Origin of the sequence: Streptomyces sp. NPDC020807, assembly GCF_040641575.1 — a bacterium.
Taxonomy (GTDB): Bacteria; Actinomycetota; Actinomycetes; order Streptomycetales; family Streptomycetaceae; genus Streptomyces.
On sequence record NZ_JBFADU010000016.1, the window covers coordinates 1 to 56,033 of the forward strand.

Below are 56,033 nucleotides of genomic sequence, written 5' to 3' on the forward strand. Positions count from 1 at the left end.
CACGTCCCCGTCGAACGTCTCCGCGTACAGGCGGGCGAGCCGCTGGCGGACGCCGGACCGGCCGCGCAGGGGCAGGGCGATGTTCGGGCCGTCGATCGCGACCGCGTAGGGGCGGCCGTCGGTCGACACGACGAACCGGTACCGCTCCCGGGCGAGGGCGACCAGCCGCACGGCGGCCGATGGCTTCTTGCCCCCGTCGTCGGCCGGCGGGCGCTTGTTCACGGACGCCCGTCCGGTGTTCACGGCCGACTGTCCGGTGTTCACGGGCGCCGGGTCGGTCGACCGGTCGGGGCCGGTCGGTCGGGCGGTTCCGTTCACCGGCTTGGTGGTGCTGTTCACGCGCTCACCCCTCGATCGGTCGACTGCTCACAGGTGTTCATCCGGGCCGTACGCCGCCCGTGGTCGAGTCGACCGACCCGCACGCGACGCTCGGCCGGTTCGCGATGCTTTGCCTGGTCAGGGGTAGACCGCGCGGCCGATGAACAGGCGTGAACGATCCGTGCGAGCATCAGCCAGTCGACCTGGTCCGGGCCGAACCGGCTCGACTCCGAGTCGGGCGCGGGGGACGTCGGGTCGGTCGGGTCGCCAGTCGGCTGAACACCCGTGAACGCCGGGTCGGTCGACCACACCAGCAACAGGGCGAGCGAGAGGAACAGCCGGTCGGCCTTGGCGTGGTTGCAGGGATGGCAGGCGAGCACGAGGGCATTCGCGGACCACGTCCGGTAGATCGAGTAGGGGACGACGTGGTCCATGGTCGCGTCGCGCAGGTCGCGGAAGCGGTGCCGACAGTAGGCGCACCGCCAGCCGTCGCGGGCCGCGAGCTGAGCCTTGCGGCTGCGACGACGGGCGGCGTTGAGCCGTGGAGAGGCGTGCAGGCTCACCCAGTCACCCCGGAGACGTCGACCAGGTCGAGCACGGTCCGCAGCGCGGCGGACAGGGAGCCCAGGTGCATGGCCATGGCGGTCGGGCTCGCCGTGCCGAGGTCGAGGTTCTCGACCCGGCTCAGCGCGTCCCGGGCGGCCGTCAGCAGGACTGGCGGCACCGGCACCACGGACGGCGCCTGCAGGGACAGCTCCTTCGGCCGCATGGCGGGCCACAGGTCCCACACCGTCGTCCCCAGGACGCGGGCGACGGCGTGGGCGTGACGGGCGTAGGGGCGGCGTCCGGGCTCGTTCACCCACCGCTCCACGGTCTTCGGGTCCACCTGGAGCTGCTCGGCGAGTTCGGCGTAGGTCAGATCGGCCTCGACGATGGCCGCCGCCAGCCGCAGGTTCCCCTCGGCCGGCATCGGGGCGGGGAGGTTCATGGGGGACTCGGGCGCGATCGTCACAGCGCCACCCCCGCACGGTTCTGGTGTGCGGTGGCACGGCCGTGGACCGGGCAGATCAGGGAGAACGCGCGGCCGAGCTTGATGGACCGGGTACCCCGGCACGGGCACCCGCCCTCGACCTCGGCGGCCGAGTTCCGGGCCATGGCCTGCGGCGTCATCGGCATCCAGGTCGGCATCTTCGTGGCGGCGGCCAGCGACTCCGCCTTCTCCAGGCGGCGAGCCTTCGGGAATCGCTGCTCGTGCCGGGCCTGCACGTCCACCGGCACGACGCGGCTCATTTCCAGCAGCCGGTGCCCGTAGAAGAACGCCGCCTCACGGCGCAGCTCCTCCAGGCCGATGCGCTCGGCGCCCTGCACGATCCAGGCGGCCACCTGCGACTTGTCCACGGAGCTGGCGCGGAACCGGTCGGGCATGTCCGAGACGTACAGCGCCACCACGCGCTCATCCCCGGTCAGCTCCACAACGGCCACAGAAGGCCGAACCAGTAACGCGGTCTCGTTCGATCCAGGCATCATGGGAGTACCCCTTCGTGGGTCGGGGAGCGGCTATCTGCTTGGCGGTAGGGAGCCGCTCCCTGTTTCGTCCTAGGCCACTGACCAGGACGTTTCCATGCCTCAGCCCCCATGCAGGGAGCCGTACCCGTTCCGATCGATCCGACCGGCAGGCACATCCCTAAGGTTCCCTAGGGCACCCTAGGGTGTCAAGCGGTACGCTAGGGAACGCATCCAATGAGCAAGGGAGTTGACGTGGTGTCGGATCAGGCCGGCCATCGGGCGCCGTACGCACGGATCGCCGCGCACTACGAGGAAATGATCACGTCCGGCCAGCTGCAGCCGGGCGAGCTTCTGCCCAGCATCAAGGCGCTCTCCCAGGAGTGGAGCGTCAGCACCGCGACGGCCGAGAAGGCGCTCCGGAAGCTCCGCACAGACGGGCTCATCCGGGGAATCCACGGCATCGGCACCGAGGTAATCGACCGCCCGGCCCCCATGTCCTCCGGCGCGCAGCGCCAGGACCGAGGCCGCCGAAGCGGGTCGAGTTGGGGAGCGGGCGAACGATCCGACTCCCACGTAGCGGCCGTGGTCCCGGCGCCGGCCGACGTGGCGCAGGTGCTCGACATCGAGTCCGGCGCGGACGTGATCCGCCGTAGCCGCGTCTACCGCGACCGGCACGGCATCGTCGCGCACTCCACGTCGTGGATCCCGGTGCAGTACGGGAAGCTCGTCCCCCAGCTGGCGGAGAGCGCGCGTCTGTCCGGTGGAACGTCCCTCCAGCTCATCGCCCAGGCCACGGGGCGGCCGATCACCCGCCGGATCGACACGGCATCGGCCCGACTGCTGACGCCAGCGGACGCGGAGCTCCTGGAGCTGGACCCCACAAACCCGCCTACGGAACCGGTGGTCGTGATGACCGCGAAGTTCGTCGACAGCGGGGATCACGTCGTGGAGTACGGCGTGGATCTTGGCGGCCCTGGCCGGACATGGCTCACGGAATCGGAGCTCACGCAGTGACGGCGGACCAGGCCGTGCGGCCCTTCTGCGTGCTCATGGCGGGGCTTCCGGGCTCGGGCAAGACGACGCTCTCCCGCACGCTTACGGCTCGCGGGTTCGTCCGGCTGTGCCCGGACGAGGAGATGTTCCGCCGCCACGGCGTGTATGGCGTCGACTTCCCGCGGGGCACGTTCCCGACCCTGGAGCGCCCGGTACTCGAAGAGATTGCCGTGGAGCTCTGTGACCACCTCCGGGCCGGCCGCAACGTGGTGGTTGACCACGGATTCTGGACCCCCGACGACCGAGCCCGGTGGATGGCGATCGCCACGGACGCCGGTGCCCTGCCGCTGCTGGTCTACCTGGAAGCAAGTCATGAGGAACTCTGGTCGCGGGTGAGCCAGAGGAACGCTCAGCACGAAGCTGATCCGAACTCGATCTACTTCTCGGAGAACGACCTGGCCCGCTACCGGACTCGGTTCGTCCCCCCTCAGGCCGGGGAGCCGCACATCCTCTACAGCGGTGAGCCTGATTCAGTGCTGAAAGCGCTCGAAGGGGCTGGGCTGAAATCTGAGTGCTAGACGCTAGATCCCAGGTCAGGAGCCCATTCGACTGCTAGCGCCCCTGCTAGACCTAGCGGCAACGACTGCTAGGCCTAGCAGGGGCGCTGTGGTGTCAGGAGGCGTCATGCGCGGGTGTCAAGGCAGTGTCACGCGGGGTGTCAGAGTGCGTGACACCCGCGTTCGCCTAAGGGTTTGGGTGTCAGGGACCCGTGACGGTGTCAGACGTCAGGCGGCTGTCAGGCCCGGTGTTCCGATCGGAGAGAGATCGAAGACGGGGTGCCCTGCGGGCATGCGACCTATGGCAGCTCTCTCCGCTCGCGCTGCGGCAATCGCCATCAGGAGCGGGCTGACATGCGCTCCTCGCCTTGTCGCTTGTCTTGTCACCCTGCCCGGGCACCCGCTCGCCGGCCTTGGCGCCGCCCAGGGCACTCTGGCCTGCGGGGCGACAAGCGACAAGACAAGGGGCACGACAAGTTCGGGTCGGCACGACATCCCACGGAAGAGCCCACCCGGCCGCGCCCGGGTGGATTCTTCGTCCGGGTCGGCCGGCCTTCGGAGCGTCCAGCGACTGCACAAGCAAGAGGAGCACCCGGCGCGGCGTGCTCCTCTTGCTTGTGCGGGCCCTCGGAGGGTTCAGCGTCCGCACCCTCTCCCCCCCCCTAAGAGCACCCTGACCTGCAACAACGCTCTTAGAGGGGAGCGGGTCGTGCGGACGCTGCGGACGCTAGCGGACGCTAAACAGTTTGTTTAGCGTCCACAGTGAAAGCGCAGGTCAGAGGGTGCGCCGGGCGGCTTGCGGACGCTGCGGACGCTGTTTTCTCTCAACTCTCTAGCAAGAGAGGCACGGGAGGCTTTTCAAGGGCGGGGGACCGAGGGTGCGCACCGCCGTCCCCGCCCCTTGAAAAGCCACGTGCCCGCTCGATGTGCTGCAAAGGGCCGCTGCCCTGTGCAGCGACATGCGACAAGGCAAGGCGAGTTGACCCTCCGCGCGCACGCATGGCATCGCTACGCCTCAAGCGCCTTTTTCACTTCCGGCTTGTGAGCAAGGTGAAGCGGCAGCTTTGTGTGCTTGTCGAATACTGCTTGCAGTAGCTGATCCACTTCCAGCTTTGCGGCGATGTTGAGCCTACCTGCGAGGTTTGCCCCCCTAAGATCGGCATGCGCAAGTTCCGCGTCCTCGAGCTCTACAGCTCCAAGTTCCGCCCCCTTCAGATCCGTGTACCTGAGATCTGCATGGTGGAGCTCAGCCCCAAAGAGGTCGGCGCCTTCAAGTCGAGCACCAGACAGGTCGACGCGCCAGAGAGCGGTGAATGACAGGTCCAGCCGCTGTGATTCCACCCTGTTCGGGCGCCGGCCGAGGACCCTGAGCGCTGCCTGGACATCCTCCTTCGGCCCCGGGCGGGGGATTTGGTCGCCCGGGTCTGGGAGATCGGGGTCTGGCAATGCCGCTTGCTGGCGCACGAAGGCTGCGAGCACCTGCACCACCGTGTCGTGATCCTTCTCAGAGTCGCGCATGATCCGTTCAAGTGCGTAGATCCCGCCCAAGCGCTCCATGACCCTTGGACCCTCCTCCGCAGAGTCCCGTGCCGCCAACAGCTTGATCGCTTCGACGTAGCGACCCGTGACTTGACCCTCGCGGGTCATCTCCGCTTGCTCGCGGTCCTTTTCGCGGGTGTGCTCGAAGTTCCGATGCGTGTAGACCAAGCCGATCCCAGCCGTGACAGCCACACCCAGAGCAACGAGCGTAGTCCGGAAGCCAGTAACGACTACGCCGGCGGCGGGTTGGAGATTCTTGTCTAGGAGGTGGTCCCCATCAAACCACCAGGGCCCCCGCAAAAGCAGCAGACCAAGACCGATGAGCGCCCCAACTGACAGGAGGACCAGGAGCGTACGCCACGCCAGCTTCTTCATTTTCGCTCTCACGCCGAGAAGTATGACTGCGCTCCACCCCACTCAACCGCTGACTGAGCGGACCACCCACCGCCAACACGCCCGCGCCAACCAGCTCCATGGGCGGCCGGAAAGACGTCCGCTCGTCAGGGCGGCCCTTCTGACTCTTCGCCCTGACGCGCGGCCGGTGGCCGGTGCCGCCCTGTCTATCCTCCAACGAAGCAGATTCCGAAGGTGGGCGCTAACGGCTAACACGCTGCTCACAGCCGCTTCAGGCGCTAGCGGGGCCGCTAACGTTAGCGGGCGGCGCCGCTAGCGCTAGCGGCTTCCCCCGGGCCCGGAGCCGGGCCGTCTCTGGGCCGTCAAACGGGTCCCGAGGGTCACCAACAACCACCAATGACAACCGCTCCGACGCAGGTCAGAGGCTTGTCAGGCTCCGGAGACCGAGGCCAGGTACGCGGACGTCTTCTCCGGGTCGAAGAAGAAGTGCTCGAAGTCCGACGGGTCGTCGAAGCCGTTCGCGAAGCGGTCGGCGACGGGCTGGAGCTCGCCCGCGGCGCCGATGAGCTGGAGGACGTGCTCCGGCGGGGCGGCCAGCATCGCGTTCGTCCACGTCGTGACGTGGCGCGCGGTCTCCCAGTAGCGGTCGAAGGCGGCCTGCATCCATGCCTCGTCGAAGGGCTTGTCGCCGTGCTCGACGATGGCCGCGAGATAGGTGGCGGCGCACTTGGCGGCCGAGTTGGAGCCCTGGCCGGTGATCGGGTCGTTCGCGACGACGACGTCGGCGACGCCGAGGACGAGACCGCCGCCGGGGAGGCGGCCGATCGGGTTCCGCACGGTCGGGGCGTACCGGCCCGCGAGCGTGCCGCCCGCGTCCGTCAGCTCGACCTTGGTGGCCCGCGCGTGCTCCCAGGGCGTGAACGTCTCCATCAGCTCCAGCGTCAGCGCCAGGTGCTCGGAGGGGTCCTTGACGCCCTGGAAGACGTCGAGCGGGCCGCCGGGTATGCCCTCCCAGAAGAGGATGTCCGCGCGGCCGCCGAGCGTCAGGGTCGGCATGACGAAGAGCTCGCCGACGCCCGGCACCAGGTTGCAGCGGACCGCGTCGAAGTCCGGGTGCTCGGGGCGCGGGCCGAGGCCGTGGACGTACGCGACGGCCAGCGCGCGCTGCGGCTCCGCGTACGGCGAACGGGCCGCGTCCCGGCCGAACATGGAGACCAGCTCGCCCTTGCCGGCGGCGACGAGCACCAGGTCGTAGCTGCGGGAGAAGTAGTCCAGGTCACCGACGGCCGCGCCGTGGATGACCAGCTGGCCGCCGCGCTGCGCGAACGTGTCCATCCAGCCGGCCATCTTCACGCGCTGGTCCACGGACTGCGCGTACCCGCGGAGCCTGCCGACCCAGTCGATCGCGCGGCCGGCGTCCGGCGCGGCCACCGAGACCCCGACGCCCTCCGTGCGGGGCGCCTGGGACTCCCAGAAGTTGAGGCCGAGGTCGCGCTCGTGCTGGAGCGCCGTGTCGAACATGCACTGGGTCGACATGACCCGGCCGGAGCGGATCTCGTCCGCCGTCCGGTTCGACATGAGGGTGACCTCGTACCCCCGCGACTGGAGTCCGAGGGCGAGCTGCAGGCCGGACTGGCCCGCGCCGACGATGAGTATCTTCCGCATGGTGGTGCTCCTGGCCTGTGTGCTTGGTACCTGGTGCCTGGTGCCCGGCGCCTATTCGGGGGTGGCTTCGAGCGCGTGCGCGACCATCGAGAGGAGGGTCTCGACGACGCTGTAGCGCTTGCGCGCGTCCATGATCACCACAGGGACGTCGGTGTCGATGGTCAGGGCGTCCCTGACGTCCTCCGGCTCGAACCGCCGTGTGCCCTCGAAGTGGTTGACGGCCACGATGTACGGCAGGCCGCAGCTCTCGAAGTAGTCGAGCGCCGGGAAGCAGTCCGTCAGCCGCCGCGTGTCGGCGAGCACGATCGCCCCGATCGCCCCGCGCACGAGGTCGTCCCACATGAACCAGAAGCGCTGCTGTCCCGGCGTGCCGAAGACGTACAGCACGAGGTCGTTGTCGAGCGTGATCCGGCCGAAGTCCATCGCCACCGTGGTGGTGAGCTTGTCCGGCGTGGAGGTGAGGTCGTCCGTGTCCTCGCTCGCCCGGGTCATCAGCGCCTCGGTCTGGAGCGGGGTGATCTCCGAGACCGCGCGGACGAAGGTGGTCTTGCCGACGCCGAAGCCGCCCGCGACCACGATCTTCGTCGCGATCGGGGCGCGGGAGTGGTCGAGCTGCCAGTCCTGGGCGCCGTCCTCGGGATCCGGCTCCGCCCGTTCGGAGGGGTGGGGCTGGGCGGGTATCCCGGAGAGCGCCGGGTTTTCGGAGACGGCGGTGGCGTCAGAGACGACGGAGTCCACTCAGCACCCTTTCGAGGAGCGCGCGGTCGGGCTGGCCGGTGCCGTGACCGGTGCCGTACACACGGATCTTTCCCTGGTCGGCCAGGTCGCTGAGCAGCACCCGGACGACTCCCAGCGGCATCTTCAGGAGGGCGGAGATCTCCGCGACCGTCCGCATGCGGCGGCAGAGCCCGACGATCGCCCGCATCTCCGGCATCAGGCCGCGGGCGGCCGGGCCGCCGTCCGTCAGGACCTTGCGCGCGGGCGCCGCTTCGAGCGCGGCCACGAAGGTCTCGACGAGGAGGACGTGGCCGAAGCGGGTACGGCCGCCGGTGAGCGAGTACGGGCGTACGCGGGAGGGGCGGCGCCCCTCTCCCCGTACCGGCAGCTTGAAGGCGGGCGTGACGGCGGGTATCACCGGGTGCCCTCCGTCGGCGTGGCCATCGACTTGCGCAGTTCGCTGCGGACTTCGGGGGTGAGGACGTGTCCGGCGCGGCCCACGAAGAGCGCCATGTGGTACGCCACCACGCTCATGTCGCAGTCGGGCGTGGCGTGCACGCCGAGCAGCGAGCCGTCGCTGATCGACATGACGAAGACGCTGCCCTCCTCCATCGCGACCATGGTCTGCTTGACCCCGCCGCCGTCCATCAGCCGGGCCGCGCCCACCGTGAGGCTGCCGATGCCGGAGACGATCGTGGCCAGGTCGGCGCTGGAGCCGCGCGGGCCCTCGGGGCGGGGCGGCTCGGTGGCCGCCGTCGCGGCCGCCTGCTGCTCCTCCGGGTCGGAGGAGAGCAGCATCAGTCCGTCGGAGGAGACGACGGCGACCGAGCGGACGCCGGGCACCTCCTCCACGAGGTTGCCCAGCAGCCATTGCAGGTTGCGGGCCTCCGTGCTCAGTCCGAACGTTCCCGTCGCGGTCAACTGCGTGCCTCCTCGACTGTGTCCCCCGTCAACTCCTCTGTACGTGCACGTGCGGTGCTGTCGCTGCTCGCTATCTCCGCCTCGACGTCCCTGCGGCCGGCCTTGGCACCCTGGTGGAAGCCGCCGAGGCGGCGGCGCAGGGCCTCGGCGTCGACGCCGCCCTGGCGCGGGGTGACGGCGGCGCCGGGCTGGCGGACCACCCGCGGGGTGCGCTTGGGCAGGCCCTTGTCGGTGACCCGCTCCCACTGGGCGGGGCGGGGGCCGGGGGCGGGCTCCGGCGCGGGCTCCGGCGCGGGAGCGGGGATGGAAGCCTGCGCGTGGACCGGGGCCGGCTCGTCGTCGGCGGCGCGGTCGTGGGCGTCCGGCTCGGGGGGCGGGGCGGGGAGCCGGACCTGGAGGGTGGTCTCGGAGACGGACTCGTACGCGTCGTGCTCGTCGTTCTCGTCGTACGCGTCGTACTCGTCGTACTCGTGAGGGGCCAGGGGCTCGGCGTGCGTCTCGGGCTCGTCGTACGCCTCGGGCTCGGAGGCGTACGGCTGCGCCTCGGGCTCGGCCTCGGGCTCCACGGCCACTGCCTCGGGCTCGACCGGCTGCGCCTGCGCCTGCGCCAGGGCCTGGGCCTGGGCCAGGGCCTGCGCCTGGGCTTCGGCCTCCGCCTCCTCCGCCGCGCGGATCGCGCGCTCCGCCGCCTCGACCAGCGGGTCGCGGTCCCTGGTCGGCAGGGCGTTGGAGTTGGCCTCGGCCGCCGAGCCCGGCAGGTGGAGCACCGGTGCCGCGCCCGCGACGCGTACCGGCTCCGAGACACCCGTCGGGGGCGTCGCCGGCAGGAGCGGCAGGGGCAGGACCACGACCGCCGCGATGCCGCCGGGCTTCTGCTCGCGAAGCTGGACGCGGACGCCGTGGCGGGCGGCCAGCAGCGCGGTCACGCGCATGCCGAGGCCCTCGCCGTCGAAGGCGTCCGGGTCGGCTTCGGCGAGGCGCGCGTTGAGCTCGGCGAGGCGGGACTCGGTCATGCCGATGCCGGCGTCCTGGACGGAGAGGACGACCTCGCCGGTCTCCAGGATCCAGCCGGAGAGCTGGACCTCGGCGTCCGGCGGGGAGAACGAGGTGGCGTTCTCCAGGAGTTCGGCGATCAGGTGGCTCAGGTCGTCCGCGGCGAAGCCGGCGATCTGGGCGTGCGGCGGCAGGGACTGGATGGTGACCCGCTCGTACCGCTCGATCTCGCTGACGGCGGCGCGCAGCACGTCGACGAGCGGGACGGGCCCGGCGTGGCCGTGGACGTGCTCGTGGCCGGCGAGGACGAGGAGGTTCTCGCTGTGGCGGCGCATGACCGTCGCCATGTGGTCGAGCTTGAAGAGGGTCGCGAGGCGGTCCGGGTCCTGCTCGCGCTCCTCCAGCTTCTCGATGACGCCGAGCTGGCGCTCGACGAGGCCGAGGCTGCGGAGCGAGAGGTTGACGAAGGTGTGGTGGACGGTGCCGCGGAGCCGTTCGAGGTCGGCGGTGAGGAGCGCGACCCGGCCCTGGAGGTCGGCGCGCTGGGCGGCGAGCTCGGCCGCGACGGAGTCCTTGGCGGCGGCGAGGTCGGCGCGCTCGTCGTCGAGCCGCTCGGTGTGCGCGGCGAGGGCGGCGAGCTTGCCGTGGAGGGTGTTGAGGGAGCGGACGACCTGCGCGAACTCGTCGTTGCGGCCGGTGAAGCGGACCGCCTCGGCCGTCTGCGGCTCGGGGGCTCCGGCGAGGCGGGCGGCGCCGAGGCGGAGGACGGCGAGGGGGCGGGTGAGGGTGCGGGCGACGTACGTGGAGACGCCGATCGCGACGAGGAGGCAGCCGCCGAGGAAGGCGATGCGCAGTTCGAGGGCGGTGACGTCGTCGTCGCGGAGGGCGGCGAGGCGTTCGACGCGCTCGGTGGCGAGGGCGGACTCGACGCCGCGCATCTGCTCGACGCGGGCGGAGAGCGCGGCCTCCAGGGCGGCGGCGTCGGTCCCGCGCTCCTTCTCCGTCAGCCGGGGCTGGTCGGTGAGCGTGGCGAGGGAGCGTTCGGCGTTCTTGACCTCGGGACCGGCGACGGTGGCGGAGAGCGAGTCGCGGGCGGCGGTGCCGGCGGCCTGGTCGAAGTCGCCGAGGGCGGCGAGTTCGCGGACGCGGGCCTGCTGGGCGGCGGCGGTGAGGGCGTCGCGGGCCTGCTGGGCCTCGGCGGCGCCCTCGGGCACGTCGGGGACGTAGGTGCCGGTGGCGGGGTCGTAGTGGACCTTGCCGGTGGGCGCGGGCTGCGGGACGGCGAGGGCGGCGAGGAGCAGGCCGCGGGTGGCGGAGGCCTGCTCGACGGCGCGGCCGAGGGCGGCGGGGGCGCGGGTGGCCTCGGTGAGGGCGGCGTCGGCGGCGCGGGCCGGGGTCTTCTCGGCGAGCTCCTCGGAGAGGGCCTGGAGCTTGGCGATGACGTCCGAGTAGGCCTTGTGGGCCTCCAGGGCCGTGCCCTCGCCGGTGAGGGCCGCGCGGCGGACGGAGGGGACGCCGGCGAGGTCGCGGCGGAGCTCGGGGGCGGCGGCGGGCCGGATCTCGTCGATCTGGCGGTCGACGCGGGTGGCGCGTGCGTCGGTGATCTGGCGCTTCTTCCCGGCGTCGCCGGACTGCCCGTCGCGGCCTGCGGCGATGTACGCGACGACCTCGTCGCGCTCGTCGGCGAGGGAGTGCGCGAGGGTGACGGCCTGCCGGTCGAGCTCGGCGAGGGTGACCAGGCGCTGGGCCTCGGTGAGGTCGGTGGAGGCGGCGAGGACGGCGGGGGCGCCGGCGGCCAGGACGGTGACGCCGACGAGGGCGACGCCGAGGACGAGGCGGTTGCGGACGCGCTTGGGACGGCCGGTCTTCTGCGCGGGCCCCGCGGTCTGGGCGGCGGCTCCCGTGGCCTGACCAGGGATTCCGGTGCCGATCGGGGTCGCCGTCGCGTCGGGGGTCTGGCTCCGCGCGCCGTTCTTGCTCCGAGGCCGCTTCTTCTCCACCGGTGTCCGCATCCTTGACTCGTCCGCCCACAAAGCAGAGGTGACGACCGGTCACGTGGAGCGCCCCCACCCCTGGTACGGCTTCCGACCATTCCAGCGGTTCTGGGAAGGGGACGCGCAACGGCCGCTCCGCCACCCGAACGAGTGAACAACACTCATGAGTTGGCGAACAACTCCGGCCCGGCTCCCCGAACCGGGCCGCGCGGGCCTTCGCGGGCCCCCGGTTGGATCTTCCGCGCGGGCTTTGGCAGGATGCCCGCCCGCAGCTCGGCGGAGCTCCCGCTTCCGCCCTCCGCGCCGGCCCGGCAGGGTTGGTACAGGCCATTTCCGGCCGTTTGGAGGTGCCGTGAAGGAACGCGCCGCGGCGGGCACACTGGGCGTCATGCGCAGCGATGTCGCCACCCTCCCCGGCAGTCCCGAACGCCCCAACGAGGACTGGGCGGCCGCAGCTCTGCCCGGTGCGGGCGGCGGGGGGACGGTCGTCCTCCTCGACGGCGTCACACCTCCCGCGGGTGATGACGGTTGTGTGCACACGGTGCCGTGGTTCACCGCGCGACTGGGTGGGGCTTTGACCGAACTGTCCGCTTCTCGGCCGGACATGCCCCTCACCGAGGTCCTGGCGCGGGCAATCCGGCGCACCGCGGACGCCCACCGGGACACCTGTGACCTTTCTCACGTGCGCACGCCGCAGGCGACGGTGGTCCTGGCCCGTTGGAGCGAGGCCGTGGTGGAGCACCTGGTCCTCTCCGACTCGGTGCTCCTCCTGGAGGCACCGGACGGGACCGTGCGGGCGGTGCTCGACGACCGGCTCGACCGGGTGCCGGCCGAGGTGCTGCGCTCGGTGGAGGCGACGGACCGGCTGCGGAACAGCGAGGACGGCTTCTTCACGGCGGCGGCCGACCCGGAGGTCGCCGCGCGGGCGGTGACGGGGACGACTCCGCGTACGGAGGTACGGACCCTGGCGGCGCTCACGGACGGGGCGACCCGCTGGGTCGACGTGTTCGGCGCGGGCGACTGGGCGGACTGCCTCGGCGTCCTGCGCGAGGAGGGCGCGGCGGGCCTGCTGCGCGGGGTGCGGGCGCTGGAGGAGGCCGACGCGGCCGGGGGCGTACGGAGAAGGGGCAAGCGGCACGACGACGCGACGGCGGTGTACGCGTCCCTGGTCTGAGGCGCCCCCTCCGCCCCCTCCCCCCTATCCCTCCGACCGCACGTTGAAGTGGTGGAGCAGTCGGGCGAGTTCGGCGACTTCCGACCGGTCCCAGTCGACGAGCTTGCGGACGTAACGCTCGCGCCGCGCGTCCCGCACGTGCCGGAACCGGTCGCGGCCCTCGTCGGTGAGCCGGACCAGGGAGGCGCGTCCGTCCGCCGGGTCGGGGTCGCGGACGACGAGCCCGAGCATCTCCAGGGCGCGCAGCTGGCGGCTCATGGTGGCCTTGCCGACGCCGAAGTACCCGGCGAGCTCGGTGGCCCGCTGCGGTCCGGCGTCGTCGAGCCGGACGAAGAGCCCGTAGGCGGCGGGCTCCAGTTCGGGGTGCACCTCCCGGGCCATCTCCCCCGACTGCGCCCTCGCCCGCCGCAGGAACACGGCCAGCTCCCGTTCGAGCGCGAGGAACTCGGGATCGACCCCGGCCGACGGGCCGGCGCCCGCCGACCGGCCGGCCGGCGTGGAGCCGGCGTCCGGCGCCGAGCCGCCGCGGCCCTCACTTCCCGTACCGCTTCCGTGCACGTCAGCACCTCCCAGGCGCCCTCGGGGCGGCTTCCCGCCGCTGAAAGTTTCCCCCGGCCGCGGACCATCGCCGCAGCTCTTCCAGTATTTCGCAGGAGTAGACCAACGGCGGTAACCAGGCCCTCTTTCGCGGGACGGGTCTACGTGCGTAGCGTCCTTTCTGACATGTCCACACCCAGGGCTGTCGCTCCCCTCCCCCACCGAGCCTTTCGGAGGCACGCGATGCGTGTGCACAGATCCGGAACGACCCTCGCCGGCACCGCCCTCGCGGCGCTGGCGCTCCTCCTGCCCCTCGCCGGTTCCGCCGGCGCCGCCCAGGACCCCGGCGCACGGGCCGTCCCCGCCCGCGGCTCCGCCTACATGGGCATGGGCGTCATCGCGCACGACGGGAAGGAGGGGAAGCCCGCCACGGGCGCCCCGACCCTCGCCGCCGCGCAGACCGAGGGGGTGGACGTGTCCAGCCACAACGGCAACGTGGCCTGGTCCACCCTCTGGAACAGCGGGGTCAGGTGGGCCTACGTGAAGGCGACGGAAGGCACGTACTACAAGAACACCTACTTCACCCAGCAGTACACCGGCTCGTACAACGTCGGCATGATCCGGGGCACGTACCACTTCGCCACCCCGGACACGACGACCGGCGCGGCCCAGGCGGACTACTTCGTGAACAACGGCGGCGGCTGGTCGAAGGACGGCAAGACGCTGCCGGGCGTCCTCGACATCGAGTGGAACCCCTACGGCGCGACCTGCTACGGCAAGACGCAGGCCGGGATGGTCGCGTGGATCCGGGACTTCGTGAACCGGTACAAGTACCGGACGGGCCGCGACCCGGTCATCTACACGGCCACCAGCTGGTGGAAGCAGTGCACGGGCAACTCCGCCGCCTTCTCGTCCACGAACCCGCTGTGGATCGCGCGGTACGCCTCCGAGGTCGGCGAACTCCCGGCCGGCTGGCCCTACTACACGATCTGGCAGTACACCTCCTCCGGCCCGACGGTCGGCGACCACAACCACTTCAACGGCGACTACTCGCGCGTACAGGCGCTGGCCAACGGCTGAGCTGCGGTTGGTTCACGGCGTCACGGCGGCTCCCGGGTGCGGCGGCACCCTGGGAGCCGCTTTTTCGCGCCCACCCCCTTGCCGATTGGTATGGACCAATGCGAGGCTCTACGCCGGTCGGCCGGAATTCAACTTCCGTGCCACCGAAGCGCGTTGCTCGCCCCCGTACTCCCGTCCTCCCCCACGCACGAGAGAGAGCCCCCGCATGCCGTCCTCCCGCCGCACCGCCACCGGCGTCGCCGCCCTGTCCGCCGCCGCCGCGCTCGTCAGCCTCACCCCCGCCACCGCGAGCGCCCACGGTGCCGTCTTCAACCCCGTCAGCCGCGTCGCCGCCTGCTACGCCGAAGGGCCCGAGACCCCCAAGTCGCAGGTCTGCAAGGACCTCGTCGCCGACTCCGGCACCCAGCCGCTCTACGACTGGAACGAGGTCAACATCGCCAACGCCGACGGGAACCACCAGGCGCTCATCCCCGACGGCAAGCTCTGCTCGGCCAACCGCGCCAAGTACCGCGCGCTCGACTGGGCCCGCACCGACTGGCCCTCGACCGCCGTCGCCGCCGGGGCCTTCGACTTCAAGGTCCGCGTCACCGCGCCCCACTCCGGCACGATGACGATCTACATCACCAAGCCCGGCTTCGACCCCACGCAGCCCCTCAAGTGGTCGGACCTGGACGCCACCCCCGTGGCCGTCCACCCCACCACCCGCACCTCGCAGGACGGCTACTACAACTTCACCGGCAACCTCCCGGCCCGCACCGGCCGCCACATCGTCTACAAGGTGTGGCAGCGCAGCGACAGCCCCGAGGCCTTCTACAGCTGCTCGGACGTCACCTTCGGCGGCACCACCGCGGTCGCGGCGAAGGCCCCGACCGAGGCGAAGATCGCGGCCGGTGCCGACCTCTCCACCGTCAGCCACGCGGGCCACGGCGGCGACGAGCAGGCCCTGGCGCTCTCCGCCGACACCGCCGGCACCCCCGCCTCCCCGCTCCCGCTGGCCCTCGCGGGCGCGGGCGGCCTCGCCGCCTTCGCGGCGGGCACCCTGCTCCTCGGCCGCCGCCGGAACTCGTCGGTGAACTGACCCCCGTCGGACCCCCGCCGGACCCCCGTCCGCCCCAACCGCCCCCGTCCCCTCAGGAGGGGGAGGAGGTCGCCAGCTCCTCGACCGCGTCGAGGAACTCCTCCCCCTCGTCGTCCTCCTGGCCGGTCAGCTCGTCGTAGGCGTCCTGGGCCACGTAGTCCAGCTCCTCCCACTCGGGCCACTCGTCGTCGTCCCAGTCGCCCATCGGCCGCCCCACCAGGGCCCGCACCGCCGGCAGGCCGTCCAGCGTGCCCGGATCGGCGACGACCGACTCGTACGCCTCCCGCCCCTGCCCCACCAGCCAGAGCGTGAAGTAGTGGAAGGCGTCTTCGGTGAGGTGGCCGTGCTCGACGCGGTCGGCGGCGAGCCAGATCCCGCGTCTGTGAGCCGTGTCGCAGGCCCGCTCCAAGCGCACCTGGAACGCCACGCTCTCGGCCGCCGGCCGTCGCAGCAGCTCCGTCCGCAGCCACTCCAGCCGCTCGGCCCGGCTGCCGGGACGGCGGGTCGACTCGTCGATGAGGGCCCAGAAGGCGTCGTCGTTCATGCGTACGAGCATGACAGCCGCCACTGACAACGGCGGGGTGCTCCCGAAGGAGCACCCCGCCGTTGCCGTACGGGAGTTAAGCGGCCGCGCCGATCACGCCGCCACGCCCACCGGCACCGCCGCCGGCGCGAGCGCGATCTCCAGGACCTGCCGGACGTCCGTCACCGGGTGGACCTCCAGCTTCTCCAGGATCTCCGCCGGGACGTCGTCCAGGTCGGCCTCGTTCCGCTTGGGGATCACGACCGTCGTGATGCCCGCGCGGTGCGCCGCGAGCAGCTTCTGCTTCACGCCGCCGATCGGGAGGACCCGGCCGGTGAGGGAGACCTCGCCGGTCATGGCCACGTCCGTGCGGACCAGTCGGCCGCTGAGGAGCGACGCGAGGGCGGTCGTCATCGTGACGCCCGCGCTCGGGCCGTCCTTCGGGACGGCGCCCGCCGGGAAGTGGATGTGCACGCCGCGGTCCTTGAGGCCGGTGACCGGCAGTTCCAGCTCCGCGCCGTGCGAGCGGAGGAAGGAGAGCGCGATCTGCGCGGACTCCTTCATCACGTCGCCCAGCTGGCCGGTGAGCGTGAGTCCGGCGGCGCCGGTCTCGGGGTCGGCGAGGGACGCCTCGACGAAGAGGACGTCGCCGCCCGCGCCGGTCACGGCGAGACCGGTGGCGACACCGGGCACGGCCGTGCGCCGCTCGGCCGGGTCCTGCGCGGACTCCGGCACGTGGTGCGGCCGGCCGATGAGGTCCCGCAGGTCGTCCGGGGTGACCGTGAACGGCAGCTCGCGGTCGCCCAGTTCGTGCTGCGCGGTGACCTTGCGGAGCAGCCGGGCGACGGCCCGCTCCAGGGTGCGGACGCCCGCCTCACGGGTGTACTCGCCGGCGAGCTTCCGCAGCGACGCGTCCTCCAGGACGACCTCGCCGGGCTCGAGACCGGCCCGCTCCAGCTGGCGCGGGAGGAGGTGGTCGCGGGCGATGACGACCTTCTCGTCCTCGGTGTAGCCGTCGAGGCGCACGAGCTCCATGCGGTCGAGCAGTGCCTCGGGAATCGCCTCCAGCACGTTGGCGGTCGCGAGGAAGACGACGTCGCTCAGATCGAGTTCGACCTCCAGGTAGTGGTCGCGGAAGGTGTGGTTCTGCGCCGGGTCGAGGACTTCGAGGAGGGCGGCCGCCGGGTCGCCCCGGAAGTCGGAGCCGACCTTGTCGATCTCGTCGAGCAGGACCACCGGGTTCATGGACCCGGCCTCCTTGATCGCCCGCACGATCCGGCCGGGCAGCGCGCCCACGTACGTACGCCGGTGTCCGCGGATCTCGGCCTCGTCCCGTACGCCGCCGAGGGCGACCCGCACGAACTTCCGTCCCATGGCGTGGGCGACGGACTCGCCGAGCGAGGTCTTTCCGACGCCGGGCGGGCCGACGAGGGCGAGGACGGCGCCGCCGCGGCGGCCGCCGATGACGCCGAGGCCGCGGTCGGCGCGGCGCTTGCGGACGGCGAGGTACTCGGTGATGCGCTCCTTCACGTCCGCGAGACCCGCGTGCTCGGCGTCGAGGATCGCCTGGGCGCCGGGGATGTCGTACTGGTCCTCCGTGCGCTCGTTCCACGGCAGTTCGAGGACGGTGTCCAGCCAGGTGCGGATCCAGGAGCCCTCGGGGGACTGGTCGCTGGAGCGCTCCAGCTTCTCGACCTCCTTGAGGGCCGCCTCGCGGACCTTCTCGGGCAGGTCGGCGGCCTCCACGCGGGCGCGGTAGTCGTCGGACTCGTCCCCCGCGCCCCCCGAGGAGTCCCCGTTGAGTTCGCGGAGCTCCTTGCGCACGGCGTCGAGCTGGCGGCGGAGCAGGAACTCGCGCTGCTGCTTGTCGACGCCCTCCTGGACGTCCTTGGCGATGGTCTCCGCCACGTCCTGCTCGGCGAGGTGCTCGCGGAGCTGTGCGGTGGCGAGCCTGAGGCGGGCGACGGGGTCGGCGGCCTCCAGCAGGGCCACCTTCTGATCGACCGTGAGGAAGGGCGAGTATCCGGCGTTGTCGGCGAGGGCGCCGACGCCGTCGATCTGCTGGACGCGGTCGACGACCTGCCAGGCGCCGCGCTTCTTGAGCCAGCTGGTGGCGAGCGCCTTGTACTCCGTGACCAGCTCGGTCACGGCGCCGGGCAGCGGATCGGGCAGGGTCTCCTCGACGGTCGCGCCCTCGACCCACAGGGCGGCACCGGGCCCGGTCGTCCCGGCCCCGATCCGGACGCGCCCGAGGCCGCGGATGAGCGCGCCGGGGTCGCCGTCGGAGAGCCGTCCGACCTGCTCGACGGTGCCGAGGACGCCGATCCCCGCGTAGGTCCCGTCGACCCGCGGCACGAGCAGCACCCGCGGCTTCCCGGCCCCGCCGTGCGCGGCGGCCTGCGCGGCCTCGACGGCGGCACGGACCTCGGTGTCGGACAGGTCGAGCGGCACCACCATGCCGGGCAGCACGACCTCGTCGTCGAGCGGCAGCACGGGCAGCGTGAGCGGCACGGACGTGGACTCAGAAGCCATGATCTCCCCTTCGGTGGTCTCCGGCGGACCTTCGGTGGTCGTCGGCATCAATCAAGTTGAGCTGTACCGACTCAATGCATGTGAGTCCGGGAATGTTCCCCGGGCGCTGTTCGCCCAGAGCGATCACCCCTCTGCGACCCCGCCCCTCTCCGATGTAATACCCCCATGGATATCTCATCTATTACTTCTGCCTGGGTGGCCGGCTGGACCGTCTCGCGCGGAACACCGGCCGCGGTCGTCGAACCCTGGGGCTTCAGCGTCCAGGTCGGACTTCCCCGGCACGTCCTGCGGCACGTCCTGCCCGCCCCCGACGCCGCGACCGTGGGCGCGCTGTGCGCGCGGCTGACGGAGCCGTACAGCTGGCTCAAGGTGGTGGCCGAGCCGGAGGAGGTCGCCGGGTGGATCGGCGGGACGGCGGCCGGCGAGGCGTGGACGGTCCCCGACGACCCGGGCTTCCTGATGGTCAAGCCGCTGGACCCGGGCGTGCGGCCCGCGCCGCCCGAGGGGTACGCGCGGACCGTCGAGGTCCGGGACGGGGTCGTGCGCGTCCGGATCCTGGCCGCCGACGGCTCGCTCGCCGCCCGCGGTCAGATCGCCGCGACCGGCGCCACCGCCGTCGCCGACCAGATCGAGACGGACCCCGCCCACCGGCGGCGCGGCCTCGGCGCGAACGTCATGCTCACCCTCGAAGCCGCCGCCGCGCAGGCCGGCGCCGCGACCGGCGTCCTGGCGGCGACCACGGACGGCCGCGCGCTCTACGCGTCGCTGGGGTGGCGGTACCGGGGGCCGCTGACGGGCGTCGTCCGGTCGGAGGGCTGACGGAGTCGGCGGGCCGGCTGCGCGGCGGGGCCCCTGGCGGGCATGCTCGACCCATGGGAAACGGAGCCGGAGACGGTGTACGGGGACGGGCACTCGGCGCGCTGCTGCTCGCGGGCGTCCTGACCTGCGGCGTCGCCGCCTGCGACACGGCCACGCCGCCGGACGCGGGCGCGGGCGGGTCGACGTCGGCATCGACGTCGATGTCGACATCGGCATCGACATCAACATCGACATCGACCGACATCGTGACGACGGCGGCGACCACCTCGGCGGCGCCGCCCGCCCCCTCCGCCCCCTCCACTCCCGCCACCGAGCCTCGGACCACCACTCCCCCGCCGTCCGAACCCCAGCCGTCCGCGGTCCTCGTCGACGTGGCCGTCACCGGCGGCTTCGCCGGGGTCCGCAACCGGCTCGTCGTCCACGAGGACGGCGCCTGGACCTCCCACTCCGCCGCCAAGCCGCCCCGCACGGGCCACCAGACCCCCGCCGAGGCCGCCGCCCTGCGGGCCGCCCTGGAGGATCCGGCCTTCGCCGAGCTCCCGGAGCGCCCCGCCGGCACCCCGGTCGCCGACGGGTTCACGTACACCCTCACCTACCGCCACCGCGTCGTCGTCGCCGACGACCGCGAGCGCCCGCCCGCCCTCCAGCGCGTCTTCGACGCCCTCCCGGACGGCGGCCCGCCGACCGCCCCGTGAGCCGGGGAGCCCTCCGGGACGCCCGTCCGCGTCAGTCGCGCGCCGCGATCGCCGCGTACTGCCGTTCCAGGGAGGAGCGGACACGGGCCGGCATGTTCATCGAGTCCGGGTCCAGGGCCCACTGGATCTGGAGGCCGTCCATGATCGCCAGGTGTTCCTGGCCGACGGCGCGGCAGTCGGTGTCGGGGCGCAGCTCCCCGCTCCGTACGCCTTCCTCCAGGAGTTCGACCATGTGCCGGAGCACGCGCGCGTAGCGCTCCTTGAAGTACTCGTGGGCGGGGTGGCCGAGGTTGCCGGACTCGCCCACGAGGACGTTGAACATGCGGACGATGCCGGGGCGCCGGGTGTTCTCCTCGATCAGGGCGACGAGGGTCTCCAGGTAGGCCGCGTACGACTCCGGCACCTCGCTGAACAGGCGCTCCACGTCGTGCTGTTCGCTCTGCGCGAGGACCGAGAGGAGGAGGTCCTCCTTGCTGCGGAAGTGGTGGAGCAGGCCGCCCTGGGTGATGCCGCAGTCGTGGGCGATGCGGGCGAGCGAGGAGGCGTGGAAGCCCCAGCGCCCGAAGTGGTCGACGGCGGTGTCCAGGATCTTCTGGCGGCGCGCGTCGCCGACCGCGTAACTGCCCCGGCCTGCGGGTTTACGGGGCGGGGCGTCCTTCTTCTCCGGCATGGGCCCACCCTAGCGGCGCCCCTCACCACCCCCACGGGTCGGTGACCCAGGTCACATTCTAGAAACCTAGTACCCACTCGGTTTTCACGCTTAGCCTGTGGCCGTCCGCCTGACAGCCCGACCCCGTCCCCACTCCAGGAGCCCCGACATGCACCCGTACCAGGACCCCAGCCGTCCCGTGGACGAGCGCGTCGAGGACCTCCTCGGCCGGATGACCCCGGAGGAGAAGGCCGGTCAGCTCTTCCACTCGATGCTGATGATGAACCCGGACGGCACCCCGGTGACCGAGTCCGGGGACGGCTCGCGCCGCGAGCTCACCACCCCGCAGCTCATCGAGGACCGGCAGCTCACCCACTTCAACCTCCTCGGCAGCTACGGCGCCCGCGAGATGGCCCAGTGGCACAACGCGGTCCAGGAGATGGCGGCGTCCACCCGCCTCGGCATCCCCGTGTCGCTCTCCACCGACCCGCGTCACTCCTTCACCGAGAACATCGGCGCCTCCTTCAACGCCGGCGCCTTCTCCGCCTGGCCCGAGGCCCTCGGCCTCGCCGCCGTCGGCGACCCGGAGCTCGTCTTCCGCTTCGCCGACACCGTCCGCCGCGAATACCTCTCCGTCGGCTTCCGCACCGCGCTCCACCCGCAGATCGACCTCGCGACCGAGCCCCGCTGGTCCCGTCAGTCCGGCACCTTCGGCTCCGACGCGAAGCTGACGGGCGAGCTCGTGGAGGCGTACGTCCGCGGGCTCCAGGGCGAGACCTTCGGCACCGGGTCGGTCTCCTCGATGGTCAAGCACTTCCCGGGCGGCGGCCCGCAGAAGGACGGCGAGGACCCGCACTTCCCGCACGGCAAGGAGCAGGTCTACCCGGGCGGCATGCGGGAGCACCACCTGGAGCCCTTCCGGCACGCGGTCGCCGCCGGCTGCCGCCAGATGATGCCGTACTACGGCCAGCCGATCGGCACCGACTGGGAGGAGGTCGGCTTCGGCTTCAACAAGGGCGTCGTCACCGGCCTGCTCCGCGAGGAGCTCGGCTTCACCGGCATCGTCTGCACCGACTGGGGCCTCCTCACGGACGCGCCGATCTTCGGCGAGCTGCACGTGGCCCGCGCCTGGGGCGTCGAGCACCTGAGCGTCGCCGAGCGCACCGCGAAGGCGCTGGACGCGGGCGTCGACCAGTTCGGCGGCGAGGAGTGCCCCGAGGTGATCGTCGAGCTGATGGCCTCGGGCCGGATCTCCGAGGAGCGCATCGACGCCTCCGTACGCCGCCTGCTGCGCGAGAAGTTCCTCCTCGGCCTCTTCGACGAGCGCCGCTACGTCGACCCCGACGAGGCCGCGGAGACCGTCGGCCGCGCCGACTTCACCGCCGCGGGTGCCGCCGCCCAGCGCCGCTCCCTCACCGTCCTCACCGACGGCCCGCTCCCGCTCTCCGGACGGCCGCGGCTGTACGTGGAGAACGTCGACCCGGCGACGGCGGAGTCGTACGGCGAGGTCGTCGCCGACCCGGCCGACGCCGAGCTCGCGGTGCTGCGGCTCCGCACCCCGTACGAGGTGCGCCCCAACCGCTTCGAGTCCTTCTTCCACTCCGGCTCGCTCGCCTTCCCCGAGCCCGAGCTGAACCGGATCCTCGGTCTGCTCACCGCCGTGCCGACCGTCGTCTGCGTCAACCTGGAGCGTCCGGCGGTCCTGCCGGAGATCGCCGAGCACGCGGCGGCGCTGATCGCCGACTTCGGGGCGAGCGACGGGGCGCTGCTCGACGTGGCCTTCGGCCGCGCCAAGGCCGAGGGGCGGCTGCCCTTCGAGCTGCCGCGCTCGATGGCGGCGGTCGAGGCGGCCCGGCCGGACGTGCCGAACGACACCGCCGACCCGGTGTTCGCGCACGGCCACGGCCTGGAGCTCCGGCTGCCGGACTAGGGACGGTCCGGCGGATCAGGGCCGTACAGGCCCCACCCGCCGGGACCGTCCCGGCAGCAACCCGTGCCGGGCCCGCCCGGCACACCCACGGACCGCGGGGTACCTGAACGACCCCGCGCACCGGTCCGGGGGCCTGCCCGTGGGGGGCCGGGCCCCCGGATCATCCCCACCCCTCACGCGCCCCTCACGCGCCCCTCACCCCCTCCCCTGCCTGCATGTCATGCACCTGAAGGGTTCCCCATGCGCAAGTACGCCGCCCTGGCCTCCGCCGCCGCGCTGCTCACCAGCCTCGGCGCCACCGCCTACGCCACCACCGCCGACAGCGCCGCCCCCGCCGCCCGGCCCCTCACCGGGATGCGGATCCTGATCTCCAACGACGACTCGATGCAGGCCGCCAAGGCGAGCAACTCCGACGGCCTCGGCCTGTACGAGCTCCGCCGCTCGATGTGCGCCGCCGGCGCCGACGTCGTCGTCATGGCCCCCTGGCAGGTCCAGTCCGGCAAGGGCACCGCCGTCACCAACGGCGGCGTCGTCACCGCCCAGCGCCGCACCGCCCTGCCCGCCGGGTACGAGAACGACTGCTCGGGCGCCCCCTCCCACGGCGCGGTCTACGGCGTCTGCCTCTCCGACGGGCCCTGCGCCAAGGACACCCCGAGCGCCACCCCCGCCGACACCGTGAAGCTCGCCCTGCGCGGCGGCCTCAAGGCCAAGGTCGGCTGGGACGGCGCCCCCGACCTCGTCCTGACCGGCATCAACTCCGGCCCGAACGTCGCCGCGAGCGTCAACGACTCCGGTACGGTCGGCGCCGCCGTCGCCGCCGTCGACCAGGGCGTCCCGGCCGTCGCCTTCTCCTCCTCCGGGGACGAGAGCGCCTTCCACTTCCCCCGGGTCAACTACCGCGCCAACGCGGAGTTCGGCGCGCGGTTCGTCGCCGGCCTCAGGCAGCGCGGCCTGCTGACCCCGAAGTTCGCCCTCAAGGTCGACTACCCGGACGTCAGCGCGGGCGCCCCCGCCAAGGCCCCGGTCTGGACCCGGGTCGGCGACGGCGCCGTCGTCTACCACGCGTTCGAGCAGCGCGGGGACGGCGACTCCTTCGACATCGCGCTCGGACTCTGCGAGGGCGGCGAGACCGAGGGCGAGTGCGCCGAGAACCGCAAGGACGCCGACTCCACCTGGCTGCTCGGCAAGGGCCACGTCACCGTCGCCCCGATCACCTGGGACCGGACGTACGGCTCCCCGGTCGACGCCCGCCGCGAGCTGAACCGGATCGAGCAGTACGTGAAGCACGAGGCCCCGCGCCCGTAACCCCGTACCACCACCTCGGTGACCGTGCGGCTCCGTAAGGTGTTTGTCCCGGCCGCCCCCGCTCGGCGAGGATGGCCGGGTCAGATGCCTGCCGAGACACGAGACACGAGACACGAGCGGAGTACGAGCATGTCCTCCCCCCTGACCCTCGACCGCCGCGAAGGGCCGTACGGCGAAGTGGTGCTGCGCCGGCGCGCGGAGCACTTCGAGATCATCGCCAACGGCACCTTCCTCATGGACACCTCCGACGGGCGCTCGGAGCGGCTGCTCGTCGACGCCGCCCTCGACGCCCTGCCCGAGTCGGCCCGCGCGGGTGCCTCGGTGCTCGTCGGCGGGCTCGGGGTGGGCTTCTCGCTGGCGCACGCCGCGGCGGACCCGCGCTGGGGCCGGATCGTCGTGGTCGAGCGGGAGGAGGCGATCATCGACTGGCACCGCAGCGGGCCGCTGTCCGCGATCTCCGGGCGCGCGCTCGCCGACCCGAGGACCGTGATCCTGCACACGGACCTCGTGGAGTACCTCCGCACGAGCCCCGACACCTACGACGCCCTCTGTCTGGACATCGACAACGGGCCGGAGTGGACGGTCACGGAGGACAACGAAAGCCTTTACTCCGCGCAGGGGTTGGCGACCTGCGCGGCCCGGCTCAACCCCGGCGGGGTCCTCGCCGTGTGGTCGGCGCGGCCGTCCGGGGATTTCGACGACTCGTTGCGGAATGCCGGATTCCTCGGGGTACGGACCGAAGAGATCCCCGTTGCCCGGGGCGTCCCCGACGTCGTCCACCTCGCCGTACGCCCCTGACCGCACCCGGACGGACCGGGGAGGACTCCTGGATAGCCGGGACGCCGCCGGTACCTCTAGGCTGCTGCACCGACATCGGCGACGCGAGGCGGGGCAATGGACCAGACACACACCACTCACCACGGTGCGGCGGCCACTCCCGGGGCCCAGCGGCGGGTCCTGGTGGTCGAGGACGACGCGACGATCGTGGAAGCGATCTCCGCCCGGCTGCGCGCCGAGGGCTTCCTCGTCCAGACCGCGACGGACGGCCCCTCGGCCGTCGACGCCGCCGAGGCCTGGCAGCCGGACCTCATGCTCCTTGACGTGATGCTCCCGGGCTTCGACGGCCTGGAGGTCTGCCGCCGGGTCCAGGCCCAGCGGCCCGTCCCGGTCCTCATGCTCACCGCCCGCGACGACGAGACCGACATGCTGGTCGGGCTCGGGGTCGGCGCGGACGACTACATGACCAAGCCGTTCTCGATGCGGGAGCTGGCCGCCCGCGTCCACGTCCTGCTCCGCCGGGTCGAGCGGGCCGCCCTCGCGGCCGTCACCCCGCGCAGCGGGATCCTGCGCCTGGGCGAGCTGGAGATCGACCACGCGCAGCGCCGGGTCCGGGTCCGCTCCGAGGACGTGCACCTGACCCCGACCGAGTTCGACCTCCTCGTCTGCCTGGCGGGCACCCCGCGGGCGGTCCTCTCCCGCGAGCAGCTCCTCGCCGAGGTGTGGGACTGGGCGGACGCCTCGGGCACCCGGACCGTGGACAGCCACATCAAGGCGCTGCGCCGGAAGATCGGCGCCGAGCGCATCCGTACGGTCCACGGGGTCGGGTACGCGCTGGAGACCCCGGCGCCGTGAACCTCCCCCAGGGGCGGAGGCGGCCCGGCGCCGCCCGCCGCTCCGGCGGCTCCGGTGCCGTCGGCTCCGGTGCCGTCGGCTCCGGCGGCGGCTCCGGGAGCCCCGCGCGGGGCCGGCGCCGGATCGCCGTCTCGGTCAAGACCAAGCTGGGCGCGCTCGTCGTCGGCGCGGTCCTGCTGACGTCCTGCCTCGCCCTGGTGGCGATCCGGACCTCCACCGAGTTCCGGTACATCACGATCTTCGCGATGATCGCGACCCTGCTGATCACCCAGTTCGTGGCGCAGTCGCTGACCGCGCCGCTGGACGAGATGAACACGGTGGCCCGGTCGATCTCGCGCGGCGACTTCAGCCGCCGGGTGCGGGGCGCGGGCCGGCGGGACGAGCTGGGCGACCTCGCCGGGACGATCAACCGGATGGCGGACGACCTGGAGGCCGTCGACCGGCACCGCAAGGAGCTCGTGGCGAACGTCTCGCACGAGCTGCGGACCCCGATCGCCGCCCTGCGGGCCGTCCTGGAGAACGTGGTGGACGGGGTCTCCGAGGCCGACCCGGAGACGATGCGGTCGGCGCTGAAGCAGACGGAGCGGCTGGGCCGGCTGGTCGAGACGCTGTTGGACCTGTCCCGTCTTGACAACGGTGTCGTGGCGCTGCGGGTGAGCCGTTTCGAGGTGTGGCCGTACCTGTCGGGCGTGCTGCGGGAGGCGAACCTCGCCGCGGCGCAGCGCGGTCTGTTCTCGACCTCGGGGCTCCACCACCGCACGGACGTCCACCTGCGCCTGGACGTGTCGCCGCCGGAGCTGATCGCGCACGCGGACGTGGAGCGGCTGCACCAGGTCCTCGCGAACCTGATCGACAACGCGGTGAAGCACTCGCCGCCGCACGGCCGGGTGACGGTACGGGCCCGGCGCGGCGGCTACCCGGGCTCGCTGGAGCTGGAGGTCGAGGACGAGGGCCCCGGCATCCCGGAGGCGGAGCGGTACAAGGTCTTCGAGCGGTTCAACCGGGGCACGACGCCGGACCGGCAGGGTCCGGGCAGCGACGGCGGCACCGGTCTGGGCCTCGCGATCGCCCGCTGGGCCGTGGAACTGCACGGTGGCGAGATCGGCGTGGCCGAATCGTCACGGGGCTGCCGCATCCGGGTCACTCTTCCGGGCAGCCTTCCGGCGAGAGATTGACGTAGGGTTCGAACCGGAAGAGCACGTTCTGCGTGTGAGTAGGCGGGACCTGCGCGCACCTGAACGGCGTGCGATCAGGGATGCGGTCAAAGCGGGCCGCGCCCGCGCTTTTCCGTACCCTCACACCTGCGGAACCCCGCATGTTTCCCGCCATTCACGGCCCCGAAACACCCCGTCAAGTGTGACTTGCGCGACGTTGGACGGCCCGGCCTGCACCTCCCGGCCGGACAGGCGTAGCCTTTATTTCCGCTGTCCATCACCTTGTGAAGCGGAAGAGGGCGGTTGCCGCCGTGTCGTCTCAGTCCCCCAGTACCCCGAGCTCCCCGACCGACCAAGACGGGCAGGGGAAGAACCCTGCCAACGCCTTCGGTGCCAATGAGTGGCTCGTCGACGAGATCTACCAGCAGTACCTCCAGGACCCGAATTCGGTCGATCGTGCCTGGTGGGACTTCTTCGCCGACTACAAGCCGGGAGTGACGTCGGAGACCCCGACCGCCCCGGCCGCCACCACCACGCAGAGCGCGCCGGTCGCGCCGCAGGCGGGCCCCGCACAGGCCGCGCCTTCGGCTCCCGCCGCCGTTCCGGCTCCCGCGCCCGCCCCGGCCGCGGCTCCGGCCGCCCCGGCTCCGGCCCCGGCGCCCGTGAAGCCTGCCGCGGCTCCCGCGCCGGCCGCCGCGAAGCCCGCCGCCGCTCCGGCGCCGGTCAAGGCCGCGCCTGCCGCCGAGGCCCCCGTCGGCCCCGAGCTGATCACGCTGCGCGGCCCCGCCGCCGCGGTCGCGAAGAACATGAACGCCTCCCTGGAGGTGCCGACGGCCACGTCCGTCCGCGCCGTCCCGGTGAAGCTGCTCTTCGACAACCGGATCGTGATCAACAACCACCTGAAGCGTGCCCGGGGCGGGAAGATCTCCTTCACGCACCTGATCGGCTACGCGATGGTGCAGGCGATCAAGGCCATGCCGTCGATGAACTACTCCTTCGCGGAGAAGGACGGCAAGCCGACCCTGGTCAAGCCGGAGCACGTCAACTTCGGTCTCGCGATCGACCTGGTGAAGCCGAACGGCGACCGCCAGCTCGTCGTCGCGGGCATCAAGAAGGCCGAGACGCTCAACTTCTTCGAGTTCTGGCAGGCGTACGAGGACATCGTGAAGCGGGCCCGCGTGGGCAAGCTGACGATGGAGGACTTCACCGGCGTCACGGTCTCCCTGACCAACCCCGGCGGCCTCGGCACCGTCCACTCCGTCCCGCGTCTGATGCCCGGACAGTCGGTCATCATGGGCGTCGGCTCGATGGACTACCCGGCCGAGTTCCAGGGCACGTCCCAGGACACCCTGAACAAGCTGGGCATCTCGAAGGTCATGACCCTGACCTCGACCTACGACCACCGGGTCATCCAGGGCGCCGCCTCCGGCGAGTTCCTGCGGATCGTCGCGAACTTCCTCCTCGGCGAGGAGGGCTTCTACGACGACATCTTCAAGGCCCTGCGCATCCCCTACGAGCCGGTCCGCTGGCTCAAGGACATCGACGCGTCGCACGACGACGACGTCACCAAGGCCGCGCGCGTCTTCGAGCTCATCCACTCCTACCGGGTCCGCGGCCACGTCATGGCCGACACCGACCCGCTGGAGTACAAGCAGCGCAAGCACCCCGACCTGGACATCACCGAGCACGGCCTCACCCTGTGGGACCTGGAGCGCGAGTTCGCGGTCGGCGGCTTCGCCGGCAAGTCGATGATGAAGCTCCGCGACATCCTCGGCGTCCTGCGCGACTCGTACTGCCGCACCACCGGCGTCGAGTTCATGCACATCCAGGACCCGAAGCAGCGCAAGTGGATCCAGGACCGCGTCGAGCGCCCGCACGCCCGTGTGGAGCGCGAGGAGCAGCTCCGGATCCTGCGCCGCCTCAACGCGGCGGAGGCCTTCGAGACCTTCCTGCAGACGAAGTACGTCGGCCAGAAGCGCTTCTCCCTGGAGGGCGGCGAGTCCGTCATCCCGCTGCTCGACGCGGTCATCGACTCGGCCGCCGAGTCGCGCCTCGACGAGGTCGTCATCGGCATGGCCCACCGCGGCCGTCTGAACGTCCTCGCGAACATCGTCGGCAAGTCGTACGCGCAGATCTTCCGCGAGTTCGAGGGCAACCTCGACCCGAAGTCGATGCACGGCTCCGGCGACGTCAAGTACCACCTGGGCGCCACCGGCACCTTCACCGGTCTCGACGGCGAGCAGATCACGGTCTCCCTGGCCGCCAACCCCTCCCACCTGGAGGCGGTCGACCCGGTCCTGGAAGGCATCGTCCGCGCCAAGCAGGACGTCATCAACAAGGGCGGCACGGACTTCACCGTCCTGCCGGTCGCCCTCCACGGTGACGCGGCCTTCGCGGGCCAGGGCGTCGTCGCCGAGACCCTGAACATGTCGCAGCTGCGGGGCTACCGCACCGGCGGCACGGTCCACATCGTGATCAACAACCAGGTCGGCTTCACCGCCGCCCCGGAGTCCTCGCGTTCCTCGATGTACGCGACCGACGTGGCCCGCATGATCGAGGCGCCGATCTTCCACGTGAACGGCGACGACCCGGAGGCCGTGGTCCGCGTCGCGCGGCTCGCCTTCGAGTTCCGCCAGACGTTCAACAAGGACGTCGTGATCGACCTCATCTGCTACCGCCGCCGCGGTCACAACGAGGGCGACAACCCGCAGTTCACCAACCCGCAGATGTACAACCTGATCGACAAGAAGCGTTCGGTGCGCAAGCTGTACACCGAGTCGCTCATCGGTCGCGGTGACATCACCCTCGAAGAGGCGGAGCAGGCGCTCCAGGACTTCCAGGGCCAGCTGGAGAAGGTGTTCGCGGAGGTCCGCGAGGCCACCGCCGCGCCGTCGGCGACGACCGTCCCGGACGCCAAGGCCGAGTTCCCGGTCGCCGTCACCACCGCGGTCTCCGCCGAGGTCGTGAAGCGGATCGCCGAGTCGCAGGTCAACGTGCCGGAGCGGATCACGGTCCACCCGCGCCTGATGCCGCAGATGCAGCGCCGCGCGGCCTCCATCGACGACGGCACCATCGACTGGGGCTTCGGCGAGACCCTCGCCATCGGCTCCCTGCTGATGGAGGGCACCCCGGTCCGTCTCTCGGGCCAGGACTCCCGCCGCGGCACCTTCGGCCAGCGCCACGCGGTCCTGGTCGACCAGGAGACCGGCGAGGACTACACCCCGCTGCTCTACCTCGCCGAGGACCAGGCCCACTACAACGTCTACGACTCGCTGCTCAGCGAGTACGCGGCGATGGGCTTCGAGTACGGCTACTCGCTGGCCCGCCCGGACTCCCTGGTCATCTGGGAGGCCCAGTTCGGTGACTTCGTCAACGGCGCGCAGACCGTCGTCGACGAGTTCATCTCCTCGGCCGAGCAGAAGTGGGGCCAGACCTCCGGCGTCACGCTGCTCCTGCCGCACGGCTACGAGGGCCAGGGCCCGGACCACTCGTCCGCGCGCCCGGAGCGCTTCCTCCAGATGTGCGCCCAGGACAACATGACGGTCGCCATGCCGACGCTGCCGTCGAACTACTTCCACCTCCTGCGCTGGCAGGTGCACAACCCGCACCACAAGCCGCTCATCGTCTTCACCCCGAAGTCGATGCTGCGTCTGAAGGCGGCGGCGTCGAAGGTCGAGGAGTTCACCACCGGCGGCTTCCGCCCGGTGATCGGCGACAGCACGGTCAACCCGGCCGACGTCCGCAAGGTCGTCTTCTGCGCCGGCAAGGTCTACTACGACCTGGAGGCCGAGCGGCAGAAGCGTGGCGACACGGAGACCGCGATCATCCGTCTGGAGCGCCTGTACCCGCTGCCGGGTGCCGAGCTCCAGGCCGAGATCGCCAAGTACCCGAACGCCGCGAAGTACATCTGGGCGCAGGAGGAGCCGGCGAACCAGGGTGCGTGGCCGTTCATCGCGCTCAACCTGATCGACCACCTGGACCTGGCGGTCGGCGCGGACATCCCGGCGGGCGAGCGCCTGCGCCGGATCTCGCGTCCGCACTCCTCCTCCCCGGCGGTCGGCTCGGCCAAGCGCCACCAGGCGGAGCAGCAGCAGCTGGTCAACGAGGTCTTCGAGGCCTGATCGACCGGTCCGTACGTACGGAGGCCCGGCACCCCACTCGGGGTGCCGGGCCTCCGGCGTGTCCGGTCGCGGGTGGGCCGGTCGAGGGTGGGCGGGTCCCGGGTGGGTCGGTCGAGGGTGGGCGGGTCCCGGGTGGGCCGGTCGAGGGTGGGCAGGTCCCGGGTGGTCGGAGCCGCGGGACGGCCGTGCGGGGGCACGACCTATCCTGAGGGCATGTACTTCACCGACCGTGGCATCGAGGAACTGGAGAAGCGGCGCGGCGAGGAGGAGGTCACCTTCGAGTGGCTCGCCGAGCAGCTGCGGACCTTCGTCGACCTCAACCCCGACTTCGAGGTGCCGGTCGAGCGCCTCGCGACCTGGCTGGCCCGCCTGGACGACGACGAGGACGACGACGAGTAGGAAGCGCCACGGCCGCGGGCCGCGGGTCGGTGACCGCGCGGCCCGCGGCACGGCGGGTCGCCCCTGAGCCCGTCAGCGGTTCCTGAGCCGGCCCGGCGGTGCCTGAGCCCGTCAGCGGTCCCTCAGCCCGTCAGCGGTCCCTGAGCCGGTCGTAGGCGAGGCCGAACGCGCCGTGCGCGACGAGCAGTGCCCCCGCCGTCGCCCAGCCGCCGCTGCGTCGGCCGACGCCCCAGATCAGCAGCGGCAGGCCCGCCGCGAGCTGCGCCCCGCCCAGGACCCGGGCCTTGGGGCCGCGCAGGTACGGGCCGAGGGGCCCCTCCTCCACCATGTCGAGCTCCGCCCGGACGGCATCGCGCCAGCCGGGCCATTCGAGCTGCTCGGCGCCCTGCGAGAGGGCCACGGAGCGGAGCCGGTCGGCGCTGTCGCCGGGGACGAGTCCGGTCGGCAGCGCGAGGCCGACGCGACCGAGGATCGCGACGACGCCGAGGAGCCGGGTGTGGGCGTCGGCGTCCGGATCGGGCTTCGTGAGCGGTTCCAGGGCCTGGATGTCGAGGACGGGGTCGAGGGCGAGCCGGGCGGCGAAGGTGCGCATGGCCTCGTCCTCGCCGACGGGGGTGCCGTCGGCGAGCCAGGTGTAGCCGACGGTGCGGCGGAAGCCCGCGGCGAGCGTGATGCCGGCCCTGTCGCGGTCCCACCAGAGGGCGAGGACGGGCCAGGTCGCGGCGGAGACGGCGAGGGCGGTGGACCAGCCGGTGACGACCTGTTCGACGGGCTCGCCGCCGTGCAGCCAGGGCTTCCCCTCCGGTACGAGCACGCTCCAGTCGTCGCCCGCCGGGGCCAGGAGCAGGCGTTCCCTGAGCAGTTGGGCGGGCGGCCTGACCGTCGCGGGGTCGGCGCGGCAGAGCAGCAGCGCGCCTGAGGGGCTCGTTCCGGGTGTCGCGTTCATGGCCCCCACGCTAGCCAATTTGTCCGTGTACGGCCTTTATTGCCCCCTGCGTATCAGGGATGAGTCAGGGTTGACTTCGCCACTCCGCGATATATCGTGTTTTCGAGAGTCGCGATATGTTGCGTTGCCGAAACGGGAGGTCAGCACCATGGAAGAGTGGTCCGTCACCGAGCCGACGAAACTGGCGCCGGCCGAGCCCGTGACGCGCCTGCGGGTCCGGATCGTCAACGGCACGGTGAACGTGGTGGGCACGGACGAGAGTTCCGCCCGCGTCGAGATCTCCGAGATCGAGGGCCCGCCGCTGATCGTGACGCGGGACGGCTCGACGCTGACCGTGACGTACGAGGACCTCCAGTGGAAGAACGTCCTCCAGTGGCTGGACCGCAAGGGCCACCGGCGCCGCGCCGTCGTCTCCGTCGCCGTCCCCGCGGGCGCCGACGTCGAGGTGGGCGCGGTCGGCGCGGAGACGGTCGTCTCCGGGATCAGAGGGCGTACGGAGGTGCGCGGCGTCACCGGCGACACGACGCTCCTCGGGCTCTCCGGGCCGGTCCGCGCCGAGAGCGTCTCGGGGAACCTTGAGGCGCAGTCGGTGACGGGCGCGCTGAAGATCTCTTCCGTGACCGGCTCCGTGACGGTGATCGAGGGCGCGAGCGACTCGGTGAAGGCCGAGACGGTCAGCGGGGACATGGTCATCGACCTCGACCAGACGGCCGGGACGGACGGCCCGCCGGCCGACATCCGGCTCTCCAGCGTCTCCGGCGAGGTGGCGATCCGGCTGCCGCACCCGGCCGACGCGCGCGTCGAGGCGAGCACCACGAGCGGTTCCGTGACGAACGGCTTCGAGGACCTGCGGGTGGCCGGGCAGTGGGGCACCAAGTCCCTCACCGGCACCCTCGGTTCGGGCCGGGGGACGCTGAAGGCGACCACGGTCTCGGGCTCCCTGACGCTGCTCCGCCGCCCCGAGCCGGCCGAGGACACCGAGTCCGCCGCAAGCTCCCCCACGACCGGAAAGGTGCTCTGACATGCCGCCCGTCTTCGCCCACGGCCGCCTCCGGCTCTACCTGCTCAAGCTGCTCGACGAGGCCCCCCGCCACGGCTACGAGGTGATCCGCCTCCTGGAGGAGCGCTTCCAGGGGCTCTACGCGCCGTCGGCAGGCACCGTCTACCCCAGACTGGCCAAGCTGGAGGCCGAGGGGCTCGTCACGCACGCCAGCGAGGGCGGCCGGAAGGTGTACTCGATCACGGACGCGGGCCGCGCCGAGCTCGCGGGCCGGGCCGCCGAACTGACCGACCTGGAGCGGGAGATCCGGGAGTCGGTCTCGGAGCTGGCGGCGGAGATCCGCGACGACGTGCGGGGCGCGGCGGGCCGGGTGCGCAGTGAGATGCGCGCGGCGGCCGGCCGGACGCGCACGACGGAGGGCTCGTCGTTCGCCGAGGCGAAGGAGGAGCTGCGCCGGGCCAAGGCGGAGTGGAAGGAGCAGGCCCGCCAGGCCAAGGCGGAGGCGCAGTCGGCCCGCCACCAGGCGAAGGAGTTCCAGCGGATCGCCCAGCAGGTGCAGGAGGAGGTCCAGGACCGCTTCGGCCGCGGCGACTGGCCCAAGGGCGTCTGGGAGGGCCTCTCGGGCATCACGGCCCAGCTGGGCGGCCTGGTCGCGTCCACGACCCACCCGAAGGCGTCGGAGGCCTCCCCCGAGACCGCCGGAACCCCCGGCACCCACCACGCCCCCGAAGCCCCCGGCGCCGCCCGCGCTCCGGAAGACGCCGAGTGGGCCGCCGACGCCACCCCCACGGGCCACCCGGCCCGCGACCTGGACCGGCTGCTCGACCGCTTCCGCGACGAGATCCGCGACGCGGCCCGCGACCACGGCGTGACGGAGGCCCAACTGGCCGAAGCCCGCGGCCATCTGTCGACGGCGGCGGCCCGCATCACGGAGGTGCTGGACCCGCGGCGCAAGCGCTGAGCGCGGCGCCGGCTGTCAGCGGCGGGCGATCGTGACCGTGACGTTCGCGCGCGGGGGTGCGACGACCCAGGCCCTGCCCTTGTCCTTGCGGAGCACCACTCCGCCCCGGGCGGTGACGCGCCAGTCGCCGGGCGGGACGGAGAGCTCGGTGAGGCGGGAGCCGCGGGGGCCGGAGGCCTCGTAGGCGAGGCGGTAGACGCCGGCCCCCGGGTCGTACGTGGTGGAGCGGACCGTGCCGGCGACCGCCTCCGCGTACGGCTCGGCGGTGAGCTCCTTGTTCGGCCGGAAGGCGCCCGTGCCGTCCACCGCGCAGTAGCCGCCGCCGTAGCACCACTCCCAGCCCGCGAAGCCGGAGCTGTAGCGGCCGAGGGAGGCCATGGCCTCGCGGTAGAAGCGGTTCATGTTCGGCTGGGAGTTGTTGAGGGGTCCCCACTCGCCGACGAGCACCGGCACCTTGTACTCCTTCGGGTACAGGGTGACGGCCGCCTCGTAGTTCTCGATCCAGCGGGCGTCCGGGTCGTAGTCCCCGCCCGCCTCCATGACGCCGTTGTAGAAGTGCGGGGCGTAGACGACCTTCGGGTCGTCGACGCGGCCGAGTCCGGTGGGCACCCCCTCGCCCACGATCGGGGTCGGCTCGACGAAGAGCCAGGTGTCGTCGTCGACCGACCGGATCGCGTCGGCGATCCGGTTGTACATGGGGGTGACCTGCTCGCGTTCGATGCGGCGCGCGGCCGTCGCCAGGTCCTCGCCCTCCCGCAGCTCGCCCATCGGCTCGTTGATCAGGTCGTAGCCGAAGACGGCCGGGTGGTCCTCGAAGCGGTCGGCGAGCACCCGCCACATGCGGGCCTGGGCCCGCTGGAGGTCCTCGTCCTCGTAGAGGTGGGTGAAGGCGCGCTGGACGGCCGGTTCGAAGTACTCGGAGAACCAGTCGTCCGGGCGCGGGGTGAAGGGCAGCCCGTCGGTCCTGGTGGCCCACGCCGGGATGCCCCGGTGGTCGAACGCGGGCCCGAAGACGTCCTGGTGGGCGTCGAGGACGACCTTGACGTCATAGCGCGCGGCCCAGTCGAGGACGCGCTCGACCTTGCGGAGGTACGCCTCGCTGTACTGCCCCGGGCGCGGCTCCAGGTCGTCCCAGAAGACCAGGACCCGGGCGAGGTTGAAGCCCTTGGCGCGCATGTCGCGGAAGTGCTTCTCGGTGATGCCCGAGAGGGCCTCGTCGCCGCTGTGCGCCTTGTCGCCGACGTTCCAGCCGCGCAGCGTGAGGACGCGCCCGCGGTCGTCGGTGAGGGCGGGGATGCCGTCCGCGCCGGGAGCCGACGGTCCCGGCGCTCCCGCGTGCGCGGCCGTCGGGGCGAGCAGCGCGGCCACGACGGCGGTCGCGGCAAGAGTGGTGCGCAACAAGGAAGACCTCCAGCACGGGGAGAGGAGAGGAGATGAACGTTGTTCACCTTCCGCGTGCCGGAGATCCCATCAGTCCTACCCGCGAGTCATCAAGAGGTCGTCAGCACGATCTTTCCGAAGAGTTCGCCCGCGGCCAGCTTCTCGAAGCCCTCCCGCGCCCGGTCCAGCGGCAGGACGTCGTCGATGACCGGCCGGACGCCCGTCGCCGCGCAGAAGGACAGGAGGTCCTCCAGCTCGTCCTTGGAGCCCATCGTCGAGCCCACGACCTTGAGTTCGAGGAAGAAGATCCGGGTCAGCTCGGCGTGCGCCGGCCGGTCCCCGCTCGTGGCGCCGGAGATGACCAGCGTGCCGCCGGGCCGGAGCGACTTCACCGAGTGCGACCAGGTCGCCGCGCCGACGGTCTCGATGACCGCGTCCACCCGCTGCGGCAGCCGCGCCCCGGGCTCGTACGCCTCGACGGCACCGAGCTCGACGGCACGCTTCCGCTTGGCCTCGTCCCGGCTGGTGGCGAAGACCCGCAGGCCGGCGGCCTTGCCGAGGGCGATGGCCGCGGTGGCCACGCCGCCGCCCGCGCCCTGGACGAGCACCGAGTCCCCGGGCCGTACAGCGGCGTTGGTGAAGAGCATGCGGTACGCGGTGAGCCAGGCGGTCGGCAGGCAGGCGGCCTCCTCGAAGGAGAGGTCCTTCGGCTTGGGCAGCACGTTCCAGCGGGGCACGGTCACCCGCTCGGCGAAGGTGCCCTGGTACCGCTCGGTGAGGATGGAGCGCGGCTCGTCCGGGCCGACCCCGTGGCCGGTCTGGCCGATGACGGAATGGAGGACGACCTCGTTGCCGTCCTCGTCGATGCCCGCGGCATCGCAGCCGAGGATCATCGGCAGCTTCTCCTCGGGCAGCCCGACCCCGCGCAGCGACCACAGGTCGTGGTGGTTGAGCGAGGCGGCCTTGACGGTGACGGTGGTCCAGCCGGGCCGGACCCCGGGCTCGGGGCGTTCGCCCAATTCGAGCCCGTTCAGGGGCTGGTCGCGGTCGATTCGGGCAGCGTAGGCAGCGAACATGGCCTCGACCCTAGGGTCCGCCGGGTCCGTGACGGAACCACACACCCGTGTGACACACCCCCCAGTGACAAGCGAAGGGCCCCGCCCCGCGGAACGCGGAACAGGGCCCTTGGGCGCTCACGTACGAGCTCAGCGGCGCGCGACGCCCTCCGCACGGGCGGCGGCGGCCACGGCGGCGGCGACGGCCGGGGCGACCCGCTCGTCGAACGGCGACGGGATGACGCAGTCGGCGGAGAGCTGGTCCCCGACGACGTCCGCGATGGCGTTCGCGGCGGCGATCTTCATGCCCTCGGTGATCCGGGAGGCCCGGACCTGGAGCGCGCCGGCGAAGATGCCGGGGAACGCGAGGACGTTGTTGATCTGGTTCGGGTAGTCCGAGCGCCCGGTCGCCACGACGGCCGCGTACTTGTGCGCGACGTCGGGGTGGACCTCGGGGTTCGGGTTGGCCATGGCGAACACGAAGGCGTTCGGGGCCATGGAGGCGACGGCCGCCTCGGGGACCGTACCGCCGGAGACGCCGATGAAGACGTCCGCGCCGGCCAGCGCGCTCTCCAGGGAGCCGGTCAGGCCCGCCTTGTTGGTGAGCTCGGCGATCTCGCGCTTGACGTCCGTCAGGTCCTCGCGGTCCCGGCTGACGATGCCCTTGCGGTCGGCGACGGCGACGTCGCCGAGGCCGGCCTCGAGGAGGAACTTCGCGATGGCCACACCGGCCGCGCCCGCGCCGGAGATGACACCGCGCAGCTCGCCGAGGGTCCGGCCGGTCAGCTTCGCCGCGTTCCGCAGGGCGGCGAGGGTGACGATCGCGGTGCCGTGCTGGTCGTCGTGGAAGACCGGGATGTCGAGGCGCTCCTGGAGCCTGCGCTCGATCTCGAAGCACCGCGGCGCCGAGATGTCCTCCAGGTTCACGCCGCCGAAGGACGGGGCGAGCCGGACGACGGTCTCGACGATCTCGTCGGTGTCCGTGGTGGCCAGGGCGATCGGGACCGCGTCCACGCCGCCGAAGTTCTTGAAGAGGATGGCCTTCCCCTCCATGACCGGGAGGGAGGCCTCCGGGCCGATGTCACCGAGTCCGAGCACGGCCGTCCCGTCGGTCACGACCGCGACGACGTTGGACTTCCAGGTGTAGTCGTTGACCAGCTCGGGCTGCTCGGCGATCGCGGTGCACACCTTGGCGACGCCGGGCGTGTACGCGAGGGACAGGTCGTCCTTGTCCCGGACGGGCACGGTGGCCTGCACGGCCATCTTGCCGCCCCGGTGGAGGGCGAAGACAGGATCGAAGGGCTCGCCGGGAGCCCCTTCCGTACCACTGTCATTGCGAGGATTGACGATCTCCGCTGCCATTGGGTTGACCCCTTCGGTCTGTTTCATTTGAGGGTTGCCACTCCTGGTTAAGGAGGGGTGGGGAGGCACCGCGGCCGCCTTGTCGGGCAGCCGCTCGGGCGCGCCGCACAACGCGCCCTGAGCCCCGGATGAGGGGTGTAAGGATCCTTCTTACCGGACGGACGGCACCGCAGACGAGTCCATAACCGCTCGGTGACGCGACTCATACGCAGCGCGTCCGGACACGGACGGAGGCCGACACGTCACCCGATGTCCCGAAAGAGACCGACCACGGCCGAATGGCCGCGTTCGGGTCGTCCGAATGGCGAGACTCGCCGAAGATTTTCCGGCTTCACCGAGGCGATCCCGCAGAAGATCCGGCCCGGATGTACCGGCCTGTCGCGTTTCGGTGGTGACCCGTTACCCGATTTTGACATCCGAGGCCGTCGGTTTGATGCGGTCCGAATGGCAAGATGCCGTAATCACACGAGGTCGCGACACTCGAAGACGCGTCCGCGACCACTGGCAGCTCCCCCCTCACACGCCGGAGGAACCCCACCATGACCGCACGCTCCACGCGCTGTACGACCGCCAAGACCCGCACCTCCCGTCTTGCCGCGGTCGCCGCCATCGCGGTCGCCGGCTCGATGCTGCTGACCGCCTGTGGCGACCAGACCGAGGGTGGCAACACGCCCGCCCCCACGAAGTCCGGCGACACGGCCTCCACCAACGCCGCGCCGCTCTTCTCGAAGCTCCCGGCCGACATCCAGAAGGCCGGCAAGATCACGGTCGGTACGGACGCCTCGTACGCCCCCATGGAGTTCACCGAGGGCGGCAAGATCGTCGGTGTCGACCCCGACATCGCCCAGGCCCTGAGCAAGCAGCTCGGCGTCGAGTTCGAGTTCGTCTCCGGCACCTTCGACGGCCTGATCACCTCGATCTACTCCGGCCGCCAGGACCTGATCATGTCCTCGATGACGGACAACAAGAAGCGCCAGGAGGGCCTGGACGACAACGGGAAGAAGATCGGCAAGGGCATCGACTTCGTCGACTACTTCAGCTCCGGCGTCTCCCTCCTGGTCAAGAAGGGCAACCCGCAGGGCATCAACTCCCTCGACGACCTGTGCGGCAAGACCGTCGCCGTCCAGCGCGGCACGATCTACGAGGACACCTTCAAGGCCCAGGCCACGAAGTGCGGCGACAAGAAGCTCACGATCCAGGCCTTCGACTCCGACGCCGAGGCCCAGACCCGCGTCAAGGCCGGCGGCGCCGTGGCCGACCTGAACGACTACCCGGTGGCCGCGTACATCGCGAAGACCTCCGGCGGCGGCAACGACTTCGAGGTCGTCGGCAGCCAGAGCGACGTCGGCCTCTTCGGCATCGGCGTCTCGAAGGACAACACCCAGCTCCGCGACGCCGTCAAGGAAGCCCTCGACGCGATCATCAAGGACGGCACCTACGCCGAGGCCCTGAAGAAGTGGGACGTCGAGGACAGCGCGGTCAAGTCGGCCACGATCAACGCCGGTAAGTGACCCCTCCTCGCACCACGAGCACCACTGAAGGGCAGTCGTCATGACTGACAAGCTCAGCAAGGACCCGGCCGCCTCACCGGCCGGGCCCGCCCCCTCGGGCACCCCTTACGAGGCGATCAAGGCCATCCCCGTACGCCACTACGGCCGCTGGGTCAGCGGCGTGGTGGTCGTGGCCCTGCTCGGCTGGCTCGTCTACGCCTTCTCCCAGGGCAACATCATCTGGGACACGGTCTGGGACAAGCTGTTCGACCCGTCGATCCTCAGCGGCCTCTGGAACACGATCCTCATCAGTGTCTCCGCGATGGCGCTCGGCCTCGTCCTCGGCATCCTCTTCGCGGTCATGCGACTGTCGAAGAACCCGGTCACGGGCGCCGTCGCCTGGCTCTACATCTGGTTCTTCCGCGGCACGCCGGTCTACGTCCAGCTGCTCGTCTGGTTCAACCTGTCGCTGATCTTCCAGTACATCGACCTCGGGCCGATCTACAAGAACGAGACCGTGGACGTCATGACGCCGTTCATGGTGGCCTTCCTCGGCCTCGGCCTCAACGAGGGCGCGTACATGGCGGAGATCGTCCGCGCCGGCATCCAGTCGGTCGACGAGGGCCAGACCGAGGCCGCCCACGCCCTGGGCATGTCCCAGACGAAGACGATGGGCCGCGTCGTGCTCCCGCAGGCGATGCGCGTGATCGTGCCGCCGACGGGCAACGAGTTCATCAACATGCTCAAGACCTCCTCGCTGGTCTCGGCCGTGCAGTACACCGAGCTCCTGAGGTCCGCCTCGAACATCGGCAACACGGCCGGCGCCGTGATGGAGATGCTCTTCGTCGCCTCCTTCTGGTACCTCGCGCTGACCAGCGTCTTCAGCGTCGGCCAGTACTACCTGGAGCGTCGATACGCACGCGGCTCGACCCGCAACCTGCCGCCCACCCCGTGGCAGCGCGTCAAGACGAACCTCACCACGTTCAAGCGTTCCCCGGAGGCGGCGGCATGACCGGCGAGCCCATGGTCAAGGCGGAGGGCGTCCACAAGTCGTACGGCGCGGCGCACATCCTCCGCGGTATCGACCTCGAAGTCCGCAACGGCGAGGTCTTCTGCCTGGTCGGCCCGTCCGGCTCCGGCAAGTCGACCTTCCTGCGCTGCATCAACCACCTGGAGCGCATCGACGGCGGCCGGCTCTCGGTCGACGGTCAGCTGGTCGGCTACCGCCAGAAGGGCGACAAGCTGTACGAGCTGAAGGACAGCGAGGTCGCGGTCCAGCGCCGGGACATCGGCATGGTCTTCCAGCGCTTCAACCTCTTCCCCCACATGACGGCCCTGGCCAACGTGATGGAGGCGCCCGTCCAGGTGAAGGGCGAGTCCAAGGCGGTGGCGCGCGAGCGCGCCGAGCGGCTGCTCGACCGGGTCGGCCTGCGGGACAAGATGGGCAACTACCCGTCGCAGCTCTCCGGCGGCCAGCAGCAGCGCGTGGCCATCGCCCGCGCGCTGGCGATGGAGCCGAAGCTGATGCTCTTCGACGAGCCGACCTCGGCGCTCGACCCGGAGCTCGTGGGTGACGTCCTCGACGTCATGCGGGACCTGGCCGAGTCGGGCATGACGATGATCGTCGTCACGCACGAGATGGGCTTCGCCCGGGAGGTCGGCGACTCGCTGGTCTTCATGGACGGCGGCGTGGTGGTCGAGTCGGGCAACCCGCGGGAGGTCCTGACGAACCCGCAGCACGACCGGACCAAGGCGTTCCTGTCGAAGGTGCTCTAGGCGCCGGACAACGCGGAAGGGGCGGTACGGGGGAACCCGTACCGCCCCTTCCGCGTCTCCGCCGCTACTTCACGGCGAGGAGGAGCGTGTCCGAGGGCGAGGCCCAGACGACCCTGGCCTCGCCGAAGCCGGCGGCGCGGAGGGTGTCGGCGTGCCAGCGCGGGGCGGGCATGTCGCCGTCCGCGTGCTCGCCGTAGATCTCGAAGCGGCGGGCGGTGGGCTCGGCGAGGGCGGGGTCCTTCGCGGCCTCGGCCCACCAGGCCGCCCAGTCGAGGGCGCCCCCGGCCTTGGCGCGGTCCATGACGGCGTGCCGCTGGGCCCGCTCGGCCGCGTTGATGCGGGGAGTGGTGGGGTCGATCATGTGGTCGGCGTTCATGAAGACGCCGTCCGCGCGGACGAGCCCGGCGAGCTGCCCGTAGAGGGCGGTGAGGGGCTCGCTGTGCAGCCAGTGCAGCGCGGTGGCGGTGAGCACGGCGTCGTACGAGTCGTGGGGCAGCCGCTCGACCCAGGCGGGGTCCTTCAGGTCGGCGGTCACGAAGTCGACGCGCTCGTCCCCGGCGAAGTACCCCTCGGCGATCGCGAGGAGCGCCGGATCGAGGTCGACACCGACGCTGGTCGCCTCGGGGAACCTCTTGAGGAGGCGATCCGTGATACTTCCCGTACCGCAGGCGAGGTCGAGGACGCGGGGCTTCGGCCCGACGAGCGCCTCGACCATGTCGAGCATGACGCGGAACCGCTCCTCGCGGTCCGGCATGTACCACTCCTGCTGACGGTCCCAGCTCCGCTGCCAGTCCGCCCAGTAGGTCTCGGTCATCGCCGCACCCTCCCTGCGTCGTAATACCCTCGAAGGGGAAACAGCCGTTACCCCTTTTCGACCGCGACCCTAGCCCGCCGGAGTAAGGACTACAAGTGGAACTGGCCTATTACTCGGACTATGCCGTGCGTCTGGTCAACACCGAGGAGCCGGCCCGCAACCGGGACGCCCTGACCTCCGTCGAGGTGATCAGGGAGCTCTTCGGCCCGGCCACCCAGATGGCCCGGCGGGCGACCGAGTCCGACGTGACGCGCTTCCGTTCGGTACGGGCACGTCTGCGGGCGGTCTTCACGGCGGCGGACGAGGGCGACCACACGGGAGCCGTGGACCTCCTGAACTCCCTGCTCCTGGAGTTCCCCGTCAGCCCGCAGATCTCGGGTCACGACTACCTCGACGAGGACGGCCGGCCGCGGTGGCACATGCACCTCGCCGACCACCCCTCGAACGCGACCGCGGGATACGCCGCCATCGCCGCGATGGGCCTCGCCTTCCACCTGACGGAGTTCGGCGCGGACCGGCTCGGCCTCTGCCAGGCACCCCCCTGCCGCAACGCCTACCTGGACACGTCCACGAACCGCTCGCGCCGCTACTGCTCGGACCGCTGCGCCACCCGGGCCAACGTGGCCGCCTACCGGGCCCGCAAGCGCCTGGAGGCGGAACGGCCGGTCCGGGAGGACCAGACGGGCCTGACGGCCGAGAACAGCCAGGAGAGCACCACCCCCGCCGAGCGCTGACGCCCCGGCGTCACCCGCCGGTACCGGACGAGCACCCGCCCGAGAATCAGCTCGGGCGGTACGGCCCCGAAGACGCGGCTGTCCCCCTCGGCGCCCGGATTGTCCCCGAGCACCCACCAGCCCCCCTCCCGCCGCTCCGCCAGCCGCTTCACGATCAGCAGATCCTGCTGGAGCGGATGCCGCAGCACGACGACCCGCCCCGGCGCCAGCCTGCCCCGGTAGCGCACGAGCAGCTGGTCCCCGTGGAGCAGCGTGGGCACCATCGACACCCCGGTCACCTCGGCGATCCCGAACGGCGCCCCCTCGGCCACGATCCGCTCGTCCCGTACTTCCCTCACCACAAGCACATGCCCCTCACGCACACACACATCGGCGCGCCGACTCGTCCACTCGTCCACGAGTCCCCCGCCAACCCTGGACTTTTGACCTAAGCCCATGGGGGCGCTCGCGAAATCGCCCTTCTCACCGAGTAATCTCCCACCTGAGAAGACGATCACGAGGAAGGACGGCTCAATGCTCTCCCGCCTGTTTGCCCCCAAGGTGAAGGTCAGCGCCCACTGCGACCTCCCCTGCGGCGTGTACGACCCCGCCCAGGCCCGCATCGAGGCCGAGTCGGTCAAGGCTGTCCAGGAGAAGTACCTGGCGAACGAGGACGAGCACTTCCGTGCTCGCGCCACGGTCATCAAGGAGCAGCGCGCGGAGCTCGCGAAGCACCACGTCTCGGTGCTCTGGAGCGACTACTTCAAGGCCCCGCACTTCGAGAAGTACCCCGAGCTCAACCAGCTGGTCAACGACACCCTGAAGGCCCTCTCGGCCGCCAAGGCGTCGACCGACCCGAAGACGGGCGAGAAGGCGCTGGAGCTCATCGCCGAGATCGACCGCATCTTCTGGGAGACCAAGAAGGCCTGACCTCTGGTTAGGCGCCCTGACCTGCGGCTTCGCGGGTCATGTCGCCTACCTGTCCGCACCCGGTCCGCAGGCCGCCGAGCACGGCGTCCATGACGGCCCGGGTGCGGTCTTCTTCCCCCGGCCACAGGTGCGCGTAGATCCGCAGCGTGATGACGGCGGACGCGTGCCCGAGGACGAGCTGCACCTGCTTGACGCTCGCGCCGCCGGCAATGAGCGCGGAGGCGTAGAAGTGCCGCAGGTCGTGAGTGACCACGTGCGGCAGCTCGACGGCCTTACGGCCCTCCCGCTCGGCGGCCCTGTTCTCGGCTGCCTGGAGCGCCTTGCGAGCCCCGTTCCACTCGGTCTTCCACCGCCGGTAGTTGAGCGGCTCGCCCTCCTCCATGGTGAACAGCCACTCCCTGGACGGACGTGCGGCGAGATGCGCGAGCAGCGCGTCGGTGACGACCTCGCCGACCGGGACCGTCCGCCGGGACTTCGCGGTCTTTGGCGGGCCGATCTTCCCCGACTGGAGCCGCTGCCGCTCGACGCGGATGGCGCCGGCCTTGAAGTCGACGTCCGACACCTTGAGACCGAGCAACTCGCCTATTCGCAAACCTGACCCGGCGAGCGTGACGATCGCCGCGCGGATGTACAGCGGCATCACGCGGGCCATGGCCTCGACCTGGGCGACCGTGGGCGGGGTGACCTCTTCGTCCGGCACGGCCGGGAGGGTGATCCGGCGGCATGGGCTGGAGGCGATGACCTTGTCGTCCACGGCCGCCGTCATGACGCGCACGAGGACGTCGTAGACGTTCCGCACGCTGCCGGGGCCGAGCTGGTCGGAGAGGTGCTTGAAGAGCACCTGGATGTCGTTGCGGCGTATCGCCGCCATGGAGCGGGCGCCCAGAGCCGGTACAAGGTGGAGCCGCAGCGCGTTGTCGGTGATGCGCTCGCCCGCCTCGCTCGCGATGAGCGAGCCTTCCCACTTCTCGGCGTACTTCTCGAACGTCACGCGGCCGGCGCGGGGATCAACGTACTGACCGGTGACCATGCTGGCCGTGACCTCGTCGAGCCAGCGCTGGGCGTCGAGCTTCCGCTCGAAGTGGCGGGCGTGCTCTTTGCCGTCGAGGTCGCGGTAGCGGGCCCGCCATTTGCCGTTGGGGCGCTTCTGGATGTTGGCCAAGTGGCCTCTCCTTCGTGTCGGTTGTCAGTAGTGGCAGCCGTCCTCGATGTCGTTGCTGAGGGTGCGAGCGTCCCGCTCGTCACCCATGAGGCGGAGGCACTGCTCGTGGATGGCCCGCGAGCTGTCGGGGTGGGCCTTGATGTGGTCGGCGATGGCGACCACGGCACGGTGGAGGCGGTCGCGCGCATCTCGGGCCTCGTAGAACGCTTCGACGGCCTCTTGGACGAGGCGCCGGCTGTCGATGTCGAGCCCCTCCAGGGGCGGTGACATCAGTTCTTCGAGAGGGAGCTCGAAGACGCGGGAGAAGGCGAGGGCCTCGTCGAGGTTGATGCGCCGACGCGGCGTGCCGTTCTCGATGCGCCAGACCGCCGTCTGGTTCATCTTCACGCCGGCTCTGGTCACCCGATCCGCCAGCTCGGTCGTACTCCACCCTCTGACCTCGCGCTCCAGGGCCACGCGCGCGGCCACGTTCCCTTCGCTGTAGAGCAGCGGCACCTCGCCGCCTTCGGGCCTGTCGCCTGCCATCGAACCTCCATCGTCACCGTCGCTATCCCAATTGAAACATGAGCTTCCCGATTTGGTTAACCGCCGATCCCGAGGTACAACTCTATGCAGATCGAATCGCCACCTAGCCGAATGGGAATGCATGCGATACCTGACCACCGCGGAGGTCGCCGAGCGCTACCGCACAGCCGAGAGCACCGTCCGCTACTGGCGCCAGATCAAGAAGGGGCCGCGCGGCATCAAGGTCGGCAAGCGGGTGCTCTACCCCGAGGCCGAGCTGCTGCGGTACGAGCGCACCCTGATCGACGGCCGAGACGAGTGGGGCCTGGCCTCATGACCGCCCGCAGCCCCGGACACAGCAACGGCCCCCGGCGCGCCAACGCCGAGGGCCGGAGATTCCCCTGCACGTCGCCCATCCCTGAACGAACGAACCGGTGAGGGGCGGGACCTTGCCCGTCCCGTCCCTCACCTGAGAGGAACGTCGATGGAGGACTCTACGTCCCCCGCCACCTCGAACACATCCCACAAGGTCGTCTGGCCCACCCCCGCGGTCCCCGGCCAAGGCATCCCGTGGCACGGTCCGGACCGAGCGGACGACCGGTCCCCCTCTCCGGGGACCAGCGACCGACCGGGTCGTGCCGATGGTCCGGTCGGTCCGGGACCGGACCGACCCGCGACCGAAACCCGGACCGAAGTTCCGGACAACCCGGAACAGGAACCCGGACCGACGGAGAACGCGCAGCTCAACCGCCTATCGGACCGGACCGGGAACCCGGACCACGGCCCTGGTCCGGAAACCGAGGACCGGACGGAGAGTTCCGGTCAGTCGGACAGCAAACCCGGACCGCCGGTCCCGGTGGGCCACGGTGCTCCGGGGACGGTCCCCGAACCCGGACCGGGAACTGGGGACCGCGAGCACGCCGGTCTCAAGGCGGACCGGGACCAGGACGGGACCGTCGTCCTGGACGAGCTGCGCGCCGCGATCGGCCGGTACGCCGTACTGCCGAGCGAGGAGGCCCTGACTGCGGTCACCTTGTGGGTGGCGGCCTCCCACATCCAGCCCGCCCTCCAGCACGCGCCACGACTGGCGGTGGTGGGGCCGACCAAGGGGTGCGGAAAGTCCCGCGTCCTGGACGTGCTCCACGAGACCGTGCACAAGCCGATGATGACGGTGAACACCTCACCGGCGGTGGTCTTCCGCGTCATCGGCGAGGACCCGCCGACGCTGCTGGTGGACGAGGCCGACACCATCTTCGGCCCCAAAGCCGGCGACAAGGAGGACCTGCGCGGCCTGCTGAACGCGGGGCACCAGCGCAACCGGCCCGCCTGGCGAATCTCCGGCCCAGAGCACAAGGCGACGGCGTTTCCCACCTTCGCCATGGCGGCGCTCGCCGGGATCGGCGACCTACCAGACACGATCATGGACCGGGCGGTCGTGCTCCGCATGCAGAAGCGCAAGCCGGGTGAGCGCATAGCCCCGTTCCGCTCGCGGTATTCCGTCCCGGAACTGAACGCGCTGCGTGACCGTCTGACCACCTGGCTGGCCCCGCTGCGGAGCACCGCAGAGGACTTGGTTCCGCAGATGCCGGTCGAAGACCGTGCCGCCGATACGTGGGAACCGCTGGTCATCGTCGCCGACCTGGCCGGCGGGCACTGGCCCTCGCGGGCCCGTGCCGCCTGCCTGGCGATGACCCGCAACGAGGTGGTCCAGGACGAGCAGGCGACGCTGAAGACGCGGCTGCTGCGCGACATCCGCCGCGTGTTCGAGCAGCAGGGCGACACGGAGGCGCTGCGCAGCCATGACCTGCTCGCCGCCCTCCTCCAGGACGCGGAAGCACCATGGGCCGAGTACGGCACCAAGGGCCTGAACGCCTACCACCTGGCCAACCTGCTGCGCGACTTCGGTATCAGCCCGGCCAACCACCGCTTCGAGAACGGCCGACAGGCCAAGGCGTACGCCCGCAACCAGTTCCTCGACGCCTGGGCCCGCTACTGCCCCGACCCCACCCAGTCGGCCCCCGCAGCCGGCGAGTCCGTGGTCGTACGTCGAGCCCAGGGCAAGCCACCGACCCCTCCGCCCGGGACGCTGCCCATCGGCCCGCCCGGCGGACCTTCCGGCCCAGGCCCACGCGCTGACCCCAGCTCCGTATCAATCCGTCGCATCCGTCCCCGCGCAGGTCAGCGCGGGGACGGAGTTCCTTGCCGATACGGATCACTCCGTACCTGCGTCCGTCTCCGTACCTGTCCTGACCAGCTACGGGACGGATGCAACGGACGTGACGAAGCCCCACCCCCACACAACCACCGGAGCGCCACCATGCCCGAAACGAGCACCGACAACTCCCCCGCCCGCCGCCGCAAGGGATTCTTCGGCCTGCCCCGTCGATCAGCAGCAAGCTGGAGCGAACGAGCCTCTAACGAGGCTTCGTCCGCGCTTGCCCCCGCCCCAGGGGTGGCGGAGGAGAAGGCCGGGCGCCAGGGGGCGCCCGAGCCGGAGGAGGTCATAGCCGAGACCAGCTGCCCGCCCGCACCCGACTCCACCGCCCCGAGCACTCAGCCGCCGGCCGATGTCCAACCGCCCGTCGAGCAGCTCTCCTGGCGGGATCTTGATGCCCCCGTCCTGCCCGCGCTGATGAACCGCAAGCGCACCGTGGAGAAGCGCGACCAGGAGAAGACCATCCGCTTCACGCGGACCGCGGTCGGCGTGATCAGCACCGCAGCTCACCAGCGCGGTCAGAAGTTCGCCGGATTCGTCGGGGACGCCGCCCTCGCCGTCGCCCTCGGCAAGGCGGGGCTGGCCGGCAGCCCGGAGGACGACCCGGTCCGCCCGCTGATCGAGGCTGTCGAGGCGCACACGGTCGCGCTGAACCGCATCGGTGCCAACCTCAACCAGATCACCGCAGCCATCCACCGAGGCACCGTGCCCGAGCGCGCCGAGGCGGTGCTGGACCGCGTCGAGCAAGCGGCCGAGAACAGCTACCGACTGATCGACCAGCTCCTGACGGAAGGCACCGCGCATGGTTCCTGACGTCTCCACCGGCTCCGACACCCGCGGACTGATCGTCTACCTCTTCGGTCCTGGCCGCCGGGACGAACACACCGACCCTCACATCGTCGCCGCCTGGGACATGGCCGGCGCCCCGGACCCGGGCCGCGACCCGGCAGCCACCTACTCCCAGCTCGCCAAGCGCCTCGACCACCACGTCGACCTGCGCACCCGCGAACTGGGCGGCAAGAAACCACCCCAGCACGTCTGGCACTGCCCGGTCCGCACCGCGCCCGGCGACCGCTACCGCACCGACGCCGAGTGGGCCGAGGTCGCCCGCCGCATCGTTCACGCCACCGGCATCGCCCCCGAAGGCGACGAGAAGGCATGCCGGTGGATCGCCGTGCGCCACGCCGACGACCACATCCACATCATGGCCACCACCGTCCGCGCCGACGGACGCCGCCCGCGCACCCACCGCGACGGACAGCGGGCCCAAGCCGAGTGCCGCAAGATCGAGGCCGAGTTCGGCCTGCGCCGCCTGAAGTCCGGCGACCTCACCGCACCCCGCACCCCCACCGGCGCCGAACGGGCCAAGGCCGAACGCCAGGGCAAGACGGTCACAGCACGGCACTGGCTCCGCGAGCAGGCGTACGCGGTCGCCGCCGCCGTACACAACGAAGCCGACTACTTCACCGTGCTGCAGTCCCTCGGCATCAAGGTCAAAACCCGCATCGGCCCCGAGACCGGCGACGTAATCGGCTACAGCCTCGCCGCACCCGGCGACACCAACGCGGCCGGCGAACCCGTCTGGTACGGCGGCTCCAAACTCGCCCCCGACCTCTCCATCAACCGCCTACGCGAACGCCTCCCCGACCAGAAGGTGGCCGACCACCCCCGGTACGTGGCGGACCCCACCGACCCGTGGCGGCACACCACCACCGCCATACACACGGCCCGCACCGCCCTCGACTCCGGCGACGATGCCGCCGCCCAGGGCCACCTGGCCGCCTTCGGCGATGCCCTGTACAACATCGCCAACGCCACGACCGGCCCACACCGAGCGGAACTACGGGCGGCGGCCATGGCGTTCAACCGCGCCCGCCGCTCCGCCACCCGCGCCGACCACCAGGCCGCCACCGCCCTGCGCAAGGCCGCCAAGGAACTCGCCTACGCCTCCAACCAGCCAGGCGGACTCGCCATCGCCCTGCTCTTCGCCACCGTGCACCTGGCCCGCGCCGCCGCCAAGTGGCACGAACAACGCGGCCACGCACAGCAGGCCGCCGCAGCCGAAGAAGCCCTCCACCACCTCCAGGCGGGCTACCAGCAGGCCGCCACACCCGTCCTGGCTGACCTGGCCCGCCGCGCACCACGAGCCGCAACCGCCAGCCGCTTCGAGGCCGCCATCCGCCACATCATCCCCGCCCAAGCCGACCGCATCCTCACCGACCCAGCCTGGCCCGCCCTCGTCACGGCCCTCGCCTACGCCGAGTCTGCTGGCCATCACCCTCGCCAGCTCCTGGCCCAGACCGCCTCCGAAGGCGAACTAGACACCGCCGAGCACCCGGCCCAGGTCCTGATCTGGCGCATCACGTCCCAGCCCAACAAGCGGGTACAAGCAGCACGCCGCCAAGGAACCGTAGGCATCGGCCGACCGAAGCCCGCGCCTCGCACCGCGCCCACCCCACCGTCCGTGAAGGCAAACGGAATACCACCTGCGGAGGGACCACGCTTTCGACTGTGATGGAGCTTCCGAAGCCGTCTTACGATCAGTCCCAGTAGGACGGCGGCTGATCGACTCGACCGCCCCTGTGGGCTGTGGGGATGTAGTTATCGGCACCGTCTGGGAGGGAGGCGACGCACTCCGGCGAGCACGCGTTGACCAGCAGCGGCAACACGTCTGTGGCCACGCGCAGGGAGATCCACACCTGCTGCAGTCCGCCTCGTGCAATCGGGCCGTCGCAGACGCTGCAGCCTTGGAGCGCTGTAGGACCCCAGCGCCCGGGATCCAGACGTTCCGGATCAAGACCCGTGAGTGAGTCTGGGGAAGACGTCAGCTTCGGGAAGGGCGGCCGGAGCTTGAAGTTGCCAAAGAGGGCTCGCGTGCTCACCGTACTGCGGGTCAATCGTCGGCAGCGGGTGATCTCGTAGGGGAACCAGTGCAGCCGGTAGGACGTGTACGGGGTGAATTCCTCCAGGCTGGTCATAGCCCCGATCTCGGGCGGGAGCCGGACCAGGTTGCTGCCGTAGAGCACGAGGTGCTTGACCGCCGTCAGCTTGGCGATGGTCGGCGGCAGGGTGACGACCTGCCGCCGCTCCGGCGGGCTCAGCTCGATCAGGGGCTTGAACTCCTCACGCCCGTCGGCGGCGGCCTCCTCGACCAGCTCCAGCAGACGCCGCCAGCCCAGCGCGGTGGGGTCCTGCCTCTCGGCATGGAACCCGACGCGGGCTCGCGGATGGGGCCTTGACTGGTCGAAGCAGGAGCAGAGGTCGCGGAAGATCCCACGCTCTCCCGGCACTGGGTCCGAAACGTCGGCCCATCGGTTCGCAACGACCTGTGGCTCTCCCCTGTCCGTCATGGCGCCACGGTACCGAGATCGTCGCAGGCCGTCGCAGCGAATATGCGACTAGATAGCGGACTGCCACAACCTCCGAGCGTGTGCGGCCGTACCGCTTACTACGCTGGCAGGCGTGAACACGCCGTCGACCCCAAGACTGACCCTGGACGCCGCCCGTGCCCTTCAGGGCATCCTCCGTACCGAGATCGGACCAGGGCTCACCGAGCGGGAGCTCGACGCGATCGAGACGCGGTTCGGCTTCACTTTCTCGGCCGACCACCGCGTCTTCCTCTCCGCCGGGCTCCCGCATGGCTCGTCGCGGTGGCCCGACTGGCGCGACGGTGATCCCGAGGACCTGGCCGAACGACTGGCGTGGCCGGTGGAGGGCGTGCTCTTCGACGTGGAGCACAACGTGTTCTGGCATCCCACCTGGCCGTCGAGGCCGGCGGAGACATCCGAGGCACTGCGCGTCGCGAGGACCGAGCTGGAGAGCGTGCCGCAGCTGGTCCCGGTCTACGGACACCGCTACCTGCCCGGCACGGCGGGCGAGCACGGGCACCCCGTCCTGTCCGTCTACCAGACCGACATCATCCTGTATGGGAACGACCTCGCCGACTACATCCACCACGAATTCGCCGGCCGATCGAGCGGCCCTCATGCCCGTACGACAGTCGACTTCTGGTCGTACTTCGTCGAGGGCGGGCCGGGCATCGATGTCACCCTGCCCACGCCCTTCACCCCGTACGCCACGAGCGCACAGGAGGCCGTCGGCTGCCTCCGGATGCTGGCCTTGGAACGCCTGATCGGCCGTCGGCACCACCCAGAGCAGCTCATCGAAGCCGGTCTCACGGCCCTGGTTCTCGACGTCGAGACGGAGTCCCTCCCCTTTCTCGCTGGCCTGTCACGCTCCGAGCACCAGCAGGCCGACGTGCTGTTCAACCAGGTGCTGGACGAACTGGGCCTGCTCCAAAACCTCCCGGCCGACACCACCGACCTCCCGTGGGAAGCGGCGCGCTGGGAACTCGTCCGTTGGTGGCTCCAGCTGATCGTGAAAGGCAGCTTGGCCCCCGGCGCCGGCGGTGACCTGATCACGTACGAAGGGTGGGGTGCACTGGCCCACCCGCAGTCACTCAGACCCCTGGTCGACAAGACCGACGCCTACAACGACTGGGCAGCGATCCAACGCGGCAACCGGGAACCTCTGGCGGAAGAGGTCACCGAGGAGGCAGGACGCCTGCTCGCCGGGCCCTGGCCGCCACTGGGCTGACCTCACCGGCGGCAGACGAGGATGCCGCCAAGGCAGGTGATCTCGTACGCGCCATTGCGGGCAATGTCGTCGGCGACAAGGGCACGGGCACGGTCGATGGTCGCGTCGAAGGGCACGTCGTGCTGATCCGCCCAGGCACGGTAGGAGGCCATGTGGGCGATGACGGGCTCGGGGTCGCTGACGGTGATGGTCCCCGGCAGTTCGATGACCTCCACGCTGCTGAACTCCTCGCCCAGGAAGGCCGGGGCCTTCTCCAGAGAGAAGCGGGCACTGAGCGAGATCCGGGCCGGGCCCCGGTCGATACCGAGGACGTCGCCGGCGGCCCGCTGCCAGAGGTCGTCGAGTTCGGCCTTGTCGCGGTCGCTGTTGGTGGAGGCGACCACCAGCCCGTCACGGGCGACGACCCGGGCCAGCTCCCTGACCGCCTGGGGAATGTCAGGCACGTGGTACAGCATGTGAAGCGCAAGAGCGGCGTCGACGCTCCCCGCCACCAGCGGAAGCCGCGTGGCGTCCGCCACAGCAACCGAGCCGGGGACGCCGGCAAGGATGCCGGGGGCGATGTCGAGGCCGAGCAGGGACAGGTCCGGGCGGCCCTGACGGAGCCGTCCGATGAACTTGCCGTTGCCGCAGCCGATGTCGACAACTCGCCCGCGTACGTCGCCCAGCCGCTCGGCGACGAGGCCGGGAAGGTCGTACCGCGGCGTCTGCCACTGGTAGAGCGACTGCCGGGCGGCCAGGTCCCGGTCGCCGTTGTAGGCGCTGCCCGCCAGGCGGGCCCGGTCGGTGACGGCGGCGTCGTGGGCGGCGGACAGGTCGGTCACGTCGGCAACTCCGGTGGGTGGGCGGCGGGTAGGGACGCACGGACGGCCGTGTGCTGGAGTCGTTCGCGCAGGTGCACTGCCTGCGCGGCTCCACCGTACTGCGGCCCTTCCAGCTCCCGCCCGAGAACGGTGAGCCGGCGCACGATACTGGCCGACATGCGCTCGGGCGAGGACTGGAGAACAAAGCCGAGCATCTCCTCCGCGCCCTCCAGGTCGCCCAGGAGCAGGTGCCCGCTGGCGAGGTCGAGGTGCGCGGCGAACAGGTCGCCGACCGACTGGTCGTCTCCGTCCGCGCTGCGGTAGAGGCGGATCGCCGTCTCCGCGCTGACGATGGCCCGGTGAACGTGCTCCTGACCGCCTACGGCCAAGAGGGTCGTTCCGGCGTACGCGAACTGCTTGGCCGCGGGGAAGTCGAAGACTCCCAGTACCTCGTCCCGGCCCGAGATCGCCTCGCGCGATCGTTCGGCATCCGACAGGGCGGCGAGCGCGCCTGCCGAGTCGCCGACTATCGCCAACGCCCGCGCCTCCAGACTCGCCAGCCGTGCGCCAATGCTGCCGCTGGCCCTGTGCCGCCGACCGGCCTGCGCCAGCCTGGCCGCCTGCTCGTACCGCCCCGTCCAGTACGCGATCAACGACTCAACGGCCCGTACCCAAGCCAGCATCCCCTCGTGCCCGGCCGCCTCGGCACAGGCGCGTGCGGTGCGGGCGTGGGTGGCGGCGGAGTCGTAGGCGCCGAGGTCGAGACAGACGTGCGCGGACAGGCCACAGAGGCGAGAAGCGGAGAGGTAGAGGTCAGTGGTCTGCCGGGGGTGCTGGCGCCCGCGCAGCAGCTCGAAGACCCCGTCCCGTAACCGCTTGATCTCGACGTACTGCTCCATCAGCGGGTGGCTGACGTACGTACGGGCGAGCCGGCCGACGTCGGCCTCCAGCTGCTCGACGACGAACTCGTCGGCGTTCCGCTGCGCGATGAACCGGGCGAACTCGGCCGACCGCACCGCGTCCGCAGAGAGCGGGTCTCCACGGACGTGGGTGTCTTCGGACGGCAGCACCGACGGCACGATCTCGACCTCGGCGGCGTCGGCCTCGTCCCGCTGGCCCTTGCTGACGGCAACAGCCTGGTCGAGCACGGCGACATCGACACCGAAGACCTGCGCCAGGTACTTCCGGGCGTAGGGAACGGGAACTCGCGCTTCGCGCTCGTACCGCCCGATCTCCTTGCCGGTCTTCGCGGAACGCCCCTCCAGGGCGTTGAACTCGTCGGCGACCCTCTGCTGACTCCAGCCGCGCGCGGTGCGCAGCCGGATGAGCAAGGCGCCGATCCCGGTGTCGCCCATGCCGTCTCCCAGGAGCACGTGACCTCTGGCCCCCATAGTGGCCCCCGCCTTGGCCCCCGTGCTGGCTCCCGACCCAAATGAGTTAAGTCGCTTTGCTGTTTACCATGGCAAGCAGACTCACCAACGAGGCAACCGACGCCACACCGGATCTCCTTCCGGCCACGGGCCGGCACCGCACCATGCTCTTCCCTCGCCGCAGGACCACACCGCGTACCGCTCGCAATTTCGTCGTCGCCACGCTGACCGAATGGGGCGAGACCAGCCGCCTCGACGACATTCGGCTGTGCGCCTCGGAGCTCGTCACGAACGCCGTGCTTCATGGAGCACCCGTGGGACGCCTCGTCCTCGTGCGTGTCGGCTCCCTCGATGACCAACTGCGTATCGAGGTCCACGACGCCGGCGACGACACTCCGATCCAGCGCGATCCCGGGGAGTCCGCTGTCGACGGCCGTGGCCTGCTGATCGTCTCGGCTACGGCGGACAGCTGGGGCGTGAAGGAGCGGACGGGCCCCGGAAAGTACGTCTGGGCCGCATTCGACCGTGCCAAGAACGGGGCCGCTCCCCTGCCGCCCCACACCACCGGCCCCCAGGGAGACACCTCGTGACCACGCACCCCGTCTCGCCGAACACTGTTCTCGCCAACGCCCTCCACCACGCCGAGGACGTCCTGACCCCGCGCATCCTGGCTACCCCGCCCGAGCGGATCGTGTTGGTCGTCGGCACCCAGATCAACGGCGCCCCGCACATCGGCACCTCGCTCGTGCAGTCCCTGGCCTTCGCCATGGCCGCCCGCCTGCGCGACCGCTTTGGTCTCCCCACCGAGGTGCTCTTCAGCGCCCTCGACAACGCCCCGTACGAGCTGGCCACCGACCCGGCCAGCGGCAACCGCTACCAGCGCGCCTACGCCCAGGCCCTCGGCGAGCAGGCCCTGCTCGACCTCGTCACCGCCCTCTACCAGCCCCTCTTCACCGCCCTGTCCAGGCGCCTGGGCATCCCGCACCGCATCGAGACGTACACCCAGCAGCAGGCCGGCGAGCACTACCGCCGCACCTGGCTCCGCCTGCTCCCCCGCGTTGACGCCGCCCGCTGGTGGCTCGCCCCCTCCACCGGTACTCCGCACCTCCGCGTCCCCTGCCCGCACCCCGACTGCGGCTGGGCCGAGAAACACGCCGAACGCACACGGGTCCACCTCGCCAACCCCGAATCGGCGGAAGTCTCCGCCGTCTGCCTCCACCACGGCCCGTACGGGGCCACCATCACGCCCACTGCCGGCGGCTACCTCGACCTGGCCACCCTCTACCGCAACCTGGTCAAGGAACTCGCCCTGACCAGCCCTCAGGGCACCCTGCACGTCATGGTCAAGGGCGGCGACTGGGTCTTCGGCTCCCACCTCGTCGACGAGGCCCTCCAGGCCGTCGGCCTCACCCGCGCCCAGCTCCCGGCCCGCCTGTTCTGCCCCCAGGTCGTCACCGACACCGGCGCCAAGCTGTCGAAATCCCTCATACGAGAAGGCCGCGCCCCCTTGCCCGAAGGCGCCGCCCCTTGGATGCTCGACACCCGGCAGTGGCCCGGCACCGCCACCGAGTACGCCGACCAGCTGCTCGCCATGGCCGAGACCTTGCTCTCCGACCCCCGCCACTTCTTCCGCTCGTACTCGGCCGCCGAGATCGGCCGCCTGATCGCCGCACCGTCCCCCAGGAGCGTTCCCTCCCGATGACCGACCGCACCGCCCGCGTCCGCGAGCTCCACCTCTACCGCCAGTACTTCGAACTCGTCGCCGCGGGCACCA

General features: G+C 71.3%; 51 protein-coding genes and 2 pseudogenes (1 of these 53 running past the window's edge). 28 read left to right on the forward strand and 25 right to left on the reverse strand.

The window, feature by feature from the left end; translation table 11 throughout:
• From AB0G79_RS22210 to AB0G79_RS22225, 4 genes and pseudogenes are all read right to left on the reverse strand, one after another.
• A pseudogene (locus AB0G79_RS22210) lies at positions 1–339 on the reverse strand (ATP-binding protein); the annotation flags it as partial.
• The gene (locus AB0G79_RS22215; RefSeq protein WP_360809007.1) at positions 336–881 is read right to left on the reverse strand and encodes an HNH endonuclease; all 546 of its coding nucleotides are present in this window, start codon (positions 879–881) and stop codon (positions 336–338) included. The gene AB0G79_RS22215 and the pseudogene AB0G79_RS22210, both read right to left, overlap by 4 nt.
• Positions 878–1,330: a helix-turn-helix transcriptional regulator gene (locus AB0G79_RS22220; protein WP_360809009.1), complete on the reverse strand. Its 453-nt coding sequence runs from the start codon at positions 1,328–1,330 to the stop codon at positions 878–880. Before AB0G79_RS22220 ends, AB0G79_RS22215 begins: the two co-directional genes overlap by 4 nt.
• Complete coding sequence (locus tag AB0G79_RS22225; protein ID WP_360809011.1) at positions 1,327–1,791, reverse strand: hypothetical protein; 465 nt, start codon at positions 1,789–1,791, stop codon at positions 1,327–1,329. The genes AB0G79_RS22220 and AB0G79_RS22225 overlap by 4 nt, the downstream gene beginning before the upstream one ends.
• Before the next feature lie 288 nt (positions 1,792–2,079).
• Between AB0G79_RS22225 and AB0G79_RS22230 the strand changes: the two genes are divergently transcribed.
• Complete coding sequence (locus AB0G79_RS22230) at positions 2,080–2,838, forward strand: GntR family transcriptional regulator (protein WP_360809269.1); 759 nt, start codon at positions 2,080–2,082, stop codon at positions 2,836–2,838.
• Entirely contained in the window at positions 2,835–3,395 is a 561-nt protein-coding gene (locus AB0G79_RS22235; RefSeq protein WP_360809013.1) for an ATP-binding protein, read from the forward strand. Before AB0G79_RS22230 ends, AB0G79_RS22235 begins: the two co-directional genes overlap by 4 nt.
• 987 nt (positions 3,396–4,382) lie before the next feature.
• Here AB0G79_RS22235 and AB0G79_RS22240 read toward each other — a convergent pair.
• The 6 genes from AB0G79_RS22240 to AB0G79_RS22265 all read right to left on the reverse strand — a co-directional run bounded on the left by AB0G79_RS22240 (position 4,383) and on the right by AB0G79_RS22265 (position 11,575).
• A complete protein-coding gene (locus tag AB0G79_RS22240; RefSeq protein ID WP_360809015.1) occupies positions 4,383–5,288 on the reverse strand; it encodes a pentapeptide repeat-containing protein in 906 nt (301 codons plus the stop codon).
• Positions 5,289–5,696: 408 nt separating this feature from the next.
• Positions 5,697–6,932, reverse strand: coding sequence for a styrene monooxygenase/indole monooxygenase family protein (locus tag AB0G79_RS22245; protein WP_360809017.1), 1,236 nt, complete (start codon positions 6,930–6,932; stop codon positions 5,697–5,699).
• Positions 6,933–6,983: 51 nt separating this feature from the next.
• Positions 6,984–7,670 (reverse strand): ATP/GTP-binding protein, encoded by a 687-nt coding sequence (locus AB0G79_RS22250; protein ID WP_360809019.1) that lies wholly within the window; start codon positions 7,668–7,670, stop codon positions 6,984–6,986.
• Positions 7,651–8,064 (reverse strand): DUF742 domain-containing protein, encoded by a 414-nt coding sequence (locus AB0G79_RS22255; protein WP_360809271.1) that lies wholly within the window; start codon positions 8,062–8,064, stop codon positions 7,651–7,653. The genes AB0G79_RS22250 and AB0G79_RS22255 overlap by 20 nt, the downstream gene beginning before the upstream one ends.
• Complete coding sequence (locus tag AB0G79_RS22260; RefSeq protein ID WP_360809021.1) at positions 8,064–8,570, reverse strand: roadblock/LC7 domain-containing protein; 507 nt, start codon at positions 8,568–8,570, stop codon at positions 8,064–8,066. Before AB0G79_RS22260 ends, AB0G79_RS22255 begins: the two co-directional genes overlap by 1 nt.
• Positions 8,567–11,575 (reverse strand): nitrate- and nitrite sensing domain-containing protein, encoded by a 3,009-nt coding sequence (locus AB0G79_RS22265; protein WP_360809023.1) that lies wholly within the window; start codon positions 11,573–11,575, stop codon positions 8,567–8,569. The genes AB0G79_RS22260 and AB0G79_RS22265 overlap by 4 nt, the downstream gene beginning before the upstream one ends.
• A gap of 370 nt (positions 11,576–11,945) precedes the next feature.
• Between AB0G79_RS22265 and AB0G79_RS22270 the strand changes: the two genes are divergently transcribed.
• A complete protein-coding gene (locus AB0G79_RS22270; RefSeq protein WP_360809025.1) occupies positions 11,946–12,731 on the forward strand; it encodes a hypothetical protein in 786 nt (261 codons plus the stop codon).
• A 24-nt stretch (positions 12,732–12,755) separates the two neighbouring features.
• Here AB0G79_RS22270 and AB0G79_RS22275 read toward each other — a convergent pair whose 3' ends face one another.
• The gene (locus tag AB0G79_RS22275) at positions 12,756–13,289 is read right to left on the reverse strand and encodes a MarR family transcriptional regulator (protein ID WP_360809028.1); all 534 of its coding nucleotides are present in this window, start codon (positions 13,287–13,289) and stop codon (positions 12,756–12,758) included.
• A 222-nt stretch (positions 13,290–13,511) separates the two neighbouring features.
• On the opposite strand from AB0G79_RS22275, the gene AB0G79_RS22280 reads away from it, so the two are divergent.
• Together AB0G79_RS22280 and AB0G79_RS22285 are read left to right on the forward strand one after the other, a co-directional pair.
• Positions 13,512–14,348: a lysozyme gene (locus AB0G79_RS22280; protein WP_360809030.1), complete on the forward strand. Its 837-nt coding sequence runs from the start codon at positions 13,512–13,514 to the stop codon at positions 14,346–14,348.
• Between the two features lie 205 nt (positions 14,349–14,553).
• Complete coding sequence (locus AB0G79_RS22285; protein ID WP_360809032.1) at positions 14,554–15,426, forward strand: lytic polysaccharide monooxygenase; 873 nt, start codon at positions 14,554–14,556, stop codon at positions 15,424–15,426.
• A gap of 52 nt (positions 15,427–15,478) precedes the next feature.
• On the opposite strand, the gene AB0G79_RS22290 is transcribed toward AB0G79_RS22285, so the two are convergent.
• The gene (locus AB0G79_RS22290) at positions 15,479–15,970 is read right to left on the reverse strand and encodes a DUF4240 domain-containing protein (protein ID WP_360809034.1); all 492 of its coding nucleotides are present in this window, start codon (positions 15,968–15,970) and stop codon (positions 15,479–15,481) included.
• Positions 15,971–16,063: 93 nt separating this feature from the next.
• Positions 16,064–18,481 (reverse strand): endopeptidase La, encoded by a 2,418-nt coding sequence (lon, locus tag AB0G79_RS22295; protein ID WP_360809036.1) that lies wholly within the window; start codon positions 18,479–18,481, stop codon positions 16,064–16,066.
• Positions 18,482–18,646: 165 nt separating this feature from the next.
• On the opposite strand from lon, the gene AB0G79_RS22300 reads away from it, so the two are divergent.
• Together AB0G79_RS22300 and AB0G79_RS22305 are read left to right on the forward strand one after the other, a co-directional pair.
• Positions 18,647–19,300: a GNAT family N-acetyltransferase gene (locus AB0G79_RS22300; RefSeq protein WP_360809038.1), complete on the forward strand. Its 654-nt coding sequence runs from the start codon at positions 18,647–18,649 to the stop codon at positions 19,298–19,300.
• A gap of 53 nt (positions 19,301–19,353) precedes the next feature.
• Entirely contained in the window at positions 19,354–19,995 is a 642-nt protein-coding gene (locus AB0G79_RS22305) for a hypothetical protein (RefSeq protein ID WP_360809040.1), read from the forward strand.
• A gap of 31 nt (positions 19,996–20,026) precedes the next feature.
• On the opposite strand, the gene AB0G79_RS22310 is transcribed toward AB0G79_RS22305, so the two are convergent.
• Complete coding sequence (locus AB0G79_RS22310; RefSeq protein WP_360809042.1) at positions 20,027–20,665, reverse strand: TetR/AcrR family transcriptional regulator; 639 nt, start codon at positions 20,663–20,665, stop codon at positions 20,027–20,029.
• Between the two features lie 148 nt (positions 20,666–20,813).
• Between AB0G79_RS22310 and AB0G79_RS22315 the strand changes: the two genes are divergently transcribed.
• The 7 genes from AB0G79_RS22315 to AB0G79_RS22345 all read left to right on the forward strand — a co-directional run bounded on the left by AB0G79_RS22315 (position 20,814) and on the right by AB0G79_RS22345 (position 31,185).
• A complete protein-coding gene (locus tag AB0G79_RS22315) occupies positions 20,814–22,574 on the forward strand; it encodes a glycoside hydrolase family 3 N-terminal domain-containing protein (protein WP_360809044.1) in 1,761 nt (586 codons plus the stop codon).
• Positions 22,575–22,814: 240 nt separating this feature from the next.
• Positions 22,815–23,879, forward strand: a complete 1,065-nt coding sequence (locus AB0G79_RS22320; RefSeq protein WP_360809046.1) for a 5'/3'-nucleotidase SurE — start codon at positions 22,815–22,817, stop codon at positions 23,877–23,879.
• A 129-nt stretch (positions 23,880–24,008) separates the two neighbouring features.
• The gene (locus tag AB0G79_RS22325) at positions 24,009–24,677 is read left to right on the forward strand and encodes a spermidine synthase (RefSeq protein ID WP_360809048.1); all 669 of its coding nucleotides are present in this window, start codon (positions 24,009–24,011) and stop codon (positions 24,675–24,677) included.
• Positions 24,678–24,773: 96 nt separating this feature from the next.
• Positions 24,774–25,511, forward strand: a complete 738-nt coding sequence (locus AB0G79_RS22330; RefSeq protein ID WP_360809050.1) for a response regulator transcription factor — start codon at positions 24,774–24,776, stop codon at positions 25,509–25,511.
• 122 nt (positions 25,512–25,633) lie between these two features.
• Entirely contained in the window at positions 25,634–26,686 is a 1,053-nt protein-coding gene (locus AB0G79_RS22335) for a HAMP domain-containing sensor histidine kinase (RefSeq protein ID WP_360809273.1), read from the forward strand.
• A gap of 290 nt (positions 26,687–26,976) precedes the next feature.
• On the forward strand, positions 26,977–30,786 hold the full coding sequence (locus AB0G79_RS22340) for a multifunctional oxoglutarate decarboxylase/oxoglutarate dehydrogenase thiamine pyrophosphate-binding subunit/dihydrolipoyllysine-residue succinyltransferase subunit (RefSeq protein ID WP_360809052.1): 3,810 nt from the start codon (positions 26,977–26,979) through the stop codon (positions 30,784–30,786).
• A gap of 213 nt (positions 30,787–30,999) precedes the next feature.
• Entirely contained in the window at positions 31,000–31,185 is a 186-nt protein-coding gene (locus AB0G79_RS22345) for a DUF6104 family protein (protein WP_024761804.1), read from the forward strand.
• Between the two features lie 130 nt (positions 31,186–31,315).
• Here AB0G79_RS22345 and AB0G79_RS22350 read toward each other — a convergent pair whose 3' ends face one another.
• A complete protein-coding gene (locus tag AB0G79_RS22350; RefSeq protein WP_360809054.1) occupies positions 31,316–32,131 on the reverse strand; it encodes a hypothetical protein in 816 nt (271 codons plus the stop codon).
• A gap of 148 nt (positions 32,132–32,279) precedes the next feature.
• On the opposite strand from AB0G79_RS22350, the gene AB0G79_RS22355 reads away from it, so the two are divergent.
• Together AB0G79_RS22355 and AB0G79_RS22360 are read left to right on the forward strand one after the other, a co-directional pair.
• Positions 32,280–33,152: a DUF4097 family beta strand repeat-containing protein gene (locus AB0G79_RS22355; RefSeq protein WP_360809055.1), complete on the forward strand. Its 873-nt coding sequence runs from the start codon at positions 32,280–32,282 to the stop codon at positions 33,150–33,152.
• Between the two features lies 1 nt (position 33,153).
• The gene (locus tag AB0G79_RS22360; protein ID WP_360809057.1) at positions 33,154–34,092 is read left to right on the forward strand and encodes a helix-turn-helix transcriptional regulator; all 939 of its coding nucleotides are present in this window, start codon (positions 33,154–33,156) and stop codon (positions 34,090–34,092) included.
• Between the two features lie 15 nt (positions 34,093–34,107).
• Here AB0G79_RS22360 and AB0G79_RS22365 read toward each other — a convergent pair whose 3' ends face one another.
• The 3 genes from AB0G79_RS22365 to AB0G79_RS22375 form a co-directional block, all read right to left on the reverse strand.
• Positions 34,108–35,493, reverse strand: coding sequence for a cellulase family glycosylhydrolase (locus tag AB0G79_RS22365; RefSeq protein WP_360809059.1), 1,386 nt, complete (start codon positions 35,491–35,493; stop codon positions 34,108–34,110).
• 89 nt (positions 35,494–35,582) lie between these two features.
• Positions 35,583–36,548 (reverse strand): zinc-binding dehydrogenase, encoded by a 966-nt coding sequence (locus AB0G79_RS22370; protein ID WP_360809061.1) that lies wholly within the window; start codon positions 36,546–36,548, stop codon positions 35,583–35,585.
• Between the two features lie 129 nt (positions 36,549–36,677).
• A complete protein-coding gene (locus AB0G79_RS22375) occupies positions 36,678–37,889 on the reverse strand; it encodes an NADP-dependent malic enzyme (protein WP_360809063.1) in 1,212 nt (403 codons plus the stop codon).
• A 539-nt stretch (positions 37,890–38,428) separates the two neighbouring features.
• On the opposite strand from AB0G79_RS22375, the gene AB0G79_RS22380 reads away from it, so the two are divergent.
• From AB0G79_RS22380 to AB0G79_RS22390, 3 genes are read left to right on the forward strand one after another with little or no spacing between them, the layout of a single operon-like run.
• Complete coding sequence (locus AB0G79_RS22380; protein WP_360809065.1) at positions 38,429–39,400, forward strand: ABC transporter substrate-binding protein; 972 nt, start codon at positions 38,429–38,431, stop codon at positions 39,398–39,400.
• Between the two features lie 40 nt (positions 39,401–39,440).
• On the forward strand, positions 39,441–40,391 hold the full coding sequence (locus AB0G79_RS22385; RefSeq protein WP_360809067.1) for an amino acid ABC transporter permease: 951 nt from the start codon (positions 39,441–39,443) through the stop codon (positions 40,389–40,391).
• Positions 40,388–41,155, forward strand: coding sequence for an amino acid ABC transporter ATP-binding protein (locus AB0G79_RS22390; RefSeq protein WP_360809069.1), 768 nt, complete (start codon positions 40,388–40,390; stop codon positions 41,153–41,155). Before AB0G79_RS22385 ends, AB0G79_RS22390 begins: the two co-directional genes overlap by 4 nt.
• Positions 41,156–41,219: 64 nt before the next feature.
• On the opposite strand, the gene AB0G79_RS22395 is transcribed toward AB0G79_RS22390, so the two are convergent.
• The gene (locus AB0G79_RS22395) at positions 41,220–41,969 is read right to left on the reverse strand and encodes a class I SAM-dependent methyltransferase (RefSeq protein ID WP_360809071.1); all 750 of its coding nucleotides are present in this window, start codon (positions 41,967–41,969) and stop codon (positions 41,220–41,222) included.
• A 95-nt stretch (positions 41,970–42,064) separates the two neighbouring features.
• Between AB0G79_RS22395 and AB0G79_RS22400 the strand changes: the two genes are divergently transcribed.
• On the forward strand, positions 42,065–42,703 hold the full coding sequence (locus tag AB0G79_RS22400; protein WP_360809073.1) for a CGNR zinc finger domain-containing protein: 639 nt from the start codon (positions 42,065–42,067) through the stop codon (positions 42,701–42,703).
• Here AB0G79_RS22400 and sodX read toward each other — a convergent pair.
• Positions 42,598–43,041, reverse strand: a complete 444-nt coding sequence (sodX, locus tag AB0G79_RS22405) for a nickel-type superoxide dismutase maturation protease (RefSeq protein ID WP_360809075.1) — start codon at positions 43,039–43,041, stop codon at positions 42,598–42,600. The genes AB0G79_RS22400 and sodX overlap by 106 nt on opposite strands.
• Positions 43,042–43,216: 175 nt before the next feature.
• On the opposite strand from sodX, the gene sodN reads away from it, so the two are divergent.
• On the forward strand, positions 43,217–43,612 hold the full coding sequence (sodN, locus tag AB0G79_RS22410; RefSeq protein ID WP_360809077.1) for a superoxide dismutase, Ni: 396 nt from the start codon (positions 43,217–43,219) through the stop codon (positions 43,610–43,612).
• Positions 43,613–43,619: 7 nt separating this feature from the next.
• On the opposite strand, the gene AB0G79_RS22415 is transcribed toward sodN, so the two are convergent.
• Both AB0G79_RS22415 and AB0G79_RS22420 read right to left on the reverse strand, forming a co-directional pair.
• Positions 43,620–44,774 carry a site-specific integrase gene (locus tag AB0G79_RS22415; protein WP_360809079.1) on the reverse strand — a complete coding sequence of 385 codons (1,155 nt, stop codon included), beginning with the start codon at positions 44,772–44,774 and terminating at the stop codon, positions 43,620–43,622.
• A 24-nt stretch (positions 44,775–44,798) separates the two neighbouring features.
• Positions 44,799–45,299, reverse strand: a complete 501-nt coding sequence (locus AB0G79_RS22420; RefSeq protein ID WP_360809081.1) for a helix-turn-helix transcriptional regulator — start codon at positions 45,297–45,299, stop codon at positions 44,799–44,801.
• Between the two features lie 121 nt (positions 45,300–45,420).
• On the opposite strand from AB0G79_RS22420, the gene AB0G79_RS22425 reads away from it, so the two are divergent.
• The 3 genes and pseudogenes from AB0G79_RS22425 to AB0G79_RS22435 all read left to right on the forward strand — a co-directional run bounded on the left by AB0G79_RS22425 (position 45,421) and on the right by AB0G79_RS22435 (position 50,008).
• Complete coding sequence (locus tag AB0G79_RS22425; protein WP_030207232.1) at positions 45,421–45,615, forward strand: helix-turn-helix domain-containing protein; 195 nt, start codon at positions 45,421–45,423, stop codon at positions 45,613–45,615.
• Between the two features lie 519 nt (positions 45,616–46,134).
• Positions 46,135–47,406, forward strand: a pseudogene (locus AB0G79_RS22430) (DUF3631 domain-containing protein); the annotation flags it as partial.
• A gap of 889 nt (positions 47,407–48,295) precedes the next feature.
• Positions 48,296–50,008, forward strand: coding sequence for a mobilization protein (locus AB0G79_RS22435; protein ID WP_360809084.1), 1,713 nt, complete (start codon positions 48,296–48,298; stop codon positions 50,006–50,008).
• 25 nt (positions 50,009–50,033) lie between these two features.
• On the opposite strand, the gene AB0G79_RS22440 is transcribed toward AB0G79_RS22435, so the two are convergent.
• Entirely contained in the window at positions 50,034–50,843 is an 810-nt protein-coding gene (locus AB0G79_RS22440) for a leucine-rich repeat domain-containing protein (protein WP_360809086.1), read from the reverse strand.
• Between the two features lie 112 nt (positions 50,844–50,955).
• Here AB0G79_RS22440 and AB0G79_RS22445 point away from each other — a divergent pair, with 112 nt between their 5' ends.
• Positions 50,956–52,089: a hypothetical protein gene (locus tag AB0G79_RS22445; protein ID WP_360809088.1), complete on the forward strand. Its 1,134-nt coding sequence runs from the start codon at positions 50,956–50,958 to the stop codon at positions 52,087–52,089.
• 2 nt (positions 52,090–52,091) lie between these two features.
• On the opposite strand, the gene AB0G79_RS22450 is transcribed toward AB0G79_RS22445, so the two are convergent.
• Together AB0G79_RS22450 and AB0G79_RS22455 are read right to left on the reverse strand one after the other, a co-directional pair.
• On the reverse strand, positions 52,092–52,910 hold the full coding sequence (locus tag AB0G79_RS22450; RefSeq protein WP_360809090.1) for a methyltransferase domain-containing protein: 819 nt from the start codon (positions 52,908–52,910) through the stop codon (positions 52,092–52,094).
• Positions 52,907–54,244 carry an XRE family transcriptional regulator gene (locus AB0G79_RS22455; RefSeq protein ID WP_360809093.1) on the reverse strand — a complete coding sequence of 446 codons (1,338 nt, stop codon included), beginning with the start codon at positions 54,242–54,244 and terminating at the stop codon, positions 52,907–52,909. Before AB0G79_RS22455 ends, AB0G79_RS22450 begins: the two co-directional genes overlap by 4 nt.
• 104 nt (positions 54,245–54,348) lie before the next feature.
• Between AB0G79_RS22455 and AB0G79_RS22460 the strand changes: the two genes are divergently transcribed.
• The 3 genes in view from AB0G79_RS22460 to AB0G79_RS22470 are tightly spaced (each overlapping or abutting the next) and all read left to right on the forward strand, a layout consistent with a single transcriptional unit that may run on beyond the window.
• The gene (locus AB0G79_RS22460; protein ID WP_360809095.1) at positions 54,349–54,849 is read left to right on the forward strand and encodes an ATP-binding protein; all 501 of its coding nucleotides are present in this window, start codon (positions 54,349–54,351) and stop codon (positions 54,847–54,849) included.
• Positions 54,846–55,961 (forward strand): hypothetical protein, encoded by a 1,116-nt coding sequence (locus AB0G79_RS22465; protein WP_360809097.1) that lies wholly within the window; start codon positions 54,846–54,848, stop codon positions 55,959–55,961. Before AB0G79_RS22460 ends, AB0G79_RS22465 begins: the two co-directional genes overlap by 4 nt.
• Positions 55,958–56,033: the start of an ASCH domain-containing protein gene (locus AB0G79_RS22470; protein WP_360809099.1), read on the forward strand. Its footprint extends 287 nt past the window's final position; the window shows 76 of its 363 coding nt (coding positions 1–76); it begins with the start codon at positions 55,958–55,960; its stop codon lies beyond the right edge, outside the window. The genes AB0G79_RS22465 and AB0G79_RS22470 overlap by 4 nt, the downstream gene beginning before the upstream one ends.

Coding starts and splice junctions, on each gene's coding strand:
- AB0G79_RS22240 (WP_360809015.1), bottom strand. CDS start 5,288: ATGAAGAAGCTGGCGTGGCGTACGCTCCTGGTCCTCCTGTCAGTTGGG.
- AB0G79_RS22245 (WP_360809017.1), bottom strand. CDS start 6,932: ATGCGGAAGATACTCATCGTCGGCGCGGGCCAGTCCGGCCTGCAGCTC.
- AB0G79_RS22265 (WP_360809023.1), bottom strand. CDS start 11,575: ATGCGGACACCGGTGGAGAAGAAGCGGCCTCGGAGCAAGAACGGCGCG.
- AB0G79_RS22270 (WP_360809025.1), top strand. CDS start 11,946: ATGCGCAGCGATGTCGCCACCCTCCCCGGCAGTCCCGAACGCCCCAAC.
- AB0G79_RS22280 (WP_360809030.1), top strand. CDS start 13,512: ATGCGTGTGCACAGATCCGGAACGACCCTCGCCGGCACCGCCCTCGCG.
- AB0G79_RS22285 (WP_360809032.1), top strand. CDS start 14,554: ATGCCGTCCTCCCGCCGCACCGCCACCGGCGTCGCCGCCCTGTCCGCC.
- AB0G79_RS22290 (WP_360809034.1), bottom strand. CDS start 15,970: ATGAACGACGACGCCTTCTGGGCCCTCATCGACGAGTCGACCCGCCGT.
- lon (WP_360809036.1), bottom strand. CDS start 18,481: ATGGCTTCTGAGTCCACGTCCGTGCCGCTCACGCTGCCCGTGCTGCCG.
- AB0G79_RS22300 (WP_360809038.1), top strand. CDS start 18,647: ATGGATATCTCATCTATTACTTCTGCCTGGGTGGCCGGCTGGACCGTC.
- AB0G79_RS22305 (WP_360809040.1), top strand. CDS start 19,354: ATGGGAAACGGAGCCGGAGACGGTGTACGGGGACGGGCACTCGGCGCG.
- AB0G79_RS22310 (WP_360809042.1), bottom strand. CDS start 20,665: ATGCCGGAGAAGAAGGACGCCCCGCCCCGTAAACCCGCAGGCCGGGGC.
- AB0G79_RS22315 (WP_360809044.1), top strand. CDS start 20,814: ATGCACCCGTACCAGGACCCCAGCCGTCCCGTGGACGAGCGCGTCGAG.
- AB0G79_RS22320 (WP_360809046.1), top strand. CDS start 22,815: ATGCGCAAGTACGCCGCCCTGGCCTCCGCCGCCGCGCTGCTCACCAGC.
- AB0G79_RS22325 (WP_360809048.1), top strand. CDS start 24,009: ATGTCCTCCCCCCTGACCCTCGACCGCCGCGAAGGGCCGTACGGCGAA.
- AB0G79_RS22330 (WP_360809050.1), top strand. CDS start 24,774: ATGGACCAGACACACACCACTCACCACGGTGCGGCGGCCACTCCCGGG.
- AB0G79_RS22345 (WP_024761804.1), top strand. CDS start 31,000: ATGTACTTCACCGACCGTGGCATCGAGGAACTGGAGAAGCGGCGCGGC.
- AB0G79_RS22350 (WP_360809054.1), bottom strand. CDS start 32,131: ATGAACGCGACACCCGGAACGAGCCCCTCAGGCGCGCTGCTGCTCTGC.
- AB0G79_RS22355 (WP_360809055.1), top strand. CDS start 32,280: ATGGAAGAGTGGTCCGTCACCGAGCCGACGAAACTGGCGCCGGCCGAG.
- AB0G79_RS22360 (WP_360809057.1), top strand. CDS start 33,154: ATGCCGCCCGTCTTCGCCCACGGCCGCCTCCGGCTCTACCTGCTCAAG.
- AB0G79_RS22370 (WP_360809061.1), bottom strand. CDS start 36,548: ATGTTCGCTGCCTACGCTGCCCGAATCGACCGCGACCAGCCCCTGAAC.
- AB0G79_RS22375 (WP_360809063.1), bottom strand. CDS start 37,889: ATGGCAGCGGAGATCGTCAATCCTCGCAATGACAGTGGTACGGAAGGG.
- AB0G79_RS22380 (WP_360809065.1), top strand. CDS start 38,429: ATGACCGCACGCTCCACGCGCTGTACGACCGCCAAGACCCGCACCTCC.
- AB0G79_RS22385 (WP_360809067.1), top strand. CDS start 39,441: ATGACTGACAAGCTCAGCAAGGACCCGGCCGCCTCACCGGCCGGGCCC.
- AB0G79_RS22390 (WP_360809069.1), top strand. CDS start 40,388: ATGACCGGCGAGCCCATGGTCAAGGCGGAGGGCGTCCACAAGTCGTAC.
- AB0G79_RS22395 (WP_360809071.1), bottom strand. CDS start 41,969: ATGACCGAGACCTACTGGGCGGACTGGCAGCGGAGCTGGGACCGTCAG.
- sodN (WP_360809077.1), top strand. CDS start 43,217: ATGCTCTCCCGCCTGTTTGCCCCCAAGGTGAAGGTCAGCGCCCACTGC.
- AB0G79_RS22420 (WP_360809081.1), bottom strand. CDS start 45,299: ATGGCAGGCGACAGGCCCGAAGGCGGCGAGGTGCCGCTGCTCTACAGC.
- AB0G79_RS22425 (WP_030207232.1), top strand. CDS start 45,421: ATGCGATACCTGACCACCGCGGAGGTCGCCGAGCGCTACCGCACAGCC.
- AB0G79_RS22435 (WP_360809084.1), top strand. CDS start 48,296: ATGGTTCCTGACGTCTCCACCGGCTCCGACACCCGCGGACTGATCGTC.
- AB0G79_RS22440 (WP_360809086.1), bottom strand. CDS start 50,843: ATGACGGACAGGGGAGAGCCACAGGTCGTTGCGAACCGATGGGCCGAC.
- AB0G79_RS22455 (WP_360809093.1), bottom strand. CDS start 54,244: ATGGGCGACACCGGGATCGGCGCCTTGCTCATCCGGCTGCGCACCGCG.
- AB0G79_RS22460 (WP_360809095.1), top strand. CDS start 54,349: ATGGCAAGCAGACTCACCAACGAGGCAACCGACGCCACACCGGATCTC.